This is a genomic window from Candidatus Krumholzibacteriia bacterium (assembly GCA_030748535.1).
GTDB lineage: Bacteria > Krumholzibacteriota > Krumholzibacteriia > JACNKJ01 > JACNKJ01 > JASMLU01.
Genome location: JASMLU010000002.1, coordinates 56,730 through 113,597, shown reverse-complemented (window position 1 = coordinate 113,597; position 56,868 = coordinate 56,730). Strand labels below are relative to the sequence as shown.

Sequence of the window (56,868 nt, the reverse complement as noted above, 5' to 3'; positions counted from 1 at the left end):
TGGGAAAAAACCGGGAGCACACTCTCAGTTACGCCTATTAGAGTGGAAGCAGAGGAAGAGAAAAGGACATCCCGCCGGAGCACCGGCGGGATGGACATGATCGAAGAAGTCTCTGAGATGATGCCTCCAGGAGATACATTCTCAGAGGCACAACCTGATAATGAAAAAAGCCCCGGCAATCGCCGGGGCTTCTCATGACCAACTACTTCAGCATCATCATTTTGCGGGTCTCCCGGAAGTCTCCCGCAGAAATCCGGTAGAAGTAGACACCGGAGGGCTGCATTTCGCCCTGGCTGTTCCTTCCATCCCACTCCACTCGATGCTCCCCCGTCTCCATTGTGGAGTTCAGAAGGCTCCGCACCTTGCGGCCAAGGAGGTCGTAGATCTCGAGCCTCACCAGTCTTGTGTCCGGCAGGTCGAATCGGATCTCCGTCTTGGGGTTGAAGGGGTTCGGGCTGTTCGAATAGAGCCTGCAGGACAGGGGACCTGCCGGCGTTTCCGGCGCATCCACTTCACCGCAGCCCTCATTCAGGGCTCCGATCAGGACTCCGCAAGCATTGGCATCCGGCAGGCAGGGAGAGTTGGCCGCCAGGCGGTAACTGCCTGCCTCTGTGGGAGCGTCGTTGCAGGACTCGGAAGAACAGAAGAGGGGATCCGCGTTGAGGTTTTCTGTTTCCCAGACAATGGAACCCGGGCTGTAAATCCCATCTTCCCTGACACTCGAACAGGAAAAACTGGCCGAGGAAGAGCCGGTTCCATAGTATTCATCGCCGCTGCCCCCGGCACAGTTGTCCCAGAGGATACAGCGCTCAAAGATGGCGAAGGCGTTGTTGTAGACCTCCACTCCCCCGCCTCCGTAGAGCTCCGTCGCATTGCCGCTGAAGGTGCAGGAGACAAAGACCGGGTCGCAACTGGTTCCGACAAACACTCCTCCTCCGGACCTTTCTGCGACATTCCCGGAGATCACGCAGTTCATGAAGGTGGGCGAAGCTCCCGAACCGAGAAGAATGCTCCCTCCACGCCCGGTGCCGGGAGTTTCCGCATCGTTCGCATAGCCGTTCACGAGACGGAAACCATCGATCAGCGTTTCCTGCGATTCAGCACTGTGCAGATAGAAAGCCCGGTCTGCGCCTTCACAGTCGATCTCGGTATCCTCAGGCCCAGCTGCAGAACGGAGAACCAGGTTCTTGCCCAGGAATTCGATTCCCCGGTTGCCCACTCCTGTGTAGGTTCCCGCGGCCGCCTGAATCGTGTCGGCATCGACGGCGACATCCACCGAGTGCTGGATGCTCGCAAAAGGATTGCCCTCAGAACCATCGCCCGTTGCATCGTCGCCCAGGGGATCGACATGGATCACAACGGGTGTGTGCGGCACAGTGAGCGTGACATCCACGCTGACGATGTGAGTGTCCGGATCATTGCTGAAGACCAGAAGCGTGCAATCATGGCTTCCTTCTGTCATTCCACTGGCATCGGCCATAATGCTGACCGTGGAAGTTCCCGAGGCAGGAGTCGCCCCCGTAAGCGGCGATGCCGTGATCCAGGCACAGTCCTGATCGGGGAAGATTCTCACTGCAAGGTCATCGTGCAGGTAGTCGGAGTTGAAGACAATCTGCAGTCCGTCGAGACCGTCTCCGTTCTCAATTCCAATGCTTGCCGAGTCGAGAAGATTGCTGTCCATTGCCAAGTACTGGTAGAGGATGCTTCCATCAGTCTCCAGCATGACCTGGAAGGTGTAGACTTCCGGCCCGTTGTAACGGGGGACATCGGTATACTGCACGATGAAGCGGCCATTGTCCTCGTCATGGAAGCTGTGGATGCTCCCGCCCACTCCCGGATCCAGATCATCCCAGAAGGGTGCAATGAAGTTGTGAGGCTCGTGGTAAGGGTCAGGGATGGGATCATTCCCCCAGACCGCATAGGCAGCATCAAAGGTCAGGCAGCCATTGTCGCCAATGTTCACGAAGTTCATGTCGATCCCATAGAAGGGAAAGTTGAAAGGAAGGGCGACATTCACACCATCTTCGTCGCCGATGGCGTGAGCATTGCCGACAGCAACGATATCGAACCAGTCAAAGGCAGGTCCTCCGATGTCGTCGCTGTCAATCCAGCCGTAACCGTATTCATCCTGTCCTCCGGAACGCAGGGGGGCTTGGCCACCTCGGGGGTCCAGTTCGCCCCTTTGCAATTCCAGCTTTGCGTACTGGCGCAGGTTCCTGACTCTTTCTTCAAGAAGGGACCTTTCAGCCGAGCTTCCCGAGCGGAAGAGGAAGGACCACTCCTCCTGTTCCCCGATTTCCCAGTCAAGGCTCAGGGCGTCTGCGGGCAGGTTGCTGATTTCCAGTACCTGGCTCTCGCTTTCTCCCTCAGCTAGTGTGAAGTCGAAACTTACGGGGCTGACCGAGATGTCTGGGTAGGAAGCCACACAATCGGAACCCTCGGCTCCCATTTGCACCCCGCAACTGTTGTTGGCGGGAAGGCAGGGAGAAAGGTTGGCCAGGCCGAGGTCGCCCGATTCCGGGTCACAGAACAGAGGATCTTCCGAGATGTTGCCGTTTACAAGGTAGAAGCTCCCGATACTGCTATTCCAGTCTCCGTCTGCATTTCCGTAGAGGCAGTTACAACTGAGAAACACGCTCCCTGATTCATCGTTGATGGCAATGGATGAACCGTCGCTGCTGTAGGAGATGATGTTTCTGTACAGTGATGCCGTTGCGTAGTACAGATGAACGGCGCCGGATCCCGCCTGCGCGCTTGAATTCCCGTAGAAGGTGCAATCGTCGATACTGGCCCAGGCAGTGTCGTATCCAAGGTACACACCGCCACCGACGGTCGCCGAGTTGGAGTCAAAGGTGCAGGATGCGATGCTGGGGGTGCCCTCTGCCGTGCAGATAGCGCCGCCCCAGGTTCCCGAGTTGTCGCTAAAGAGACAGTTCTCAACCACGGAATTGGAGTTGCGGAGTTTCAGGGCTCCTCCGTTCAGCGCGTAATTGTTCCTGAACTGGCAGTTCCGGATCGTCGGATCGCAGCCGAAGACATAGATGCCGCCTCCCTGATCTTCAGGATAGGATCCGTCCTGATAAGCACCGGTGATCGTGAAACCGTCAAGGACCGCAGAGGATGTTTCCCCGCTGTGAAAGTGGAATGCGCGATGGTTGCTGGCCGCGCTTCCTCCTGCATTGATGATCGTCAGTTCCGGCCCGCTCAGGGACTGAAGCAGCAGGTCTTTTCCGCCAAAGTCGAGATCCCGGTTTCCGATTCCGGAGTAGATGCCCGGGGAAACATAGATGGAGTCTCCGCTGAGAGATGCGTCGATGGCCGCCTGAATGGTTCCGTAATCTGCAGGCACATAGACGATGCTTGCGTGTTCGCGTACGATTCCCGTGACAATCAGCGAGTATCTCTGGGGACCCTCGCTGATGGCGCCCTCATGGTCGATGTTGACAGTCAGGATGCCGCCGGAGAGCTGATTGGAATCAATCTCGATCTTTTCAACATTGTCACGGTCATTGTCGCCGGTAGTCGCGGCATTGCCGGGATTGGCGGGATTCAGGATCCAGGGGCGGAAAGTGCTTCCTCCCTGCACAGCGTCCATGTCCAGATCATTGACCAGCATCAGGGTTCCGGGATCCACCGCATCGGCGACCGGGGTTCCTTCCGGGTCCATCCAGACCAGAGTCATGCTTACATCGTCCCACCCGCTGACATCGAAGTGGTAGGTGTCGGTCTCGCCATGTTCCAGGGTGGTCTCGATCACATAGGTGTCGTCGTTCGGGATGTCCGAGATCAACTCTGCGGCACTTCGGGTATTCATGAGTCCCCAGCCATGCTGGTAGTCCGGGCCGTCAGCGGCTCCTGCCTCATCGCAGGTGTGCAGAATGATGGCCTTGATGGTGGCAGCCCGGGGGAAATCGCCGATCGTGTCTTCGTAATGCTCCTGAAGGAGCGCCGCCGAGGCCGCCACGCTGGGCGTGGACATGGAGGTTCCCGACGAGTTGGTGTAGGAGGTGTCGTTGCTGTCGTCGGTGCTATAGACAAAGTTACCGTTGGCAACGAGATCCGGTTTGATGCGCCCGTCGTCCGTGGGTCCCCAGCTGCTGAAAGCCGTGAGAACCACATTGCCGGGATTCGCATAACCGCCGGGAATGTCGTTCACCGCGCCTACCGTCAGGATATTCTTTGCACAGGCCTTGGGTCCCATGGTGTCGTAACCGGTGGCACCGCCATCGGCGGCATGGTTGTCATTGATCCAGATCCAGACACTATTGGCTTGCTGGAAGTGCCAATGCCAGCCTCCCGCTCCCGGTCCCGCGTCATTTCGGTCGTTCCCTGCGGATTTCGTGATCAGCAAGAGAGGAGCCGCATGGGCGAGATTGTCGTATTCGGCCGATTCATCCATGTAGAATCCGAATCTGTGATCTTCGTTCGTGCTCAGTGTGGAGTCGCCATACCAGGCCCAGGTACCGGTGTTGTCCTGGTTCCATCCGGTAACAAACCCATAGGAGTGGCTGGAGGCCCTCATGCCGAAGAGAGCGGAAAGCGCCATTTCCGCAAGGTCATCATCCCAGTCGAATGCGATCAGTCTCTCAGCCTCATGTGCCATTCCCTTGGAGGAGGCATCTTCCCCTGCGGAAATCAGGGTTCCCGCGCAATGGGTGCTGTGCCAGTGAGTGGCTGCAGGAGAGTCAATCTGCACGACACGGCCATTGAATTCCGTATGGGTCAGCCGAACTCCACCTGCGTCCCAGATTCCCAAGTGGTTTCCCGTGATCGTGGCACCATCAAGATCCAGACCTGTGGCTCCACCGGTCCAGACTTCATCGGTGCTAATGGTTCTGGCCGCATTCAGGTTGGTGATGGATTGATACAGAGGGAAGCCCCGCTCATTGACATACATGAGTTGAATGTCCGACTGGCCGATCTGGCCATCTTCCCAGGGCTGCCCGGTTTCCAGTAACGTATGATAGGGATCGCCTCTGCCGAGTTCCACACGGAGGCGGGACTCTTCCACCAGATTCAGCAGAGTAGACTCCTCCACCTGCAATCCAGCGGGTTGGGGGCCGAGTTTGTCGGCTAATTCCAGAGCCAGAGAGGACTGAAGAAGAAGAAGAAGTGACAAGATGAAAGTGAGCCGGCGCATGACAGTCTCCTGTTCGCGAGAGGAACAACGATTCTTTCATAATCATATCAGATTACGCACAGAGAATCCCGTGGAAGTTGGAAAGAAAGTGTAGGGAGAATTACAGGGTCCTGAATTGAAAAAAAGAGGCCTTCCCTGACCTCATTCGCCGGATGGGCAGCGTAAGGCACAGGGAAAGCCAAGTCTCGCAAGCGAGACAGGAAGACGCTCCTCGGAGGATCCCCTGCTCCTTAATGTCGCAGATAGTGGCAAAGCGTTATGAAAAAAAGGGAAGATTACCGTGCAAGAAAGCGAGCCAGGTAGACCGTTTGCCCATCTTCCATCAATTCAACCCGATACAGGCCTTGACGAAGGCACCGGCTGGGAAAAACCAGGCTCAATACTCCCGTTGAAGGGTCCCAGGCCTCCGAAAACAGGCCTTCGTGCCGGAAAATCTCCGTCCCATTCCCGTCTTCCAGGATTCGGAGGACAAAAGACTGTTCGGCAGATTCCGGATTGCTGACCAAGGCCAGGGAGATCCAGGCCGTTGCCTCGTCGAGAACCAGAGAGGGAAGGGCTGGTTCAGCTCCCCGGAGAGTGGGTTCCAGATAGAGAATCCGGGATGCTCCCCCGGTGGGCTGTATGAAATTCCGGGAGAGGGGTAGGAGGGCGACAAGAAGAACCAGCGCCAGCAGTGCCAGATTGCCTTTGTGAATGATGGGGCGCAAGACGGACTTCAGGCGCTGTGAGGGGCTGTGAAGGGAGTCCTGGATTTCCCGAACCTTTCGAACCTCGCTCTCGCAATTGGAACAACTTCGTATATGCAGTCCGATGCGGGCGTAATCCGGGGTTTCCAGTTCTCCATCATCGAGGGCGAAGGAGACCAGGGAATCCGCATCGGGATGCCCCTCCAGCAGGCTCTCACCATGGGTTTCCAGCTCCCGGCGGATCTCACCGATCAACTTCAGGGTATGTCTGCACTCCGGGCAGCTACCCAGATGAGTTTCCAGAAGGCGAGCCCTTTCGCCTTCCAGTTTGCCCATAGAGTAGTCGGAAAGAAGTTCCCGAAGTTCCGAGTGTTCCATGTTCCCTTTCCTGCGCGACCTTTCAGAATAGCCTTTCCCCGCTGTCAGGACAAGGCATTCCCTGCCTCTTCTGTCGCAGGGAAGAGGATTATGTTACTGATTATCTTGAAAAAGTGATTTCCCTCTGTCAGACTCTCCCCGGGTTAGTAGCATTTACCAGGATGGGGAAGGTGGGTATGAGCGAGCCTTGAGTTCTCTGTCAGGTCGTTCCCGGGAACAGGATATTCTGCGCGCCTTTCTTCGAGGCGATGCGCAGGCATGCGCCCGCGTGGACCAATGGTGTCGGCAGATTGTCTACTCCCGTCTGGCCGGGATTCCCCGGGAGGAGCAGGACGATCTCATTCAGGAATCACTGGCAGGAATCTGGAAACACGCTACCCGCAATGGATTTGTCGTTCGCAGCAGTTTTCGCGCCCTGGTTCACAAGATTGCCATGGCCCGCTGCGTGGACTGGATCCGTCGTCGCCGGGAAATCTGCGATCTTCCCGAAACTCTCCGCTCTTCCGGGTTGGACCCTCTGGACAGGACCGAGTTGCGGGATGAGGGGGGACGCCTTCGCCTTGCCCTCTACCGCCTGGATGAAAGACGCCGACGCCTGATCCAGCTTCGCTTCTATGAAGAAAAGAGTTATGCCGAGATTGTGCGTGAGCTCGGCGGAACAGAGTCCAGTTGGCGAGTGAGGGTTCATCAGTGTCTTCAGGATCTCCGAAGGGATCTCCGGGATTAGCGGAACCGCTTCTTTGCCTCTCGCGTTCCACTCCCGGAACTGCTAGTTTTTCCCCGGGAGATGAATCATGGAACAGTTTCTCATTGAAGGACCGGTAGCACTCGAGGGCCGACTGCGCCCCGGGGGTTCGAAGAACTCCACGCTTCCGCTGATGTGTGCCGCGCTCCTCTCCGAAGGGGTCAGCGAACTGAGGTCTGTGCCCCGGCTTCGGGATGTAAATACCCTGATCCGGGTTCTGGAGACTCTTGGCGCGTCTTGTGATTTCTCAGGCGATCGCCTTCGCATCGATGCCCGGGACATTCCCTGCCGGGAAGCTCCCTATGAACTGGTCAAGACCATGAGGGCTTCGATCACGGTGCTCGGTCCCCTTCTAGGCCGTTTCGGGGAGGCTCGCGTGAGCCTGCCCGGAGGCTGCGCCTGGGGTCCCCGCCCTGTGGATCTTCACCTCGAGGGTCTTCGGGCTCTGGGAGCCCGCATCGATCTGGACCACGGCTACATTGATGCCCGCTGTCCCGATTCCGGAAGGCTGGAAGGTGGTGAGGTTCAGTTTCGCATTTCCAGTGTCGGAGCTACCGAGAACATTCTGATGGCCGCCGTGCTGGCGCGCGGAGAGACTCGCATTCACAATGCCGCCCGCGAGCCCGATGTGGAATGTCTGGCCCGAAACCTGGTGGCCATGGGAGCGAAGATCGAGGGCATCGGAACGGGGACATTGCTTGTCCGGGGCGTGGAGTCCCTCGATCCACTGGACTGCGAGGTTCCCCCGGATCGCATCGAGGTGGGAACCTATCTGGCCGCCGCACCGATTACTCGCGGCAGGATTCGCGTGGAAGGCTGTATTCCCTCCGAACAGTCCGCGCTGCTGGATGTGTTTCGGCAGGCCGGCCTCGAAATGGAAGTTGGCGAGGACTTCATTGAAGTGGATGGCAGTACTCGCATGAAGCCTGTCGACTTGGTCACCGAACCCTATCCGGGCTTTCCCACGGATATGCAGGCGCAGGTCATGGCTGCCTGTACTCTGGCCGATGGCATCAGCACGCTGACCGAAACGATCTATCTCGATCGCTTTACCCATGTCGCGGAACTGCGTCGCCTGGGAGCGAAAATCCGCCTCGACGGCAATGTGGCCGTAGTCACCGGGGTCGAGAAGCTTCAGGGCGCGCCCGTCATGGCCACGGATCTGAGAGCCAGCGCCGCTTTGGTGCTGGCCGCCTGTGCCGCAGAGGGAGAAACCCGCATCAGCCGGATCTATCACATTGATCGCGGCTACGATCAAATCGAGGCCAAGCTCCAGTCCCTGGGCGCCCGCATCCTTCGCAAGGAGGAGGAGTGAAGCACCTGATCATCGGCACGGCCGGTCATGTGGATCACGGCAAGACCCGCCTCATCGGCAAACTCACGGGAACCAACACGGACCGCCTGAAGGAGGAACAGGCGCGAGGGATTTCGATTGAACTGGGTTTTGCCACCATGAACCTGGGCGATGTCCGGGCCGGCATCGTCGATGTTCCCGGCCATGAGAAGTTCGTCCGCACCATGGTGGCTGGCGCCGGAGGCGTGGACCTGGCCCTGCTGGTCGTGGCCGCCGATGAGGGCGTGATGCAGCAAACCCGCGAGCATATCGAGGTCCTCGACCTTTTGGGAGTGAGCCGGGCGGTAGTTGCGCTCAGCAAACTGGATCTCGTGGAAAGGGAACTGGCCGAACTGGCCGCCGAGGAAGTCAGCGAGTTTCTCGAGTCCACATCTCTTGCGGGGGCTCCGCTTGTGCTGGTTTCCTCGGAGACGGGCGAAGGAGTGGAGGAACTCCGGGAGACCCTCTCCAGCATTGCGGCAGAACTTCCCGAACGCCAAAGTGGCGGTGCCTATCGGATGCCCATTGACCGAATCTTCTCGGTCAGCGGGATGGGGACGGTGGTGACCGGCACGACCTGGAGTGGCAGTGTCTCGGAAGGGGAGCAGTTGGAGATCCTGCCTTCGGGAAAACCGGTGCGGGTGCGCGGGATTCAGGTGCATGATCAGGCCTGCAAGGAGGCCCGTGCAGGGCAGCGCACGGCACTGGCTCTCCATGGAGTCAAGCATGATGAAGTCGAGCGGGGGGAAGTTCTTGCCAGCCCCGACTCCCTGACAAGTTCTCACATGTTCAGTCTTCGTGTTCAGGCTCTGGCCTCCAATCCCCGAGCCCTTCGGCAACGCAGCAGGATCCGTTTCCACTTTGGAACCAGGGAAGTACTCGGCAGGCTTCAGCTTCTGGATTGTGATCAACTGGAGCCCGGTGCGGAATGTCTGGCCCAGGCCCGGCTGGAGGAAGCGGCGGTAGGAGCCGTGGGGGATCGTGTGATACTGAGATTCTACTCCCCAATGAGAACCGTCGCCGGTGCCAGCATTCTCGAGAGCGATGCTCCCAAAAGACGCCACGCCAGAAGCCGCGATCTGGATGCCCTGGCTCTCTTGGAAAAGGGAGATCCCGGGGAGATTCTCGAAGGGCAGATTCGGGAGACCGGCCTTGAAGGACTCCGGGAGAATGAGGCCCTCAAACTTGCGGATCACTACGGCGGGGCGGAGACCCTCCGCGAGCTTCTCGACAAGGAGCGGATCCGCAAGCTCGGGAAGAGCTACTACCATGAAAACGAGCTGCAGCAACTTCATAGTCGCATCGGTGAAATGGCCCGGGAGTCTGCAGAAAAGCGACCGCTTGCCTGGGGACCTTCCCGCGAAAGCCTGAGGTCCTCTCTTGCGCCCTCTCTGCCGCCCGCAAGCTTCAACCGCATTCTGGAAGACTTTAAGGACAGGGGACTGCTGCGGCTTCGCAAGGAGTCCCTGCGCGTGGATTCTGCAGATCCCGAGCCGGACGAGCGCACACTTACCCTGCTCAAGCCACTTCTGGAGGAATGGAAAAACGCCGGGCTTCAGGCCCCCGGAGTCGAGCGTTTTGCGGAGGCCGGGTTTTCCGAAGACGCAGTTCCCGACCTTTTGTCCTGGTTGATCGAGCAGGGAGAACTGATCCGAATCAGCCAAGGCCTGCTGATCCATTGCGAGTCTCTAGACATTTTTCGCAAGGGACTCCGCGAGCTATTCGCTGCTGCGGAGGTGCTGAGCGTGGGCGAAGTGGGCAGGCACCTTGGCCTGAGTCGCAAGATCTCCGTGCCTCTTCTCGAGTACTCGGATTTGCAGGGTTGGACGATTCGCCGGGAATCCGAGCGCCGTCAGGGAGAGGAGCTTTAGTAGAGAGCCTTGATTTCGCTGAAGCTGCCTGACCGAAGACTGCTGGGGATGAAGTCCATCGTTCCATTCGGCTGAAACACCCAGTCAAAAACCAGCGTGTTTTCATCCAGGCTCTTTACCTGAAACTTCACGGCCGTGGATTCCGGGCTCTCACCTTCACGAATCTGGAGCAAGAGGTAGATTCCGTCTTCTTCCGCTTCGGCCAGCGCTCCCAGTTCCACATCCTCCATGGACGCGACCGACTCCAGATCTGTGAAGCCGGCATCAGCTCTGGCAATGAGTGCCCGGTCGTAGAAATCCTCTCCTTCGGGTGCCCGCAGATAGACGGAACCCGGGGCGAGTTCCACAGGGAGCAGGTCCACCTCTTTTCCGAAGATGAAATCCAGATAGGGGGCATTCCTGCTTGTTCCAGTGAAAAAGTCGAAGCCTTCCACGGTGCTTCCGTTCTGAATGGAATCAAGCGTGGCGACCTCCAGAGAGTCGCTTCCTGAGGGAAGACCCCAGGGGTCCACATAGTCTGCCGAAGCAGCGAGGGCAATCAGGAGAAGCCAGAGAGCTCTCATCAGAAACCTCCCCCGCGGGATTCACAAGTGCCGAGTGCGCCGATGGAGCCACAGCTGCCCGCCTGGGCCGGGCCCTCGGGATCCACGCGCCAGTCTCCGGACTCCGGGTCGCAGAAGAGAGGATCCTCATACACGGGATCACTTCCTTCGGAGACCGCGCCCTCGAGGTCGCTTTCATTGTCGAAGAAGAGGCAGCAGTCAAGCAGCGGGGAGGCTCCCGGATCTTCGGGAGGGAGGAAGATTCCCGTGAGATTCCCGGCCAGGATAGAGCTCGAGAGAACGCAGTTGCTGGAGTTTTCCAGAATCAGCCCAGCCACCTCGCTTTCCAGAACGCTCAGGTGATCAAGGGTCAGGGCGGCATTCTCGCTCCAGAGACCGTACCATCGGTGTTCGGCAATCAAAAGACCCTCGGCATCCAGAGTGCCTCCGTCCTGATAGATTCCGTAATCATTATTCCGGATACTGACACCACGAAGAACCAGACGGTCTTCCCCGGAGCCGTGGAAGGTAATTCCCTTGGAGGATCCTGTAAGAAGCAGGGAATCGAGACTTGCCGATGACTCTTGCAGATAGACGGCGGCATCGATGGCATTCTGCATGACGATGTTCTCAATCCGGCAGTCCACGCTTCGACCCTTCAGATAAAAGCCGTAGAGACAGCCCGCTTCGCCTGCATCAAGAAGCAGGGGACCCTGTCCGGGGAAGGGTCGGATGAGCAGGTCCCTTTCGTCCAGAACCAGAGCAGCGTTTTCAGGGCTCTGGGCTTCGAGATAGTAGTCCTGAACCCGGAGCATCAGGGTGTCGATTCCCTGGGCCTCTGCCCAGTCGATGCCCTGTTGCGGCGTGGTCAGCAGCGTGTCGCTTTCGCCCGCGGACAGAACTCCGGGGATCAGAATCAGGCTTCGGGGAGCGAGGGTCAGGACCAGTTCGTTTTCCGTGTCGGCCACGATGAACACCGTGTCGGGATAGCCGGGATAGAGATCCGTGCATCCATAATAGGCATCCGTCTGGAAACTGAAGGCGCTCTGTTGTCCCCAGGGAAGGGAGTCGATGAAGAACTCCGAGCCCGGCCCCTGCAGAGTGTCTCCGCCGGTGATCGCCAGAGAATCCACTTCTGCCGGAAGTCCTTGCAGATCCCGCAAGAGGACTCGCAGGCTTCCGTAGCGGGTTCCCAGCGGGATGGACGCCGTGGCAATGGAAGAGTTCTGAAGGTCGAAATCGTAGACCTTCACCGTGAACTGCAGGGAGTCGATGCCATCGAAGGAGGATGGCGCAATCCAGTAAACCACCGAGTCGGCGTATTCACCATCCATCCAGCTTCCCAGACCTGCGTCCTCGTACCAGCGGAAGAAGATCGGATCTCCGTCGGGATCCTCGGCCTCCACGCTGAGTCGAAGCGTGTCGAGAGGCTCCGGGCTCAGGGAACTGAGTACGATTTCCCCGGGAACCGGGAGGTCGTTTTCGGGAAGTTCTCCCACCTCCAGGCCGCAGGCCAGAAGGAAGAGCCCCAAGATCATTAAAAGTCGAAGTGCTTTCATAGCTTTATGATCCATAGCACAGGGAAGGATTCCGGAAAAGAAGGGAATATGAGGAAATTGTGGGCAGAGTCGGGCATTTTGGGAATCCCCTTTTCAAAGCCCCCACATTCAAGGTATAATGCATCAATTCAGCCATGGCCTTACTCAAGGGGGAATCCTATGCGATCGGTATGTTTTCGGCTGTTTCTATTGAGTCTCTTTGCCCTGTCGTTTCAGGCTCTTGCCAGCGATGTAGTATACTACGAAGGCAGTATCGCCTTCGATTATGAGCAGTGGCCCTGGGGATCCTATGACGGTTCCCATAGTGTCGCCGGTGCGATCATGGACCCTGCCGTGGGCTGGGAAGATGGAATCACCGAGAGCGTGGGAGGGCGCAGGGAGGTCTTTTCGGACACCCTGACTGTCTGGGCCTATGGCGCGATTCTCAATGCGGATGACACGGTGGATGTGGGTGCCTTCTTCCTGCGGACAGCGGGAGGATCTTTCTCTCCGGGCACCTATCCCATTGATGCTACGGACTTCATGACCGAGTTCGCCTTCTTCGATGATGTGACGAACTTTTCCATTCCTTCCGAAGATGATGACATGGCTGCCTGGATCACCAGTCTGGATGCTTCGCACAAGTTCTTCGGAACCTCCGGCAATATCGTCTTAGACGCTATCGACGAAACAGCTCTCAGCGGTACTTTCAACGGCGCGATGGCCGATCCGAACGACTTCACGATCATTAGCATCACCAATGGAGTGTTCGATCTTGTGGGGATGCCGGTTTCCGAGACCGGCGTGGAAGAGGCTCCGGCTCTCCTTCTCCGTCATGGCAACTTCCCCAATCCCTTCAATCCGAAGACCCGGATCTCCTTCTCACTGGAAGAGGCGAGCCGGGTGCGGGTCAGTGTCTATGACACGGCGGGCCGTGAACTTCTCCTGCTCGAGGATTCCCTGCGGGAGGCCGGCGAGGTGAGCCTCGACTGGACAGGCCTTGATCACCGTGGTCTGCAACAGCCTGCGGGAGTTTACCTTTACCGGGTCTGGACCCCTCAAGAAGTAGTATCCGGGAAAATGGTATTGCTTCCCTAGTTTGACGAATATCCCCCCTATGGTATAATCATTGAGAAAAGATCTCTATACCGCAGGGGGGTTTTTGATGTCATCCAGATTCCTGCTTCTTCTTTTTGCCCTGTTCCTCGCCTTCTCGGCCAGTGCCGAGGTGGTCTACTACGAAGGTGCCTATGCCTTCGATTATGAACAGTGGCCCTGGGGCGGCTACGATGGGAGTTTCTTCGCTTCCGGGCCCATGTTTGATCCCGAAACCGGTTGGCCGGATGGGCATACCGAGAGCGTGGGCGGGTCGAAGATGGTCTATGCAGACACCCTTGTGACCTACTGTGTTGCTGCAATCCTGAATCCTGATTCCACGGTGAATGTTGCTGCTCTCTTTTTGAGAACAGACGCAGACAACTTTGAGCCGGGAGACTATGCGATTGATGTCACGGATTTCATGGCCGGGTACGCCTTCTTCGACCGTGTGAGCAATTTCACGGTTCCCGAGGATCCCTCGGATCTGGGAGCCTGGATTGACGGCATCGTGGCCGATCACAAGTTCTTTGGAACCTCCGGTGTGGTTTCTCTGGAAGAGGCCAGTGACACGGCTTTACGGGGTACCTTCTACGGCGCGATGGCCGACCCGAACGACTTTACGATTATCTCTGTGACGAACGGCTACTTTGATCTGGCCGGCATGGTGGTTTCCTCTGCGGGGGATCCTGCCTATGCTCGCAGCCATGCTTCCTATCCAAATCCTTTCAACCCGAAAACCACGATTCGTTTCCAGATGGAGGAAGCCGGGCAGGCACGAGTGGCCATCTATGACATTCGGGGACGGGAACTCCGTGTCCTGCTGAACGAGGTTTGTGAGGCCGGAGAAAACCGGGTGGACTGGGATGGCCGGAATCGCTCAGGGGAGGGCCAAGCTGCGGGCCTGTACTTCTACCGGATCACTTCGGGGGGAGAACAGAGAAGCGGCAAGATGGTACTTCTGCCCTAGGCAGTGACCGGAAAGGCTACGATTGAATTCGAAGGGAAACCCCCGCCGACGGGCGGGGGTATCTTGATGCCTAGCGAATCAGGGTCATCTTCTTCGACTGAACCCGGGAACCGACTTCCAGGCGGGAAAAATAAAGGCCCGAGGGCAATTCCCGACCCGCATCATCACGGAAGGAGACGAAAGCGGGCACATCGCCGTCTTCAGCATGGACCACCGGGATACGGGCTTTCGCCTGGATTGCGCCTATTCCCGCTACGGGGAGGATCGCTATCTTCAGGTGGATGTGGCGAGACTCTTGTCCCATGACTCTTTCCGGCTGCGACCTCTGGCCAGTATTTCTGACTGCACAGGAACCCCTTTCCTGAACCTGGAGTTGAGCGTCTCCTGGATCGGCAAGACCCGCTGGTTGTCTTTGGGAGCAAGAAAGGGTCGCGAGATTCGCCCCCTGCGTCCCCTGTCTTCGGCGGCCTGGAACATCTCCCAGGACATTCTGTCTTCGGCCTGGTTTGAGACAGGGTGGAAGAAGGGCGTATTTCGTTTCTACGCCTCCTACCAGTGGAGTCGCATGCAGGATACACAGTACTGGGTCTATGCCAGTGACTGGGTGAACGATTACCATGTGGAAGAATACAGCGAGGCCGGACTCTTCAGTCTTGGCCTGACCCTTGGACCCCGAGGTGAATGATGAAGGGCTTGCTTCTATTGCTGGTACTGGCGGTTTCCTTTTCCGCCCAGGCGGACACGGCCAGTGATCTCTATCGGCTCTCCTATACCCAGGAGAACGCTGGGGAGTATCTCAATGCCATGGAAACCATGGACACCCTGCGGGAACTGGGAGAGGGCGGCTACTTCGTGGAAATGCGATTGGGCTGGCTCTTGTATCTCTGCGGGCGCTATTCAGAATCGGCGGCCTACTATCGCAGGGCAGCAGAGAGGGAAAGTGCTTCGGTGGAAGCTCTGCTCGGGAGGACCCTTCCCCTGATGGCCCAGAGGCAATGGCTGGATGTTATCGAATCCTGCAAGGCGGTCCTGGAAAGGGATCCCGGAAACTACACAGCTTTATCGCGAATGGCCTCTGCCCAGTACCAGTTGGGTCGCTATCCGCAGAGCGAAACAAGCTACCGAAAGCTCTTGTCTCTCTATCCTTCCGACCAGGATCTTCACTCGGGTCTTGGCTGGGCACTGCTCATGATGGGCGACAAGGAAGAGGCCCGGAAGGAGTTTGAAGGGATATTGAGAGTCTCCCCGGATCACCTGTCTGCGGCACAAGGACTGAGGGCCCTGGACTAGTCTTCCCGGCTGCTTTCGGGAATGCTGACCACGATCGCACCCCGGGGCTTTGCCTGGCAGGCCAGGCGGCTCTGCAGGCTCAGGTCCGGCACTCCATCGAGCGTGTCTTCTTCTTCCGGACTCATTTCCGGAACTTCATCCAGGCCTTCCTCCAGAATCACATGACAGGTTCCGCAGCGCCCCTTCCCCTCGCACTTGTGCGAGAGGGGGAGGTCGAAGGATTCCGCAGCATCCAGAATGCTGTCTCCCTCCTCGATTTCGACCTCGATATTGTCAGGAAGAAATAGAACCCGAGCCATCATTCCTCGCTTTCTGTCTGTCCGCCCATCCTGCTACTGCGGAGTTTCTGGACGGTTTCAATCAGTCGCGCGCAAACCTCGTCTGCTTCCTCTTCGGTGGAGTAGCGTCCGAATCCGATGCGAAGGGAAGAGCGGGCCAGATCCGTTTCCCGTCCAATGGCCTGGAGAATATAGGAGGGCCCCACGTTCGTGCTGACACAGGCGCTTCCGCTGGAAACGGCAACTCCCCGAAGGCCCATGAGTAGTGCATCTCCCTGCACCTTGCCGAAGCTGAGATTCAGGTTGCCGGCCACCCTCTCCTCGGAATGCCCATTGAGGTGGACATCGTCCAGCTCGGAGAGAACCCGCTCGAGAAATCGGTTTCGAAGTGCCCTGAGTCTTTCCGTTTCGCTTTCCATTTCCTCAAGACAGAGGCGCGTGGCTTCGGCCAGCCCCACGATTCCCGGGACATCGAGAGTCCCCGAGCGAAAGCCGCCCTCCTGTTCACCGCCATGCATCTGCACGCTGAGGCGAACCCGGGGATTTCGCCCGCGGACATAGAGAACCCCGACTCCCTTCGGACCGTAGATTTTGTGCCCGGACAGGCTGAGCAGGTCGATATTCATGCGATCTACATCAAGCGGAATCTTTCCGAAGCCCTGGGCCGCATCGACATGAAAGAGGGTTCCCTTTTCGCGGGTGATGGCGCCGATGGCCTCCAGCGGATGAATCACCCCGATCTCATTGTTCACGGCCATCAGGGAAACCAGCACCGTGTCCTCCCGGATGGCCTTTCGGAGTTCCTCCAGGTCGATCATGCCGTCGATGTCGGTTTGAAGCAGGGTGAGTTCCCAGCCGCGTTTCTCCAGAGCAAGGCAGGTGTCGAGAACGGCCTTGTGTTCGGTGGGGGCCGAAATCAGGTGCCGACCCCGGCTCTCGTACATTTCCGCCACGCCCTTGATGGCCAGATTGTCGCTCTCGGTAGCTCCACTGGTGAAGAGAATCTCCCGCGGGCCGGCACCGAGGGCCTCAGCGATCTGGCCACGAGCCTGTTCAACGGCTTCCTTGGCCAGCCAGCCGAAGCTGTGACCGCTGGAGGCATTGCCGAACTGTTCGGTGAACCAGGGGAGCATGGCTTCCAGCACCGCGGGATCCACGGGGGTTGTTGCCTGGTAGTCCATGTAGATGGGTTTAGGCATGGTCCCTTTCTTCTCCGGAAGCAAGAAGCAGGAAAAATCCCAGAATAAAGAAGACGAGCAGTGCAAGAATGGACTGCCGGGAGCTTCCCGTCAACTGTCGGATCAGGGCAAAGAGGATGGGCCCGGCAACGGCGCTGAATTTCGCAAAAACGGAATAAAAGCCAAAGTACTCCGCTGACTTGCCTTCCGGGATGAAGCGGGAGAAGAGGCTTCTCGACAGGGCCTGTGTTCCACCCAGGCAGAGACCCACCATGGCTCCGAGAATCCAGAACTCCCGGGCACTTTCCATTCGCCAGGCCCAGAGAATCACCACAGTCCAGAGTACAAGACTGAAGAGGATCGCTTTTCTTGCCCCGATGACTCCTGCGAAGAGGGCAAAGAGCAGAGCTCCGGGAATGCCCAGAAGCTGTACCAGGAGGAGAGTTCCCATGAGGTCGCCGGTGGCAAGGCCCAGTTCTTCCTTCCCGTAGATCGAAGCCATTTTGACGACGGTCTGCACTCCATCATTGTAGAACAGAAAGGCCAGAAGAAAGAGACCGAGTGCGCGTCTGCTGCTGACGGTACGGAAGGTGGAGAAGGTTCGCCGGAGCGCCGATTTGGCGATGGAGCCGGCCGGTTTTTCGCCCGCGGGTTCTTCCATCCACTTCCAGGCCAGAAGACCGAAGCCGCCCCACCAGAAACCTGCCAGAGCGAGGGAAATGCGGACAGCCAGTCCTTTTTCCAGCCCGATACTTTCATGAAAGCTGACCAGAAGCAGGGCGATGAGAAAGGCAAGTCCGCCGCCCAGGTAGCCCCAGGCATAGCCGCGGGAGCTGACCCGGTCCCGGTTCCGCGGATCCGCGACCAGGGGAAGGAAGGAGTCGTAGAAGATGTTGGCAGCGACAAAACCCAGGGAGGCGATCATGTAGAGAGCGAGTGTCCAGGCCACGCGGCCGGGGAGGGCAGTGAAAAGACCCACCGTGGCAAGGCTTCCCGGAAGGAAGAAGGCGATCAACCAGCGCCGTCTCCGGTTTCCCAGATCTGCCATGGCTCCAAGAAAGGGTGCCGTGCAAAAGACGAGCAGTGCCGAGAGTCCGGAAGTGTAGCCCCAGAGGCTGGTCGCGCTCCATTGCAGACCGAAGGCGTGAATGCCACCCTCGGGAACTACCGATTCGGCAAACCAGACCGGCAGGAGAGCCGCCAGAATGATGGTGGCAAAGGCCGAGTTGGCCCAGTCATAGAGATACCATCCGCGCAGGCTCTTCATGGTTTCACTCCAAAGACCTCTTCAATCAGTTCGCCGGCTGCGCTGGCGAGAAGCAGTCGTCGAGGGCCATGGGCTCCAAGAACCAGCACTTTCTCGATGTCGGCGGTCCTGCTGGGCCCGGTGATCAGGGTCAGGTCCCCCGGCGGCACTCCCCTTTTCTTCAGATAATCGGCGAGGTTTTCAAAGCAGTTCTCCCGGGGGAAAAGGGCGCGGTGCTCTTCGGCAAGGAAGGCCGCCCGGCGCGCCCCGGGAAAACGGGACCCGAGAACCAGGCTTCCTGTTTCCATTATTACAGCTTCGGCAAGGGTAAAGGAAATCTCCCCTTCCCGCACGGCTTCTCTTCCCCCCGCAAAGTCGAGAATCTCCTCCCGGCTTTCCAGTTCCCGGAACTGGATGGCATTTTCCTCAAAGCGCTGGAGCAATTCCCGGTTCATGAGAACCTCTTCTTTCCGAGTTCTTTCCTCATGTTCCTGGAAGGAATCGAGAGTTTTCGACCTCTTGCGGTCTTGATCAGGGGAAGCAGCAGCCGAAGCCAGAAACGAAAGAGACGGGGATGGGGGATCAGGGTCGAAAGCAGGCGAGCCAGGAATGCACCGTCTGCCTTTTCTCCCCGGGCCTGCCGAATCAGTTCCGGCAGGGGGATTTCCACCGGGCAGACTTCCGCACAGGCTCCGCAGAGACTGCAGGCATCCGAGAGGCTGTTTCCGGTCTCGTGTCGCTCTCTGCCCTTGTCGAGGAAGGGAGCCAGCAGTATGCCCACGGGCCCCGGGTAGACGGAACCGTAGCTGTGGCCGCCCACCTGGCGGTAAACCGGGCAGATGTTCAAACAGGAGGCACAGCGAATGCAGGCCAGCACCTCCGAGTCGCTACGGCCAAGAAGGGTGCTTCGCCCATTGTCCACGAAAATGACATGTCTCTCCCGGGGGCCTAAGTCGTCCAGAGCAGGCCCGCCCAGCAGGGAGACATAGGCCGTGGCCCTCTGTCCGGTGGCGCTGGCTGGCAGAAGGCGCAGGAGCGGGTCCAGATCCTCAATCCCGGGCAGGATTTTCTCGATTCCCGTCAGCGCGATGTGAAGCGGAGGCAAGGTACTCGACAAGCCGATGTTTCCCTCGTTCTCTAGAAGAACAAGATGGCCGGAGTCGGCACAGACAAAGTTCGCACCCGTGATGCCCACTCTTGCTCCCAGAAAGTGGGGGCGAAGCCTCCGGCGAGCGACTGCCGTGAGTTCTTCGGGATCATTGCCCTCCGGCTCGCGGAAGGTTCTGCGAAAGAGGTCGCCGATTTGCTTGCGGTCCAGATGCAGGGCCGGGGCTGTCAGGTGGCTGGGCTTTTGTCCGAGCAACTGGAGAATCCACTCTCCGAGATCGGTCTCGTGGCAGGTCTTTCCCTTCGACTGGAGATAATCGAGAAGCCCGATCTCTTCACTGAGCATACTCTTGCCCTTTACAATCCGGTCTTCGGGTCCGAGGATCCCGAGAACCAGTTTGCGGGCCTCTTCGGCATCGCTGACCCGGTAGACAAAGCAGCTCCGGGCCTCCAGACTTTCCTTTGCTTGCCGGTACAGGGAATCGTGCCGCCGAAGGGATTCCCTTCGGATTCGGGCCGCCGCCTTCCGGCTGTCCTCCCAGTCGGGAATCTCGCGTACGAGCCTTGCCCGTTTCTCCAGGGTTCTTGTCGTTGCTTCTCTCAGGCGGTTCTGGAGTCCTGTGTCGGAGAGAGCCTGCTTCGCCCGCTTTCGAAAGGAACGTCCGGCACTCATTCCAGACCTCCAGCAAGGACTTCCGCAAGGTGAAGCCCCCGGAAGGGAATCTTGCGATACAGAGCGCGGCTTTCCAGATGAAGGAGGCAGGACAGGTCTCCGAGAACAAGCGTGTCGCAGTCCACTTCTCTCATGGCATCCAGTCGCCTGTCGGCAAGAGCCAGAGAGACCTCGGGCATCCTGGCGGAAAAGAGGCCTCCGAAACCGCAGCAGTCCTGCCCTTCCTGTACGAGAAGTTCCAGGCCCTGAACAGAGCGGAGGAGTTGAAGAGCCTCATCCTTCAGACCCAGTTCCCGAAGAGCCTGACAGCCTTCCTGATAGCAGACCCTTGCCTCATAGCGTGCGCCAAGGTCGGAGAGACCAAGTTGCTGAACCAGATATTCGGAAAGTTCGAAGCTGCGCTTTCCAAGGCTCTCCAACAAGGGAATCTCTTTTGCCCGAAGCCCGGGAACGGCGGGGTAGCGACGGATCATGGAGATGCAACTTGCCGAGGGGGCGATGACCGCTTCTGCTTCCCCGAAACAGCGAAGGAAGTGCCTCGCTGCAGAGAGTGTCAGGTCCTCGAAGCCTGCATTGTGAATGGGCTGCCCGCAGCAGCTTTGTTTCTTCGGATAGACCCAGTCCAGATTCAGGTGATCCAGAAGGCGCGCTGTTGCGAGTCCGGCTTCGGGGCGCAGGGCTTCCATGTAGCAGGGGATAAAGAGGGCCGTTTGCATGCAGAAAGCCTATCGCAGGCGAGGGCTGCGCGGAAGCAAAGATGTCTCGCGTCTTGACGAAATCTCCCCGAGAGGTTTCAATGCAAGTGGTGGCTTCCGGAACCGGGAGCCACTTTTGCCAATCGTCGCGGAGTTCTGATGAAAGCATTTCTGGTCCTGATCCTGATGGCCGCCCCGCTCTTTGCAAGCGAGGAGGAGCCCTACTATCTCTACCATGCTCAGGACTACGGGAGCGAGTCCCTGATTCATCCCACACAGATGCTGCTCAACGGCTGTTTTGACATCATGCTCAGCAGTAATCGCAGCAACCGATTTGCCGACATCGACTTCCAGTTGAGCTACGACATGCTCATCATGAGCCTGAAGCACCCGATTGCTGCGATCGAGGAAACCGAGGGCTGGGGGAATTTCATTCGCAAGGAGATTCTACCCTTCAGCACCGGCCTGGAGGATGCGCGATTCTGGCCGAACTACATGCTTCATGTGGTCGGCGGAGGCTACAGTTCCCGCTTGATGTACGAGTGGTATCGCTATCACGAATTCAAACATCCCCGTGCCTGGTCCCTGGGAACCTACTTCCTCTATGTCTTCGTGAACGAAGTGGTCGAAGCCCAGGTTTACGATGGCTACACGAGTGACCCGATCTCGGACCTCTATTTCTTTGATCCTCTGGGAGCTTTTATTTTCAGCTCCGACCGGGTGGCCAGCTTCTTTGGCGAGACTCTCAACATGCGCGACTGGTCCTATCAGCCCTCCCTGAACTTCCGTCAAGGCAGCCTGCAGAACAATGGCCAGAACTTCTCGATGAAATGGAAGCCTTCCTTCTGGGAAAAGACCAGTTTCTTCTACTACTTCGGACACCACGGAGAAGGCGGGTTGAGCTGGGAACTTCCCAATGGCGATTATTTTTCCTGTGGTGCCGGATTCCGGGCCGACGAGATTCTGGAACTTCTCAATGGAACCTATGGCCTGACAATGGCCTTTAGCGCCGGTGTATTCTACGACAGAAACGGCTCGCTCCTGGCCTCGCTGATGGCTTCCAATACAAAGAACTACACCGTGCAGTTCAATCTGTATCCGGGGGTTCTCAAGCTGGGGCCGATCTCTCCCGGGCTGTTTTTTGCAGTGGATCGCCTGGACGGGCATATCGAAACCGGCATCCATCTGCACTGGCCGAAGTGGCAGCCCGCGGGGATCTCTTTCGGATTCTAGTAAGCCTTGGCGAAGAGTACGCGACGCTTGCTGGGCTTGCCGCTGTAGACGCAGAGACCGTCTTCGTAATCCTCGTCGAGAGGAATGCAGCGGATCGTGGCCTTCGTCTCGTCCTGGATGGCCTCTTCCGTTTCCGTGCTGCCGTCCCAGTGGGCGTAAAGGTAGCCGCCCTTCTCTTCCAGAACCTGCTTGAACTCCTCCCAGTTGTCGACCCGCCGGGTGTTGTCCTTTCGGAACTGGTCGGCGCGCTCGAACATTTCGCGCTGGATGGTTTCAAGAAGCGTGGAAACGGATTCGAGAATCGTGTCCACAGGAAGGGCTTCCTTCTTTCGGATATCCCGTCTGGCACTGAAGACGCTCTTCTTCTCCAGATCTTTTGGCCCGATCTCGAGACGAAGGGGCACGCCCTTGAGTTCCCATTCGGCGTACTTCCAGCCGGGCTTGAAGTTGTCGCGATCATCGATATGCACGCGGAGTCCTCCCTGCCGGAGGATTTCTGCCACTCGTTCTGCCTCCGTGACCGTTGCTTCCCTCTCTTCATCGCTCTTGTATATTGGAATGATCACCGTCTGGATGGGAGCCAGCCGGGGCGGGAGAATCAGGCCCTGATCGTCTCCGTGGCACATGACCAGTCCCCCGACCAGTCGCGTGGAAACTCCCCAACTGGTGGCCCAGACATGCTGGCGCTCGCCATGTTCATCCTGGTAGGTAACGTCGAAGGCCTTGGCGAAGTTCTGGCCCAGATTGTGGCTGGTTCCTGACTGCAGTCCGCGAAGGTCGCCCATCAGGGCTTCGATGCTGTAGGTGCGAACGGCTCCGGCGAACTTCTCGCGCTCGGTCTTGCGTCCCTTGACCACCGGCATGGCCATCTCGTTTTCGGCAAAATCGGCATAGACATCCAGCATGCGAAGGGTTTCCTCTTCGGCTTCTTCCGCCGTGGCGTGGGCCGTGTGGCCCTCCTGCCAGAGGAACTCCGTGGTGCGCAGGAAAAGGCGGGTGCGCATTTCCCAGCGAACGACATTGGCCCACTGGTTGATCAGGAGAGGAAGGTCGCGGTGACTCTGGATCCACTTGCGATACATGTCCCAGATGATGGTTTCGCTGGTGGGACGAATGACCAGGGGCTCTTCCAGTTTCTTCCCGCCGCCGTGGGTGACCACCGCCAGTTCCGGTGCAAATCCTTCCACGTGCTCGGCTTCTTTCTTCAGGAAGCTCTCGGGAATGAGCATGGGGAAGTAGGCGTTGACATGACCGGTTTCCTTGAAGCGTCGATCCAGGTCCTTTTGCATGTTCTCCCAAAGGCCGTAGCCGTAAGGGCGAATGACCATGGAGCCCTTTACCGGCGAGTAGTCCGCCAGTTCTGCCTTCTGGACAACATCGGTATACCAGCGCGAGTAATCTTCCGCCTGTTTCGCGAGACCTTCGGACATGAATCCTCCCAGAGTGTGAACTTCGGCTGAAGGTAGTCCGCAGGGGCGATGATTTCAAGGACTCAGGGAGCCAGCACCCCTTCGAGACTCCCATCGTAGAGGGTTTCCGTGTGGACGGAATAGCCCAGTAGCTTCAGGTAGCTGAAGAGTTGCATCTTGTGATTTTTCAGATGATCTGCGCTGAGCTGGCAATAGCTCCAGAACTCCATTGGTTCGCTCATCCAGGGCGGATTCGTTTCCCGGTTTGGCCAGATGCCATCGGGAAGGTCCTGAAAGAGATCTTCTACCTCGTCAAAGCCTTTCCTGAGCGTGGCGACCGTTTCGGAGGGGTTGGCCACAGAGTCCCTGTCGTAGATGGTGTAGTCGTTCAGGATTCCGGCCCGCAGATCTTTTTCCACCGTAGAGCCGAGATGCCAGAGCAGGTGGTTCATCTTCATGAAGGAGTCTCCGGGGCTCCATTCAAGACGGTCCTCGGGGACAAGTTCGACCAGAGAAATGAGGGGAGATCGTTGGGATAGGTAGTGCTCGAGAAACTGCAAGTGGGTCATGGAATCACCTCCGGGGGGAGAGTGAAGGCTGGAAAGAAAAATAGCAAGCACGCCAGTCAGTCGTGCTTGCTACCCTAATTACCCCTGCTTGCACTGGGCTTATTGCAGGGGAGATGCCAGTTGTTCCGGTTTTCCCTAGAAAATCGTAAGTCATTGTGTTTGCTGTACTTGGAAGCTTGAAACCCGGGTCTCGGCTTGCGCTTTGCTGCAGGGCCAGAGCGAGTCTGTCTCCGAAAAGGGACAGCTTGCGAGCCAAAGAAGGACAACTGGTAGCGACTCTTCAGGGTGCTGAAATCCAGGGAAAGGAGACCGGCTTCGGGGACCGCTGTGGGCCAGCCACCGCAGAGGCTCTGGTCTACCTCCACGCCTTCTCGCCCGGCGAAAAGTCCCTCGATCTGGATCGGGATTTCCGCCATCAGGACGAAGGTCGCCGGGCCCGTCTCTTTCCAGACTTCCAGAAGGTAGCTTCCGGGATCAGGGACTTCGAAGTCGAAGCGGAGATCAAAGTCGCAGTAGCAGTCAGCCGGATCTCCCGTGTCGTATTCATAAAGCTCGATCCGGGGGTTCCCGAAAACAATCGAAACCTCGATCTCGGCCGCGCATTGCCAACTGCTAGCGAGATGGAAGAGGTTTACGGTGTGACCCTGCACCTCTGCCCAGATCTCATCGGAAGCAGGGGAAGTGCCAGAAGCAACATGGTGAGCAATAGCCAGCGCATCAGACTCTCCTTGCTGGAAAAGTCTGGATTCAGTTGCCGGGAATGTCAAATCAGCCGATCCAGCTGTTCAGCTTCAGCATGAAACGGTTTTCCGGCTTCAGGAGAAGATCGTCGCGGAGGGCTTCCATAGGGTCGAAGTCCCCGTCCCATTCGTCCCAAAGGAAGTGGCTTCGACTCCAGACCAAATAGAGAGTCGAGCCGGGACGATACTGCCATCGCAGGACGGCGTTCAGGTTGAAGCTCTTCATCAGGAAGTCGCCGGCCAGATCGTCACCGGCCCAGTCCAGATAGTCCCCGCAGTACTCCTTCTCCAGTTCCCGGTGTTGCCCGTAGTCACCCCAGGCCAGGAAGGGCTGCAACCAGGTCTCCAGAGTCAGGTGTTCGTTGAAGCTGTAGTTGGCCCGAAGGTTGAAATCCAGAATCCGGCTTTCCAGTTCTGCAAAGAGGGCCCCGGTGGCTTGCACGGAATCCCCGAAGTCCGGATCATCGGTCTCGATATTTGCAATCCACTGTGACTTGTCCAGAGTTCGGGAATAGGATCCTGAAAGGTGCACCCGGACCCGGTCTCCGGCCTGCACCGTGGATCCGAGGCTCAGGGAAGTGCTTCCGCCTCCTTCATGGTTTCGCGAGCGGCTGTGTCCGATCAGGTAGGTCAGGTCCTTTCGCCGGTCGCTGTGAAGCGAAAAGCTCAGGCTTCTTCCTCCCGGCGACCAGGTCACCGGGCCATCCCGGGTTTCCATGTCGTCATAGCCGGCATCCGAATGGTGAAGGTTCAGGCTCAGGGTCCAGTAGTTGAGAAACTCCAGGTGGCTGTTCAGGTCAAGATCCTTGCCCAGCTTAAGTCCATCCCAGTTGCTGAAATACTTGAACTCCAGATTGCTTCGACCGGATCGGAAGAAGCTCCAGGGCTCATGGAAGAGACCGGTGAGCCAGATTCCCAGTCCTCTTACGGAAGTTCTTCGAAGGTAGCCCAGGTCGTTCAGTTCCAGGCCGGGGCCGGTGTGATGGGTCCAGAGGCCAAAGTTGAAATTCCGGTTGCCGCTTGTAGCCCAGGCATTGCCACCCATGCCGCGATCCAGTTTTCCCTCGTCCTCCACGGCGCTTCCCACGAGAGAAATGCCCAGGCTGCTGAAGCCGTCTTCACTGCGCCAGGAAGATCCAAAGCCGAAGCCCGCTGCGTCATCGGCATCCTGTCTTCCCGCATGGGTGAGGAGAAGCCGGGTGCGGGCGCGTCCCTCGCTGAACTCCTTGGCGATGTTGCCGACAAAGTAGTGACTCAGGGGTTCGATGAGACGACTTTGTTCCCTGCCCAAGGAGTCCTCCACCAGGGCAAACTCGCGGGCAGTGACTGCGCTCAGAACCCCGAACACCATTCCCTGCTCCGACTTTCCGGTGAGCTTGGCCGCACCCAGAATGGTGGTGTTCTGGGGACGGGACAGCTCCCGGTCTCCGTCCTCGAAGTGTTCCTCGCCGAGAAATCCCGGCTCCCGTCCGATTCGGCGGCTGTGAAATGCGTTCAGGTGTTCGTTGAAGGCGAAGATGTCCTTGCCCTCCACGAAGAAGGGCCGCTTCTCGGGGAAGAAGGTCTCGTAGGCGCTCAGGTTCAGAACCGCAGGATCTGCCTCTACCTGCCCGAAATCCGGATTCACGGTGGCATCGAGGGTCACTGCAGGACTCAGTCCCCACTTCAGGTTTACCCCGGCTCGCAGGTTCGTCTCTTTTTCTTCCCCCGGTTCTGTGGATAGGCCGGCCGCAAAATAGGGCAGGATTTCAAAGGCTCGCGGGGAGTGGATTCCATCGAGTCCGACGAGATGCCCGGCCCGGGAGACATTGCCCGGTTCCCCCCGATAGAGGTTCATCCAGAGGATTTCTTCGTGCAGGCGGGGAATATCCCGCTTGAGGTGAAGTCCCCAGACCATCTCCGGCTTTTCCGTAAAGCGAAACAGGGTGAAGGGCAGGCGCATTTCCGCCGTCCAGCCTTCTTCATCGATGAGTGCTGACGATTCCCAGACACCATCCCAGCTTGGGTCAAAGGCTTCATCGTGGCTTACCGTCAGATCCAGTTGAACGCCGGCGGCCGTGACTCCAAGGGCATAGGACGACTGATGGTCGTGACGGGAGTCCAGAGAGAGGAAGAAGGCATCGGACTTGTGGTCGTCATCTCGCCGACCTGTGTTGGCGATAATTTCATCCGGAGAGTCGTCGTAGCCACGAAAGAAGACATAGAGCGCTTCGTCGTCGTAGAGGAAGCGGACTTCCGTGCGGAATGAGGCCTCCGCATCTTCCACGGGTTTGAACTGCTGGAAGTCATCGAGAATGTCGGCCTGCAACCAGGCCTCATCAAGAAGCCCGTCAATCGCGGGAGCCGTAGCAGTGCGGTTGGCCCGGGCAAACTTCTTCGCCTTCCTCTCGGGATAGGGCTCGTTGTCGGGAAGTGTGTATGCCTGGGCAGAAAGAGAGAGTAGAGCGAAAAGGAGAAAGAGCCGTTTCATGAAAAACCTCCGGGGACCCGGAAGACTACGGCAATGCGAGGGGTGAGTTACAGGGAAAAGAAGGGCGCATTTCAGGCGACTCCCTGCATCAGTCTGTCGAAATCGGCCACTCTTCCTTGTCGATAATCACATCGGCGATTTCCCTGCGGAGGATCAGCGTGTTGACCGGATTTCGCTTCATTGTTCTGCGCAGTCCGCGCAGGGTGATCGTCAGCATGTCGCCTTCCACCGAAGAGGCCAGCACTTCCCGGCCACGAGTCTCGATGCGATCCATTGCATCGTTGCAGAAGAGACGAGTCATCTTTTCGGCCACCGTCGTTTCGACACCCATTTCTTTCATCTTCTGAACGCGCTTGATCGCCGAGTCCATTCCGTAGACGTCAATGATCATGTCTGAGAGGTAGCCCAGAACTTCCTGCAGTTCCTTGAGCTTTTCGCCCAGTTCCTGCGCTGCAGTTCCGAGAGAAAGAACGACGGCCTTTCTTGCGAGGGCCAGCCAGGCAGCCTCCTCTGACATGAAGCCGGAGTCGTCCTCTTCATCCAGACTCGGGATGCCGGTAAGTTCATCCAGAAGTGCCTTGGCCTGTGCGAAGAGAGGGAGATCGTTATTGATGGCCTTCTTGAGAACCTCTCCGCCAATGATCCATCGGTTGATCTCGTTCGTGCCCTCGAAGATGCGGTTGATTCTGCTGTCCCGGTAGTAGCGCTCGGCATTGTACTCGCTGACATAGCCATAGCCTCCATGAATCTGCAAGGTCTCGTCGACCACATAGTCGAGCACCTCCGAGCAGAAGACCTTCAGCATCGAGCACTCGGTCGTGTATTCCCGGATGCCGGTCTTGATCATCTTCGAGTAGAAGTTTTCATCGCTTGCGTCGAGCAGGGCGATGTTCTGGTCGATGTGTCCGGCCGTGCGGTAGACCATGCATCGAGCGGCAAAGATGCGCGCAGCGGATTCGCCGATCTTGTGCTTGATGAAACCGAAACTGCTGATCGGCTTGCCGAACTGCTCGCGCCCCTTTGCGTATTTGACGGCTTCGATCAGGGTGGCGATGGAAGCACCGACTGCACCGGCTCCCAGCTTGAAACGCCCGACATTGAGAATGTTGAAAGCAATCTCGTGCCCGCGCCCGATGTGCCCGAGCAGATTCTCCACGGGCACCTTCACATCTTCCATCACCAGGGCCCGGGTCGATGATCCCTTGATGCCGAGCTTCTTCTCTTCGGCACCGGTGCTCAGGCCTTCCATGTCCCTGTTCAGGATGAATGACGTGAACATATCTCCATCTACCTTTGCGAAGACGATGAAGATGTCGGCGAAGCCCGCGTTTGTGATGAACATCTTCTCGCCGTTGAGCAGATAGTGAGAACCGTCTTCGCTGAGGACGGCCTTGCTCTTTGCATTCATGGCATCGGAACCGCTTCCTGCCTCGGTCAGGGCATAGGCGGCGAGGAGTTCGCCCGTGGCAAGCGCTGGCAGGTACTTCTGCTTCTGCTCCGCTGTACCGAAATAGACGATCGGAAGGGTGCCGATGCCCGAATGCGCACCGTGACCAACCTGGAAGGAACCGCTGGGGCCGAGCTTCTCGGCCAGCAACATGCCGATGGCCTTGGTCTGCGCAAATCCGCCGTAGTCGGCGGGAATGTCCACGGCCAGAAGGCCCAGTTGGCCCGCTTCCTTCAGGAGTCCATCCATCACTCCCGCTTCGAGAGCTTCCAGGGCATCCATTTTCGGCTGAACGCTTCCCGCGACAAAGTCGCTGGTCAGTTTGCCGATCATCTTCGCTTCATCGTTGAACTCTTCCGGAATGAAAATCTGTTCCAGATTGTGGTCCTCGGTCAGAAACGAGCATCCGCGAATGATTTCCTCGCCCATCGTCATCCTTCCTTTACTGCAGGTTTTCGAAAATGCCTGCGGCGCCCATTCCGCCGCCCACACACATGGTGACCATAGCATGCCGACCGCCCCGCCTGCCAAGCTCATAGATGGCCTGCGTTGCGAGTTTTGCCCCCGTGCATCCGAGAGGATGACCAAGCGCGATAGCACCGCCGTTTACATTGGTCTTTTCATTGTCCATTCCCAGGCGGCGCATGACGGCAAGGCCCTGTGCCGCAAAGGCTTCGTTCAGTTCGATGATGTCCACGTTCTCCAGCTTCAGGCCGGCCTGCTCCAGGGCAATCGGGACTGCATAGACCGGTCCAAGGCCCATCACTTCGGGAGCCAGTCCCGCAGTGGCGTAGGAGACATAGCGGGCCAGGGGCTTGAGACCCTGTTCTTTCGCAAAGTCTGCCGAGCAGACGAGGAGCGCTGCGGCTCCGTCGCTCATCTGGCTGGAGTTGCCCGGTGTGACGGTTCCGTCCTGCTTGAAGGCCGGACGCAGTTTGGCCAGCGCTTCGAGCGAACTGCCAGCGCGGGGACCTTCATCCCGGTCGAAGCTCAGGGTCTTGCTCTCGGTCTTTGCGCCCTTGCCAGCAGGTCGGGTCACTTCCACTTGAAGGGGCGTGATCTCGTCCTGGAAGAGACCTTTTTCCTGAGCGGACAGCGCACGCTGATGGCTTTGCAGGGCGAAGGCATCCTGATCCTCTCGGCTGATGCAGTCTTCAGCGGCCACAAGTTCGGCCGTGATGCCCATGTTCGTGTAGCTCTCGATCCTTTCGAAGGCCAGCTTCGGGTTGGGACGATAGGAGAGTCCGCCCAGGGGAATGGCACTCATGGATTCTGCGCCACCGGCGACCGCACATTCGATCATGCCACTGCCTACCTTGAGCGCAGCCAGGTGAATGGCCTCCAGTCCGCTCGAGCAGAAGCGGTTGATGGTCATGGCTGTGGTCTCATCGGGCAGTCCCCCGAGAAAGGCCACCTGCCTTGCCATGTTCATTCCCTGCTCGCCTTCGGGAAAAGCACAGCCGAGAATAAGGTCTCCGACGAGATAGGGTTCCAGACCACTTCGATCCAGAAGTCCCTGCACACAGGCGGCGGCCAGGTCATCGGGTCTCGTGTCGCGGAGTGTGCCCCGTGGGGCTCGTCCCACTGCTGTTCGGGTAGCTGCGACAATGACAACTTCTCGCATCCCTGTCCTCCTAGTTCCTGAGGGGCTTGCCCGTCTTGAGAATGGCTTGCATGCGTTCAAGGCTCTTGCGCTCTCCCATGAGAGAGAGGAAGCCCTCGCGCTCGAGATCGAGCAGGTACTGTTCGCTGACTTTCTGCGTACCGGTCAAATCGCCACCGCAGAGAATGTGTCCCACCTTGGCTCCGACGAGACGATCATGCGCACTGATGAAATTGCCCTGCTCCATATTGAAGAGAACCGTTTCCACAAGAGCGCGGCCTGCACGACCCATGACCGGGATGTCCTCCCGCTCTTTGCCCGCACGCCAGCCTTCCCTGGCCATGGAAAGCGCGGCCTGCTTGGCATCGCTGATCAGGCGTTCGCGGTTCAGGGTGACGCCGTCCGTGGGGGTGATGAAGCCCATCTGCCGGGCCTCTTCACCACTCGTGGCGACCTTTGCCATGCCGATAGTCTCGAAGGTCTTCTGCAGAATCGGTTGCAGGTTGTTCGGTTCGGTTCCCGCCGCAAGATTGCGAAGGTAAAGTTCCTTGCATCCTCCGCCGGCCGGAAGAACTCCCGCGCCCACTTCGACCAGGCCGATATAGGTTTCCGCACTGGCCTGCACTCTCTGTCCGTGAAGCACAAACTCCGCTCCCCCGCCGAGGCAGAGATTGAAGGGCGCCACGACCGTGGGAACCGGCGCGTACTTGAGAGCCATGGTTGCCCTCTGGAAGCCGCGCACCATGAGGTCCACTTCTTCCCATTCGCCTTCCAGTGCTTCCTGGAGAACCAGCATCAGGTTGGCGCCTACGGAGAAGTTGGCACCCTGGTTGCCGACCACGAGAGCATCGAAGTTCTCCTCCACCTCTGCGACAGCCCGCGGCACCATGTTGATGATGTCCGCGCCCAGGGTGTTCATCTTGGAATGGAACTCCAGGCCGGCCACGCCGTCGCCAAGATCCACGAGACTGCATCCCGCGTTCTTCTTCACGACTCGCTCCGGCTCGCTCTTAAGATGAGTGAACTTCAGGCGGCCCGGGTCGCTTTCAATCTCCCGGTAATCTTCCAGCCGGTGATCCCAGACCGAGAAGCTGCCATTGTCCAGGCGGTAGAATCCCTTTGCGCCCTTCTCCTGCATCGTGTCGATCCAGGCGGGAAGCTGGAGGCCTTCTTCTTTTATGCGAGCACAGGTTTCTGCGAAGCCGAAGGCGTCCCAGATTTCAAAGGGACCGCGCTCCCAGCCGAAGCCCCACTTCATGGCATTGTCGATGGGGAGGGGATCGTCCGCGATTTCCCCGATACGGTTTGCGCAGTAGAGAAAGAGGTGGCTGTGGGTTCGCCAGATGAAGTCACTGGCGCGGCCCTTTGATTGCGAAATGGCGGTGAGTCGCTCGTCGATGTCATCAATGTTGCGGAGGGCTTCCCACTCGGGGAACTTCGCCCGCTGTTTTTCGCGGTATTCGAAAGTATCCAGATCGAGGGTCTCGATGACCCGCTTGCCTTTGGCATCGCGGCTCTTTCGATAGAAACCGCCTCCGCTCTTGTCGCCGAGAAGATTCTTCTCGAGCATCTTTTCAAGGATGGGGGGAGTGGCGAAGGTCTCCCGCGACTCGTCTTCCGGGCATCCATGGTAGACATTGCCCGCCACGGCCACGAAGGTGTCGAGCCCGACAAGATCGCCGGTGCGGAAACTGGCGCTCTTCGGATGACCGATGACAGGCCCGGTGAGGAAGTCCACTTCCTCGACTGTCAGTTCCTGTTCTCCCATGGCGGCCATGCCGTCGAGCATGCCGAAGACTCCGACGCGGTTGCCCACGAAGTTCGGGGTGTCACTGGCAATGACCACGCCCTTGCCCAGACGATGATCGGAGAAGTCCTCAAGGAAGCCCAGAACCTCCGGGTCCGTGTCTGCAGTAGGAATGAGTTCGAGAAGGTAGAGGTAGCGCGGGGGGTTGAAGAAGTGACTTCCCAGGAAGTGCTTCCGGAAGTCATCACTCAGCCCTTCGGCCATGGCGGCGATCGAGATGCCCGAGGTGTTCGAACTGACAAAGCTTCCCGCTCTCCGGTGCTTGTCCACCTGCGCAAGCACCTTCTTCTTGATCTCCAGATCTTCCTTGACCACCTCGATGATCCAGTCCGCTTCGGCAATGCGCTCGAAGTCGTCCTCGAAGTTGCCGATCTCGATCAGTCCGGCGAGATCCTTCCGGTAGAAAGGGGCGGGACGGCTTTTCAGGGCGGCCTTCAGTGCTTCGCTTCCGAAGCGATTCCGCTCTGCGGGGTCTTCGCCGGCCTCGGGGGGAACGATATCGAGCATCAATGAGGCGATGCCCGCATTGGCCAGGTGAGCGGCAATGGCGCTTCCCATTACACCGCTTCCCAGGACCGCAGCCTTCTCGATCTTGAATGCCATGAGCCTTCCTCCGAGTGAATAATATTCAGTGCGGAATTGTGACTCTTATCCCCAGATTCGTCAAGCTCTTTCCCATTCCCTGTGAAATCAGCAAGTTTCTTTGAGATTTCAGCCTTTACCGGAGACGCACTTTTTGCTTATACTGAATACTGTTCATTATTGGAGGCTCATGGAAAAGGCGAAGAAGAGTCCCGAGAAACGGGAGAGGATCATCCGGGCGGCCAAACAGGCTTTCAGCTCCCAGGGCTTCTACCGCACGCGGATCAGCGATATCGCCAAGGCCGCCAATGTGGCCGATGGAACGGTCTATGTCTACTTCGAGGGGAAGGAGCAACTGCTCTCGAGCATCTTTGAGGAAAGCATGAGCCGTTTCCTCGATGCGGGTCGCCGGGAACTCGATGGCATGGAGGGCGCCCTTCCCCGCCTTCGCCGTGTGCTGGAACTGCACCTTGAGTCTCTGGGCTCGGATCCGGAGTTGGCCACGATCTTCCAGATCGAGCTTCGCCACTCGGCACGCTTCATGGGTGCCTACAGTCGAAGCCGCCTTCGGGACTACTTTCGCATGATCGAGGAACTTCTCGAGGAGGGGCAGCGGGAAGGGATCTTTCGCCGGGACCTGGATCTCTGGTTCACGACCAAACTGGTCTTTGGCCTCCTGGACGAGACGGCCACGAACTGGGTTCTCAGTGAACGCAACTACCGGCTTTCCTCCCGTCTGGACGAAGTGATGGATTTCCTGATGCACGGGATCCAAAGCATCCCTTCTTGACCTTCTCCGGGAATGGGATAGTCTCCTCCTATGAGAGAACACATTGAAAAACACCTGCCTCTCGTGATCCGCCGCCAGCTTGACATTCGTCGCGACCGGAGATCCCTGAACTCCCTGTCCCGAAGGCACGTTTCCCTGGACATGCTTCGCCGAGCCTCGGATTTCAGTTTCTCCTTTCTGGAAGATCCGGCCATCGAGAAAGAGTGGGGCAGGGCAGAAGAGAGGTTTCTGCCCTTTGCCATTCCCGATGGAACCGGCGGTGTGAACCCGGGAGACCGTCGCGCCCTTTTCTATCTTCTTCGCTATCTGAAAGCCCGGCGCGTTCTGGAAGTGGGAACCCATATCGGGGCCTCCACGGTGCATATTGCCGAAGCCCTGTCTCTTTTGAGAAGCGAGGGCGAAGAAGTTCATCTGGATACGGTGGACTTCCGCGATGTCAACGACCCGGACACAAAGCCATGGTTTCATTTTTCTTCCGAGCGACCTCCCCGCGACTACATCTCTGATCTCGCTTGCCTGGATATCGTGGATTTTCATGCCTGTCCTGCCACGGATTTTCTCCCGGCGGGGGGGGACAATTACGACCTGATCTTTCTCGATGGTTCCCACGCCGCCTCTTCCGTCTACCAGGAAGTTCCCCTGGCCCTGGAAAGACTCAATCCCGGCGGCCTGATTCTCCTTCACGACTACTTCCCCGCCCTCAAGCCTCTCTGGAAAAAGTCAAAGGTGATTCCCGGTCCCTGTCTTGCCACCGACCGCCTGATTGATGAGGGAGCCTCTTTCCAGGCTCTCCCCTTCGGAGAACTTCCCTGGCCTACCAAACTTGGCGGGCGAACAACCAGTCTGGCGATACTCGTGAGGTTGGCATGATCCGCACAATTTTTCTTTCCCTCGGTCTTCTTCCCTTTGTCCTGCTTGCCGAAGACTGGACATGGCCACCCAGTGAGGACATCGCTTCCCGGGTGGAAACCACCCTGGAGCGTCATTATGAAGGAGAGGCTCTTCGCACCTGGCTGGGCACTGCGGAAACCCGGGAGCGGGAAGCTCTTGAGTTTCTTCTTGCCTGGCTGCCCGCACCGGATCTCGGAGCCTGGTCTGCCGATGCCCTGATTGAAAACGTCAGGATTGCTCTTGAAACCTGGCGCCCGGAAGTGGACGCCTGGACCTTCCACAGTTTTGTCCTGCCGCATCGGGTAAGCCAGGAGCCGCCCCAGAATTGGCGAAGGGTCCTGCGTGAGATGATCGGGGAGCGAACCGAGGGAATGTCACTTTCGGAAGCTGCGCTGGAGGTGAACCGTTTCTGCCGGGAATGGGCTACCTACCGCGCCAGTTCCCGTCGCGACCAGCCGGCGCTGACAACCCTGGAGCGGGGAATCGGGCGCTGTGAGGAGGAGACGATTCTTCTCATCAGCGCCCTCAGAAGTGTCGGCATTCCCGCCCGCCAGTGTTACACGCCCTACTGGACCACAGGCGACAGCAACCACGCCTGGGTCGAGGTTTTTACAGGAGACGCCTGGCACTACATGGGATCCTGCGAGCCGGCAGCCTGTCTGGACCGGGCCTGGTTCAGCAATCCCACACGACGCGCCGGACTGGTTCTTTCCAATGCCTATGGCGAAATGCCCCTGCCTTCCCCGGAAGCTTCCCGGCTGTACCGTCAGGCGAATGGAGCGACGGTTCTCAACACAACGGAAGTCTACACGGATCCCGGAGAACTTCTGGTGACTCTTCCCGGGGAACAGGAAGCGGAATGGGTCTGGATTCATGTCTTCAACTTCGCTTCGCCCAGTGTTCTCGGACGGGTGCGCCCGGGCGAGCGGATCTTCATGGGCCGAGGGGACTATCTGCTCACCGCCGAGGCAGGCGGTCAGCCCTACTCTGCCCTGGCGGAAGTGCGCCCGGGCAAGCTCTGTGACTTGGAGCTTCATCCCGGATTGACTCTGCTGGAGAATCCGGTCTGGCTTCGCTACGGCCCGTCCAGGACCGGGGACGCGCCGGAGGACTGCGAAGTGTCGCCGGAGGATCCGCTGTGGAAGTCGCACCAGGATCGTCTGGATGCCAATGACGCGGCGCGGAAGGAGAGAGCTCGCCTGCCCGAAGGATGGGAAGAAGCTCTCGCCGGGCATTCAAGCTCCGAAGAAATCCGGAAGACCATGGAGGAAGCCGGCCCCGCGCCCGCGAAATGGGCTCACGAGATCCTGGCCCTGAAGGCCCCGGAGAAATCTCTTGCCCTGAACCTGCTCGCGGAAATGGACATCAAGAGTTACTACGAGTTCGACCCGGCGGGCCTGCAGCCATTGCTCGCGGAAATCCTCCGCGTCCGTGCCCTTGCCCCCTCGCTCCCCGACAGCATCTTCGATCCCTATGTGCTTTCTCCCTGGCTCTACCACCAGGCCGCCAATCACGACTCCTGGACGGAGATTCCCTGGATGGGAGTACTTTCGGCTGAAGAGCTTCTGCAGGCATTTCGTACCCGGGTAAAAAAGGCCGACGAGGGCCGCCTGGGTCATGTCGCCACGCCCGGGGAGACCTGGCGAAGCGGCTGGTCCGATGAGGCGGGGGCCAAGGCCTGTCTGGTCGGTCTCTTCCGTCGCCACGGCCTCCCGGCTCGCGCAGTGCGCGGAGTGCCCACGGTGGGAGTCTGGCAGCAGGGAAACTGGCAGGAGTTTCTTCCCTTTGAGGATGCCTCTTCTGATGATGATACACCGGGCATGGCCGAAGAAGCCTTCCTGCTCGTTCGTTATTTCGAAAACGGCCAGCCCTATGAAAATGTGGAAACCTGGCGGCAAACCCGACTGAACCTCTTCCGGGAGGGACGCTTCGAGCCCTGGTATCTGGGACAGATTTCCGAGGGCGAGGGAATCGTCGACTGGAACCTGCCCGCCGGGGAATACTGGCTTATGGGAGGACTTCGCAATTCCCTGGGCGAGCCGCGCTTTGTCAGCCGGAAACTCGACATTGCCGCCGGGGATTCTCTTTTCCTTGAGATGGACATCGGCATTCCCCTGGCCGAGCGCGACGACCGCAACCTGCTTCCCTATTCACTGAGCGAGGATTTCCGCCTGAAGGATCGTCGGCCTTACCGCTCCTTTCTGAAAGAAGTTTCCCGGGGTCGTCGGCTCCTGGTTCTGGTTTTGGGTGCCCACGAGCCCAGTCGCCGTCAGCTGGCTGCGCTGGAAGGCATGGAGCTGGAGCTTCTCTGGCTTGACGACATGGTCGGCCATGCTCCCGAGGGTCCTTGGCGCATAGGGCGGGAGAGCGTAGAGCGCGTCTTCCATGTCAAGGATCCGGTGGCAGAGTTGCCGATCAGCATCCTGCTCGAAGAAGGCGAGACCAGACTCTGGATCGAGGGTCTGGAACCGGGCCTGAAGAACTACCTGCGGGAGAACTAGAGCCGCTCTACCGTGCCGGAGAGAAGCCAGCCTTCCAGATCTCCGTGCATGCGGATCCTCATCCACTCGCCCCGGGTTTCCCGAATCTCCAGTTCACTGCCTTCGTGGATTTCCACGATGGACAGGAAGTCCTCGCCCGGCCCCGAAAGCAGCGTCACCGACGGCGCAAGCAGGATGGCCTGACGACCTCCCCAGTCTTCGCGCTCGGCCTTTCCCATCGCCAGGGAGGCGAGAAGGAATAGCAAAAGGAAGAGCCAGACGGGAACCCGAAGCCTGGTCCAGGAGGCCCTGCGAAGGACGAGGAGCAGGACGAGAATGCTGAGCGACCAGAGAAAAAGGAGGGCGAAGAGCGCCATTTCTCCGGGGCTGAGAATCGAGCGCAAGCCCATCCAGAGTTTCGAAGAAATGCTGGCTTCCGCCGGGGGAAGTTCGTGCAGGACCCGGGCCCGCGCGATTTCCAGATTCTCCCGGCTCATGCGATCCCGGGGTGCGAGTCTCAGGGCACGCCGCCAGGAGAGAATAGCTTCGCCGATCTTTTCCTCCTGAAAACGGGCGTTGCCGAGATTGTACCAGAGCTGGCTGTCCTCCAGGCCGGAGTCCGCCAGGTCCTGCCACTGTGCCGCTGCATGAGAAAACTGCCCGGCCTCGTATCGTTCGGCGGCCTCCAACATTGACTCTTCCGTATCGGCCATTACAGGGAAGGCAAGAAGGAGTAGAAGGAGGACGCTCAGGGGAAGGGAAGATCGCTTCCGTGTCTTTTCAAGACGGGACAGAAGGAGCTCGGCTCGTTGCAGAAGTTCCCCCTGCAACTGCTCCCGGTCGCCGGGGGCGAAACGCGCGAAATCACAGTCGCCGAGGAGGGACCGGAAAGTCTCACAATCTTCGTGGGAGACGCCGCTTTCAGCAAGAGCGTTCAGGGAGTCTTCGTCGTTTCTGTAGGAAGCCAGGCGATCGCGCAGGTAGTTCCGAAGCCCGAGGGACAGGGCGGAGGTGAAGTTCCCGGAATCGCCTTGCGAGAGAGCCTTTTTCGCATCTCTCAGATGCTTCCGGGCCATGCGCCCGGCCCTGCGGGAGCGGTAGCCCGCAAGATCGCCTTCCATCGCATCCTTCCTCTTTCTCCAGATCCAGGCAGAAGCGAGAAGGGGCCAGGGCAGGGCGAGAAGAGTCCAGAACGCAGCAGAGCGGGGGAAGCGCTGACCGTCTCCGGCAAGAAGGGGAACCGTTCGAATGTGGTGAATACTGCGCCCCAGGACTTCCGCGCGATTGCGGTCCAGATCCGAGAAGACCAGGGGTTTTGCCTCCGGTGCGCTCGAAGGGGCGACCACAAGTGACAGGGGAGGAGTGCGCGCGACCTCGTATTTCCCACTCTCCGGATTGAACCAGGGATAATCGATTCCCGGGATTTCCACCCTTCCCTCTGACTGCGGGACGAGAACCCAGGTAAAGACCTTTTCCACATAGATTCCCTCTGCATCGACATTCTGAACGCTTTGCAGGTCGGACTCGTACTCCCGAAAACTCTTGCCCGGGGAGAGTTTTGGAGCGGCAAAGGCCCGCGGGTTGCCCTGTCCGCTGAGGCGCAGCGTCAGGGTGAAGGGTTGGCCTACTTCATAGGGCCCCGGCTCGATGTCCGCATGAAACCGGAGATTGTGGGCCACCGTGCCGAGAAAGCCTGCGGGCTTGCCTTCTTCTGGAAGAGGAAGCACCCGGATTTCCAGGGCCTCGCTTTGAAGCACCCGATCCCTTCCCCCGGCTCTTCCGAAACCGAAGGAAAAGAAATCATCCCGGCGCGGGTCATAGATGCTGGCCCGAAGGGTCGCAGGACCGATCTGGAGGGTCCCGGACTCCTGGGGAAAGAGAGCGGCTCGCAGTTCAGTGACCGCATAGTCGCGTCCCTCCCGCTTGCGGAAGCCGCTGATTTCGTCCCCGAGAGCTTCCTTCCAGAAGCCTCCGGTCTCGGGTTCTTCGTACTGGGGCGTGCCCCGGAAGCGGAGCCTCGTGTCCCGATACAGGGCGAAGTGGTGGATGAGCTGTTCTCCCACCCAGACCTCTTCCTCGTCACACCAGCTGCGGATGAAGATCTGGCCCCGCTCCGGGGAGACCCTTCTTCCGGGTTCTCCTGCAATCGGTCGGGAGGGCTGCCCCGAGGAATGGACCTTCAGTTTCAGGGCCTTGCTGTAGTGGGTCTTCTTCTTGACCTTCACCGCAATGGGCGGGATCTCCAGAGGCCCGGTGTCGCGTGCAATCAACTGGTAGTGAAAGATCTTCTCGTTCCGGCTCTCCCCGTTGATGTAGCTGAAATTACTGGAACTGGAGGTTCCGACCAGGGTGAGGGACTCCAGATCCGGAAAAGCCGGAGCCTGAATGCCCCGAAGAGGGCCGACCACGGAGATCGTCAGGGTGAAACTCTCGCCGCGGACGATGTTCTCCCGGTCCAGCTTCGTGCTGACTTCCACCCCGGCCAGCGCGGGCAGCGAAAACAGGGCGAAGAGGATGAGTTTTCGAAGAGTCATCTACCAGTCCTTCTCCACATCCCTTTGCTCGGGGATGGCCTGCTTGGCTCGCGCTTCCTGCAATTCCTTTTCCTCTTCCTGCATGGCATCAAGGAGACGCTTTGCGTCTTCCTCGCTCATCCCGGATTCCTCGCTACGGGGAGCCTGTTCCTGTTGCTCCTGCTCCTGATCTTCCTGCTCCCCCTGCTCGGGCTTCTCCTTCTGATCTTCGGAAGAATCCCCGGGATCCTGATTGTCGGGAGAGTCCTGCTCCTGAGACTCCTCGTTTTCCTGTTCCTGCTCCTGATCCTCCGAGTCTTCTTCGCTCTGCTCTTCCTGCTGCATCTGCTTCAGAAGGAACTCGATATTGTGCTTGGCGTCCCGGTCATCGGGTCTTAGAAGCAGGCTCTGCGCGTATTGCTGAAGAGCCGCCTCGGTCTGTCCTGCGGCAGCCAGAGTGTTTCCCAGATCGTAGTGGATGCGCGCTTTTTCGTCCCGGTCTTTCGCATAACGAAGAGCCTGATGATAGGCGAGCAGTGCTTCCTCGCCTTTGCCGGAGCGAGCCAGGGCACCGGCAAGATTCCGCTGGAGAACCCCGTTTTCAGGATGACGAAGGGCGATCTGGCTCAAGTGCCCGGCGGCCTGCTCAAATTGTCCCTCCTCGATCATCCCCCGGGCCTCTTCGTGCTGCCCCGCTGCCTTCAGGGGCAGCTTTCCGGCAAGCGCCGCTGTGGAAAGAAGAAGGATGAGGACTAATAGCGACCGGACCATTTTTCCTCCTCTTTTCGTTTTCCGGGAAGCAGGGCCTCGAAACCGAGAGCCAGGAAGGCCAGTCCCGCAAACCAGGCCATACGCTCAATGGGCTTGCGGCTTTCCCTTCCCCCCAGTTCCCGGGTCTCCATTCCGAGAACCGTCTCGCGAAGATGCTCCAGGTCCAGTCTTCCTCCCCCGGACTCGTAGTAAGCGCCGCCGGTGAGTGCGGCGACTTTCTGCAGGATTCCCGAATCCAGCCTGCTGAAGACAGGACGCCCGTCCCGGTCGCGCAGGTTTTCCTTCAGTATGCCGCTCTGCTCTTCCCGCAGGGGAATGGTATGACCCTCTTTTGTGCCGACACCGATGGTGAAAATGACCACGCCCTCTTTTTCAGCCTCGCGCGCGGCTTTCAGGGCATCGCCCTCGTGCCCTTCTCCGTCGGTGAGCAGGACCAGTACCTTGTAACGGCGTTCATCTCCGGGGAAGGTGGCGGCTGCTCGTCGAATGGCTGTTTCGAGATTGGTTCCCGGCACCGGAATGCTGCCCACCCGGATTCCATCGAGAAAGATGCTGGCCGCAGAGGTATCGAGAGTCAGGGGCATGTTCGTGAAACTCTCTCCGGCAAAGCTCAGGAGCCCGATCCGGTTTCCGCGGAGCATGCGGAAGAGTTCCTCGATCTCCCGTTTTGCCGCCTGCAGGCGATTGGGGCGAAGATCCTCAGCCAGCATGCTACGACTGGTGTCCAGGGCAACGATGACATCCAGTCCCCGGCGCTTGACCTCCGCAAGTTCACTTCCGATCTGGGGACGCGGAAGGGCCAGAAGGAGGGCCGCCAGTCCGAGCAGGATCAGAAAGCTCTTTTGCCGCCTTCGGGAAACAGAGTAGCCGCTGACAAGGCGATGAAACATGGGCGTGGACAGAAACTTCTCTCGCAGGCGCTCCTGCCTGCGGCTCGCCCAGAGGACGAGAAGAAAGGCCAGGGGCCAGAGGCCGAGAAGCCAGAGGAAACGAGGATCTCCGAAACTCATGGCAGACCTCTCAGAATCCAGCGGGAGAACAGAATCTCCAGAAGGAAGAAAAGGAGAGCTGGAAGAAGGAAGAGCAGTCCTGCTTCCCGATAGTCCACTCTCTCGATACTTTCGATCTCGCTTTTCTCCAGTTCATCGATTTCTGCGTAGATCTCCGCAAGGGAGCCTTCGCGGTCGGCCCGGAAGTACTGTCCCTTGCCAAGTCGGGCGACCTCGCGAAGAGTCTCTTCATCCAGGTTGGTTTCCATGTACTGGTATCGGCGTCCGAAGAAAGGATCGTCCACGGGATAGGGAACCTTGCCCTCCTTGCCCATGCCGATGGTGTAGATCCTGATCCCGAGAGCGGCCGCCGCCTTCGATGCGCTCAAGGGGTCGATCTTGCCGGCATTGTTGTCGCCATCGGTCAGAAGCACGAGCACCCGGCTTTCCGCCTCGCTCTCCCGGAGACGGTTTGCAGCGGTGGCGATGGCACTGCCAATGGCAGTGCCGTCCTCGATCAGTCCCATTTCCAGTTCCAGCAGAAACTCATCGAGAAGATCGTGGTCCAGAGTCAGGGGGCACTGCGTATAGGCATCATGCGCGAAGATCACCAGGCCGATCCGGTCCTGGGGACGCTTGCGAACAAAGGCCCGTGCCTGCTCCCGGGCTTCCTCCAGCCGGTTCTTGGGGCGAAAATCCTCTCCCCGCATGGAAGTCGAAAGGTCAAGAGCCAGAATGATGTCCACGCCCTCGCTGAGGATTTCCTGTTCATGGGTTCCCGACTGCGGCCTTGCGATGGCGAAGACCAGCAGAACCATCACCAGCATGCGCAGAACCCGGGGAAGTCGCCGCAAGCGGGCACGGCCCTGCCCGGCAATCCTCCGGTGAATCCGGGTGTCCGAGATGCGGAGGCGAAGGCTCTCGACCGGGCGAATCCGCCAGCGCCATACAAGGGCCAGGGGCAACAGCAAGAGGAGAAGGAGAAAGAGCGGATGGACAAAGCGTTCAATCATGAGGATTCCTCCCCGAAGCGGCTTGCCCGAACGAATCCGCGCGCGGAGGAGAGAGCCTTCCGGCACTCCTCCTCCCGGCTCTTTCCCTGTGCGTATTTCACGAGATCGGCATTCTCCAGAAGCTGGGACAGGTCCTCCTGCCAGGCGGTGTCCAGAGAGATCCTTTTCAGACCGAGCAGAATCTCCTCCTGCGTCCAGTCGGAAAAGGGAAGCCCGTAGCGGCGATGCAGATATCGCCGGAGAATCAGGGAGAGTTGACTGTGAAAGGCGTGGAAGGCCTGACGGGCGGGCATGTCTTTTTCTTCCAGCACCCGCAGGCTTGCCATGGCCTCCTCATCGGGAGAAATCCGGGGAAGCTCGGCAAGAGGTCGTTCCCGCCTGCGTAAACGAAGCAGGAGCCAGATTGCGAAGACCAGCAGCGCAAGAGCCGGGAGTCCCCAACTGAGAAGAGGTTTTAGCCAGTTGCCCCGAATGCGGCCGGCTTCTTTCCAGTCCCGCAGAGCCGCGCTGTCGGGACCCGTACTCAGTACGGACTGGCAGGACAGAAGCAGGGCGGCCGACAAGAGTTCCCGCTCTTTGCCCTCGTATTGATAGCGAAGAATCGGCCCGGCAATGGAGAAGGTGTCGGGGGCAAAGGTGCTGAAGGCCAGGTTCAGGCGCAGGGTGTCCTGTTCCTGTCCGAAGAGGCTGTCTATTCGAAGGAAGTCCTGTATGTTCAGGGTGTCGGCCAGTTCCCCCTCTGTCTCCGGATTCCAGAGGGGCAGAATCTGTGCCGGAGGTGCCGGCCAGTCGATTGCCAGCGCTTCGGCGCCCTCTTCCAGCACAAAGGTCCAGCGCAGAAGATTCGGGTCGCCGATCGTTTGCAGGTCTTTCTCCAGATAACTCTCGACGGAAGCAGCCATGTCGCGGCGAAGTTCCCTGCGGGGGCGGGCTGCGCCACAGAGTTCCTCAATCGACTTTTCTTCCAGAGTCTTCAGGGCAGCCCGGGGAAATACGGGAAGCCCCTGCTCTGCCGCTGCTCCCGGATTGCCGGAGAAGGGTGTGGCAGCGGGGGTCTGCGCTCCCGATGTAGACTGAAGAAGGGCGAGGATGAAGAGGGCCAGTGGCGCCGTTCGACGGAAACCCCGGGCAAGACGCTTCATCCGGCGGCGAAAGAATTGAACCAGGGGACTGACAAACTCCTGCTGCACATCGAGGCGGATTTCATCGACCGCGTTCCGGCTGAGAAGGCGGCTGACATCCCGCTCGCGCCGTGCGGCATCCGAATGAAAACGGCTTCGCAAGCGGTCGCTGGAACTGTCCACCCAGCATTCCTCGCCGGTTTCAACGTCCTTCAGGCGAAGCAGCCCTGCATCGGGCAAATGGCATTCCAGGGAGTCATAGAGGTGCAGTGCAATCAGGTCGTGGCGTCGCGCGCTCAGGCGCAGGGCAGTTTCGTAACCTTCATCCATGAAGTCGCTGAGAAGAAAAACCACGGCCTTGCGCTTGAGCAGGTGGCTGAGGGTTTCCAGAGCATTGCCCAGATCCGTGCCCCGGCCCTCTGGCTGGAAATAGAGGAGTTCCCGGACGATTCGAAGAACATGGCGGCGGCCCTTGGAGGGGGGGATGTATTTTTCGACCCGGTCCGTGAAGATCAGGCATCCGACCTTGTCCTGATTGCGAATCGCGCTGAAGGCGAGAACGCTGGCCACTTCTGCGATGACCTCGCTTTTCATGCGATCGCCACTGCCAAAAAGCCCGCTGGCCGAAGCGTCCACGGCCAGCATGACCGTCAGTTCCCGTTCTTCCCGGTAGCGTTTTACAAAGGGGCGGCCCATGCGGGCGGTGACATTCCAGTCGATGCTCCGGATCTCGTCGCCGGGGCTGTATTCTCGCACCTCGTCGAATTCCATTCCGCTTCCCTTGAAGACGGAATGGTACTCGCCCCCGAAAAGATCCTCCACCAGGTGCCGTGTGGACAGTTCTATCCGGCGTACCTTCTTGAGAATCTCGGGCGGAATGAAATCCTGTTCTGCCATGCCTAGGGCAACTCCACCGCATCAAAGAGACGAAGGACGACCGCATCGCTGTCGAGTTCTTCGGCCTCGGCCTCGTAGCTGACGATGATCCGGTGGCGAAGGACATCGAGCCCGACCTTCTTGACATCCTCGGGCGTGACATAACCGCGACCCCGCAGGAAGGCATGGGCTCTGGCGGCCTGGGCGAGGTAGATCGTGGCCCGGGGGCTGGCTCCGTAGCTGATCAGCTGGCCGAGGCCCACGGATTCCGGTTCCCGGGTGGCAAAGACCAGTGCAATGATGTAGTCGAGAACCTTCTCATCCATGTAGATTTCATGGATGAGTTTGCGGGCCTCCTCGATACGGGCCGTCTCGATGACGGCATTGACCCGGGGGCTTTCCATTCCGCCCATCCTTTGCAGGATTTCCTTTTCCTCGGCCCGGTCCGGGTAGCCGACCCGCACTTTCAGCATGAAGCGATCCACCTGGGCCTCGGGCAGGGGGTAGGTTCCTTCCTGTTCAATCGGGTTTTGAGTGGCCAGCACCAGAAAGGGCTCGGGAAGAGCATGGGTCTCGCCGCCGAGGGTGACCTGATGCTCCTGCATGGCTTCGAGCAGGGCACTCTGAACCTTGGCCGGCGCGCGGTTGATTTCGTCGGCGAGAATGAAATTGGCAAAGACCGGGCCCTTGCGGGTACGGAAGTCCCCGGTCTTGGGGTCATAGATCTGGGTGCCCAGAAGGTCGGCGGGAAGAAGATCCGGGGTGAACTGGATTCTGCGGTAGTCCGCTTTCACGGCACCGGCGAGACTGCTCACGGCCAGGGTCTTGGCAAGACCGGGCAGACCTTCGAGAAGGACATGCCCCCGGCAGAGCAGGCCAATCAGGAGGCGGTCTACCAGATACTGCTGACCGACGATGACCCGGGACACTTCCTCCCGGATTTCCCGGACAAAGTGGCTCTCCCGCTCTACCCTTTCATTGAGTTCGTCGACATTGTAATGGGTTTCCATCGGGCAAATTCTCCTTGCTGGGTCATTTTCGGGACAAAATCAGCCATGCTTATATGCTCGAAAGGCGACTCGGGTTCCGGTTTTATATAGCAAAGCCTTTCGACACGGGCAAGCCCTTGAAAAGTCGGGGCTTGGAAAAAAACCGCTTTTTTGCCTGCGTCTGAATTAGGTTATGGATTATCGGGAAACATTTATCTTTCTGGCAAATAAGGTGAAGGAGTTCGCAAGCCCCAATTATCAGGACACTTGGGAATGGCGATACCCTTTTTCAGTAGCCCGGAAAATTCCCTGAAAAAACCCTTGTGATGAAGGTCGCCCCCTTAGTAGTTTGACCTTGCCAAAGCATGAAGGAATGATAAATGATGCCCGAAAAGACCCTCAGCGCCCTCGAGAATCTGGACTCCAGCAACTTCGATGAAATCGTAGGTGGCGGAAAAACCCCTGTCATTGTTGACTTTTGGGCCGATTGGTGCGTCCCCTGCAGGACCATTGAGCCGATGCTGGAAGAAATCAGCGACCTGATGGGAGACAAGCTCCGATTTGCCAAGGTCAATGTGGATGAGTCCCGTGACCTGGCGATCCGCTACCGTGTCCAGAGCCTTCCCACGCTCCTGGTCTTCCAGGATGGACGCCCTGTGGACACGATTACCGGCGTTCCGCCCCGATACAGCCTGATCAGTCGTCTGGAAAAACATTTGTAGGGGAATTTTCCGCTTAATTCTTGTCAGATTGCAAGAAAATGCTCCGGTCCCCTGGGCCGGTTTTTTTAGGCTTCTCCCGGCCCGGTTACCAAAAACACCCGAGCCGCTTGTCTCTCCGGCGGAAAACTGCTAGACCATCGGGAGTCCCAAGCCTTCGAGAGAGTCATGTTTTCTATCTATTCCCGTTTGCTCGGAAATCTGCGACCCTATCGGGGTCGTGTTCTTCTGGCGGCCCTCTCCATTCTTCTCTTTGCCCTGATGAACGGCAGTTCCCTGACTCTGGTGGTGCCCTTTCTGGACAACCTCTTTCAGGAAGAGGCCGTGACCATAGAACTTCCCGCCCCGGCCGGGGAAGACGCTTCCTGGCTGGAGAAGGCATCGGTGAGAAAAGACCGGATTCTGGGCAGTGCCCGTCTCTGGCTGGACCGGGGCGAGCGCTCCGAGAGGCTGTTTCGGGGGCTCTGGGTGATCCTGCTTGCCTACTTCCTGAAGAATCTCTTCGACTACCTGCAGGCTTTTCTTGTCCATCTGCTCGAACAAAGAAGCCTCTACGATATTCGGGGTCGACTTTTTGCCCACCTTCAGACCCTGCCCCTTGCCTGGCATCAGGATCACCCGAGCGGCAGTCTGGTCAGCCGCGTGGTGAATGATGTGAACACCCTGCGGGGAGCCCTCGTGGGCGCACCCGCTGTGTTCTTCCGCAATTTGCTGGTGATTTTCGTGGGCCTGACCATCATTTTTGCCATCAGTTGGCGTCTGGCGCTTCTGACCTTCCTGATTGTGCCGGTCAATGCCTTTCTCCTGCGCTTTCTGGGCCGTCTCCTTCGTCGTGACGGAACAAGGATCCAGGAGCGAATGGCTGACATGGCTTCGGCAATCGGGGAAACCCTGGTCGGGGTCCGGGTGGTCAAGGCCTTCGGCCGTGAGGAATACGAAGAGAAGCGCTTTGACCGTTTCAATCTGGATTACTATCGCCGCGCCCTGCGGCTTCGAGCTCTCGGTGCCCTGAATGCGCCCCTGAGCGAGATTCTGGGAAGCCTCTCCGTGGTGCTGATTGTCGGTTACGGGGGGATTCAGGTCCTTGCCGGGAATCTGGAAGCCAGCCATCTGGTGCTCTTTGTGGTGGCGGTTCTCAGCATTGTCGGCCCTCTTCGGAGAATCAGCGACCTGAACCAGTTCGTCCAGGAAGGTGCGGCGGCGGGAGAGAGAATCTTCGAGGTTCTCGATGCCCCCGACGAGCGCAGGATGCTGGACGAGGGAACCCGGCCCGGAGCCCTGAAGGAGTCCATTCAATTTGAGGGTCTGGGCTTTTCCTATCGGGAAGGGCACCCCGTTCTTCAGGATCTGGACTTTTCTCTTCCCCGGGGGAAGGTGCTGGCTCTCGTGGGGCCGAGTGGGGCGGGGAAAAGCACGGTGGCCGATCTGCTGGCCCGATTCCGGGATCCCGTTCAGGGCAGGATCCTCATGGATGGCATCGACATCGAGGGTTTCCGCCTCTCTGACTGGCGGAACAAGTTCGGCATTGTCACCCAGGATGTCATTCTCTTTAATGACACGATCCTGAACAACATCGCCTACGGTCGTCCCGGCGCGAGTCGCGAAGAAGTGGAAGCGGCGGCGAAGATGGCCCGCGCCCATGATTTCATTCTGGAAGCTCCCGAAGGCTACGATACGGTGATCGGGGAGCGGGGACTGCAACTCTCCGGCGGGCAGCGACAGCGACTGGCCATTGCCCGCGCCCTGCTGAAGGATCCCGAGATTCTCATCTTCGACGAGGCGACCAGTTCCCTGGATACGAAGAGCGAGGCCCTGGTGCAGGAGGCCATCGAGGGACTGATGAAAGAAAGAACCAGTCTGGTGATTGCCCACCGGCTTTCGACCGTCCGCAGGGCGGATCGGATTCTGGTTCTCGAGGGAGGACGCAAGGCGGAAGAGGGAAGCCATGAGGAGCTCATGGACTCCGGGAAGCTGTATCGACAGCTCCATGACTTGCAATTACGTGAACCGGAAGAGCCGGAAGCCTTGCGAAAGGGCGAAGCGAAGCTAGATTAGGGGCAATGAAACCCCAAGGAGGATGATGAGCGAGATGAATGATCTGACCCGTCGTGTCGAGCAGGCTCTGGACCTGATTCGCCCCGCCCTGCAGATGGATGGCGGCAATGTGGACCTGGTCGAAGTGACCGATGAGGGAGTCGTCCGGGTTCGCCTGGTGGGCGCCTGCGCCGGTTGTCCCTCGAGTAACATCACTCTTCAGGCCGGCATCGAAGCCACCCTGAAAGAGCATGTCCCGGAAGTGACCCGGGTGGAGAATGTCCCAGCCTTTTTCTAGAGGGAACTTCTTCTCCCAGCAAGACATAGGAAGCGGGGGTTTTCGCGGTGGACTTTCCTAAAAGCCGCCGCTAGACTGGTATGGAAATGCGGCTTCACAAGCCATGAGCCCATTGGGAGGCAGAATGAGACACAGTAGCACCTTGATGATCCTGAGCATCCTCTTGCTCCCGGTACTCGCCCTGGCCGTGGATACTTGGGAGCCTTACCCGAAGGGTCTAAGCGGTTTTGAAGTCTTCGGGTCCCGCGCCAATTTCGGCGCATCGGAAGAACTGCCCCGTGACTATTTCCTTTTCACCGGACCCAGCTACGGCCTGAACGAGAGTTTTCATCTCTCCGCCTTCACGGGCGGGATCCTGAGCGAGGGCTTCGACACCTATGATGACTTTCTCAGTCTAGTTCTCTTCGGCAACCTCTACGGAGGCTTTACGAATCCCCTGAAGCTGGATGCTTGGTATCAGGCCGATGTTTTCGGCCCCTGGATTGACGGAACAGCCCACACGGTGGGACTGGAGCTGAACCTGGACGGCGAGAAGGCCGGTGCCTATACCCGTCCCCAGATGACCTGGTATCGCGGCGAGGTCGGCCTTCCCAACGGTCACCTCAGTTCGCTCTTTGGCATCTATTACAAGGTTTGCCGGAATGCCGAAATCCTCTTCGATGTCACGGCGGATGCTGAAGACGGAAGCCTGATGCACACTTCCACGGCTCTGGGTCTGAATCGCATCCTCAATGACAAGTTGGAACTGATTCTGGAAGCCCGGACACAGGAACCCGCCGAGGGTGAGGATCGTGTCTGGGACCTGACTCTCGGAGTGGTGGCGGTCTGGTAGGGTGAGCTCCGGCGAGCAGAAGAGCAAGCTCCGGAGCATGCTCCAGGACACGATCTATGTGTTCCTGGGTACCTACGGCTCCCAGTTTCTTTCGCTCTTTATTTCCATTGTTCTGGCTCGCAAGCTCAGCACCGAGAACTACGGAGTCTATAGCGTTGTCCTTGCAACCTACATGCAGGGAACAATGATTCTCTCTCTTGGAATCCAGCCCATTGTTCAACGATACCTTCCCGAGTTTCTCGGGACGAAGAACCGCAGCGCCGTCCTGAAAATTCAGTGGCTTGGAGCCTTGAGCCATGTTTTCACCGGCGCCCTTCTGGTCTATCTCTGCTGGCTCTTTCGGGATGCCCTCTCTTCCTGGCTGAACATCCCGCAGTTCATCAGCCTTCTGCCCTTCTTCCTGTTCTTTACGATTTTCAAGGTCGAAGCGAACATCCTCGAAGAGATGCTCACGGCGCACCGGGCCCAGAAGTATCGCAACTTCGTGCTGGTCGGGTTTCAGGCATTGAAACTGTTTCTCTTTCTCTGGTTTCTTCCCGAAGAGGGTCCGATTCCCCGCGCAGGAACTCTGGAGAGGCTCTTTACCTTTCTGGCTATCAGTAACCTCGCCCTGATGCTGGCTTTTCTGGCACGGATTCTGGGCCTGAGCCGGAATCTGGAGGATGAGTCAGCGGAGCAGGTTCAGTACAAGCGGCTCTTTCGCTTCGGGCTCCTGCAATATGCAAGCAGCCTGACCCTGATCGCGCTGTACAAGGATATCGACACCTGGATCATCAGTCACTTTCAGGGCGTGGAAGAGGCTGGAGTTTACCGCTTCGCAACCTCTGCGGTTACGGCTCTTGTAACCCTGGTTCCCATGCACCTTTTGCTGAGGGTCATTATTCCCGTTTATGTAAAGGAGTACACCGAGAGGAAGGACAAGAACCAACTGGTCAAGGTCTTTCGTTTTTACAACAAGGTGGTAACGAGTTTCATTGTCCCCCTGCTCATTGGAGCACTTCTTCTCGCTACTCCGATCATCAGCATTATTTTCGATCCGAAGTGGTTGCCGGCGGTTCTTCCCTTCCGCATCTACTTCCTTGCGATGTTCATGACGCATTACCTGAACACCATGAGCTTCCTTCCCCTGATCCTCGAAAAACCGGAGATCACCCTCTTTAGCAGGATTTTCCTGATCTATAACATCATCCTGGATTTCATCCTGATTCCCATGGAAGGTCCCTTTGGGGGTGCGGTTGGCGCAGCGCTGGCTACCGGAAGCGCTCTGGTTTTCGGTTACCTTCTGAGCTACACGATTCTAAAACGGCACATTGCCGTTCGTTTTCCCTGGATGGCCAATCTGAAGGTTCTGATCTATGGCACTGTCATGGGAGTGGCGGTCTGGCTCTTACTGGAGAGGGTGGAGGGTATCCTGTCTCTGCTCGGAGTCGTAGCTCTGGGTGCCCTGGTTTATCTCTTCCTGGCCTGGCGTTTTCCGGTTTTCAATACGGAAGAGCGTGAGCGCTTCAACATCGCGCTGGGAAGAAAGATCTTCAGGACCTGATTTTCCTCGCGGAGATAATCGTCGCCGGTGAGTCTTTGGTCCGATCATCCCCCTTCCAGTTTCCATAGACGCCTTCAATTTCCAGATGCACTTCTCTCATGGTCGGCTCCAGTTCCGCGAGTCGCCAGGGGCGTAGGGGGAAGCGATCCTCAATCTTCAGATTCTCTCCCTCAAGCAAGAGGTGAAACTCCAGAAGGTCTTCGCCGAAGGCATAGGCGCGATGGAAGCGTAGCTCGCGGCCAGCGGAATCGACGATGTCACGAGGCTCGAAGGGATTCTTCTTTTCCCGGAGGACTTTCTCGAAGTGGACCATCTGCAGGAGCAGAAGCCCGTCGGGGCGAAGGGCTCCCGAGAGGGCTTCAAGTCCGGTCTTCAGGGAAGGGTGGTCCAGAAGATGGGCCAGCGTGTTTCCCAGACAGAGAACGGCATCGAAGGGAGCTTCTTCCAGTTCGGCAGAATGCTCCAGGCCGAGAGTATGAACCCGCCCCCTGTCTCCCAGGCGCTCATTCGCTCGCAGTGCCATGGCCGCTTCCGGCTCGAGCCCGGTCACAGCAAATTCCTGTTCTGCGAGAATCTCCAGATGCCGACCCGTGCCACAGCCTGCATCGAGCAGATGATGGCAATCGGAGTCGGAGAGTTTCTGAATCAGGAATGCCGCCTGCTCTTCGCTGGGGGGAAAGAGCAGGTCATAGAAGGGGGCGAGTTCAGAGTAGACAGCCATGGATGGTAATGTAGTCGCCGGGAGGAAGGATACAAGCATTCACTTGGCTTCCTGCAAGATCCTGCTACCCTGCCCTGGGGAGGTCTTCGTGAAGAAAGAAGTAGCATTCGTCGATCAGGAGTCCCTTCGAAGACTCTGGTTCTACCGGCAGGGCTTGACGAAACCTCGTTCCCGAAAACTCACCGCCCGCAGTTTCGTGGAGCATCTGGAGCGTTGTGGCGGGCTGCAACTCGACAGCGTCAATGTTCTGGATCGCGCTCACTACCTGACTCTCTGGAGTCGCTTCGGTGCCTACGACCGAGCCAGGCTCGACTCCCTGGCCTGGGAGAGCGGCCTTGCGCATGAGTTCTGGGGACATGCGGCCTGTCTGCTTCCCATGAGGCAGCTTCCCAACACTCTTCGCAGCAACTGCGCCTTCAATCCAACGAGCGAGTGGTGGAATGAAAGAAGACCGTCTGCCGCCGTCTTGCGAAGGGTGCGCGAGAGGATTCGGAGGGAAGGGGCTCTGGAGAGCGCTGATTTCAAATCCTCGGATCGGACCGCGGCCTGGTGGGGTTGGAAAGAGGAGAAAATGGCGCTGGAGTGGCTCTGGTGGAAGGGCGCTATCGCCATCCGCAATCGAAGGCATTTCCGGCGACTCTATGACCTCTCAGAGCGTGTGTATCCGGACTCCCGTCCGGCCAGCAGGAGAGAGTGGGAGGATTCCTGGCTCTTTCTTGGTCTCTCTGGAAACGGGATCGCCAGTGAGCGACACTTGGTGGACTACATGACTTCTCCCCGTCTGAAAGCCGCCGAGAGAAGGAAGGTCATCGACAGGGCCCTGAGGGCGAAAGACATCGTGGAAGTTCGCGTGGAAGGTTTTGAGGAAGCCTTCTATGCACGGCCGGAAAGTCTTCGGCAGCTCGGTCGCTTGCCCGAGCCACGGGGAACGACACTCCTTTGTCCCTTCGACTCCTTTCTCTGGCAGAGAGATCGCGCCGAAGACCTTCTGGGCTTCCGCTACCGAATTGAAATCTATGTGCCCGCGCCGAAACGACACTATGGCTACTATGTACTTCCCATTCTCCACCACGGGAATCTGGTCGGCCGCGTGGACCCCAAGTTCGATCGAAAGAAGGGGGAACTGATTCTTCACAGCATTCATCTGGAAGAGGGCTTCCGTCCTTCTTCCGAATTCCGCACTGCCATGGCCGATACCATTGCCGACCTTGCCCGATTTCTGGGAGCGGGCAAGGTGTGTGCGCCCCGTGGCTGGAAGAAGCATCTGGAGTAATGGCACAGTCTCTGCAGTGCCCGCAGTGAAGAAAAACCGGAGGTGTACAATGAGAGTCCTGAAAACACTAAGCCCCTTCCTCTTGGCCCTGTTTCTGGGCGGATGCAGCACGGTGGCCTATGTCCCTGCGACCCCGCCATCGGCCAAGGTGGAAGTTCGCACTGCCCGTCCCGGCCCGCGCCATGTCTGGGTCAAGGGTCACTGGAAGTGGAACGGTCACCGCTATGTCTGGGTCAAGGGCCACTGGGTGAAGGGCAAGCGAAATGCCCGATGGCTTGCCGGTCATTGGAAAAACACACCGCGCGGCCACGTCTGGGTGCCTGGACACTGGAAACGCTAGCTCGGTGTGGGCCCGCCGGTTTCTTGACTCCGGCGGGTTCTTTTTCTATTCTGCCATTGGTTCCGAGCTGAACAGCCTTCCTGCTCATGCATAAGGCTTGAAGCCGACAGGGCGAGCCGGGAAACGGGTTCGCCTCCCGCAATGGAAAGGAGCCCATGCAGCCTCTTGTGGATCCCTTTGAACGACGAATTCGCTATCTGCGGGTATCGGTGACTCCCTATTGCAATTTTCGCTGCAGCTATTGCCAGCCCGAGGGTCCGGTGCTTGATGAGCATCATCGCGAGGAACTTTCTCCTTTGGAACTGGAAAAGATCCTGTCCCTTTTTGCGCGACTCGGTGTCGAAAAGGTGCGGCTCACCGGCGGCGAACCGACCCTGAGAAAAGATCTGGAAGAAATGGTAAGACGGATTACCTCGATTCCGGGAATCCGGGAAGTGACTCTCTCCACGCATGGTCTCTATCTCGATGAGAGGTCCGCAAGCCTTGCGGAGGCCGGCCTTTCGAGGATCAATGTCAGTCTTGATACGCTTCGTCCGGAGCGTTTTGCACGGATTTCGGGGCGCGACGAATTGCCACGGGTCTTGAGAGGAATCACGGCGGCACAGAAGGCCGGCCTCACGCCCATCAAGCTCAACGTGGTTCCCCTGCGAGGCTTCAATGAAGATGAACTGGGCGATTTCCTCGAATATTCGGCCCGGGAGAATCTGCATCTGCGTTTCATTGCCCTTATGCAACTCGGTGTTGCCAAAGAACTCTATCGCAAGAGCCATCTCTCACTGGAGGAGTTACAGGAACGACTTTCGAGTTTCGGAGACTGGGAAGAGCAGCGCCGAGGAGAGAGCGACGGCCCGGCTCGACTTCTGCGCCGACGCTCGGACGGGCTTCGTGTCGGACTGATCGATCCTCTTTCGAAGAACTTCTGTCAGGATTGCAACCGCCTTCGATTGACGCATCGTGGCGAAGTCCGGAACTGTCTCTTCGGGGAAGGGATTGTGGCCCTGCGTCCCCTGCTGCAGCGCCCCGACTGGGAGAGCGCTCTGGAGGAACTGCTTCGCAAGACTCTTCTGCAGAAGCCGGAGAAACATCGACTGGAACATTGTGACGACGGGGGACTCTATTCCCTGGCGAAGGTGGGGGGATAGCATGATCGTGGAATCCTTGTGCGTGGGGCCTTTTCAGGAGAACACCTGGCTAGTCGGGGACGAGAACAGTGGCGATGCCTTTGTGATCGACCCGGGCGGGGAGAACGAGAAGCTTCTGGCCCTGGTCCGGGAGAAGGGACTGAAGCTTACTGCGATCGTCAACACGCACGGGCATGTGGACCATGTCATGGGGGCTGCCGAGTTGCAGGACATGACCGACATTCCTTTTCGCCTGCACGAGGCTGACCGTTTTCTGCTCGACCACCTGGAGCAGATCTGCGGCCTTTACGGACTGGAGCCCGTAAAGGCTCCCCGTCTGGAGAATCCCCTGAAGGATGGCGAGATCCTGAAACTGGGGGACGAGGAGGTGGAGGTTATCCATACTCCAGGTCACAGCCCCGGAGGGGTTTGCCTGAAAGCCGGCAACCATCTCTTTGCCGGGGACACGCTCTTTTCCGGTTCCATCGGTCGCACGGATCTTCCCGGCGGCGATCAGGACCTGCTTCTTTCCTCCATTCGCGAACGCCTTTTCGAAGCTCTTCCTGCGGGAATGATCGTCCATTGCGGCCATGGAGCCGACACTTCCCTTGCCGAAGAGGCTGCCAGTAACCCTTTCCTGCGCTGAGTGAGCCTCCTAATTTCTGGTTATTGAACATGCTACCGTGCTATAATGGTGTGGTCCCGCGAATCCCCCCATGATTCGCAGTCTCAAGCACTGGAGGTCTCGGGAATGAAATCCCCTGTCTATCGCTTTGTTCTTATTGCACTGATCACGGTCTTTGGAAGTGCCTTTGCCTTCCAGCCCGTAGACCAGAACTCCCTGGAAATCCCCCTTCCCGCCTACGATGACTATGGTTTTTCTTCCTGGCGCAGCGACCAGGGGATTCACGATGTGGAAGCCAGGCTCATTGAGGAGTTTGGCGGAAACTGGCGGGTCTGGAACTGGAATGCGCGAACGAATACGCCGCAGTATTTCTACGGACATTCCACCGCCCTGTTCTCGCCGATTTCCGATGAGATCGTCGCCGAGCAGACGGCCCGCTCCCTCATGTCCTCCCAGTCCGAAGTTTTCCGCACGACGGACAGCGATCTTCTCCTTTCCGCGGTCGAACATGCTCTCGGCAAGTGGGCGGTTCACTTCCAGCAGACCTGGAATGGAATGGAAGTCTGGCAGGGCAAGGCCATGGCTCTCTTTACCGAGGACGGGCGTCTGGTGCTGGCCGGTTCGGATTTCCACTCGGAAATCGATCTTGATCCCAGTCCTGCGATTTCATCCTCACAGGCCGAAGTCATCGCGATTGCCGCTCTTCCCTACGATCCTGCCACGGATCGCATCGACACGGCTCCGGAGCTTCAGGTACTTCCCTATCCGAGAAGTGAGGCGGATGTCAGCTACCATCTGGCCTGGCGCCTTCGGGTTCGCACGGACTCCCCTCTCGGCAACTGGCAGACCTGGGTGGACGCTCACAGTGGCGAGATCCTCTGGCGTAGCAATGAAATCCACTTTGCCTTCTCCGGCGACTCCGAATCCGGAGTTCAGCCGGCAAGCTACTGTGATGGAATCGTAGAGGAGACTGTTCCCTACCTTCGTGTTCAGGGCGGAGGCAGCTCCACGAACACGGACTCGAACGGAAACTGGGTTCTTTCGGCCGGTGGCGGAAGTACGACGGTCACTTCCGATCTCTACGGTCCCTATTGTGACATCACGAACATCGGCGGCGCAGAGGCTTCTTTCTCTGCCACAGCTTATGAGGGAACTCCTCTTACGGTTCACTACGATGACAGCAATGCCCAGCGCGATGAGCGCACCGTCTTTGACGGTGTGAATGACATCCATGATCTCATTGAGATCTTCGACCCCGGTTACGGATACACGAACACCCGGATGAGTGCCTATGTCAGCAGGACCACTGGCTACTGCCCCGGTAATGCCTGGTGGGATGGCACCATCAACTTCTGCGCTGCAGGGGGAAGCTACGCCAACACGGGTGAGATTCAGGGCGTGACCCATCACGAGTTCGGTCATGGCATCCAGGACGACATTCTTGGCTGGCAGGGCGATCAGGGTCTCGGAGAAGGAAACGGCGACATCGCCTCCAACCTTCTTACCTTCGAATCCATCATCGGCCGCGGTTTCTATGTTGGAAACTGCAGTTCCGGGATTCGTGACTCGGACAACAACCTGGTTTACCCGGATGATGTAATCGGCCAGGGAATCCACTATGCGGGCCAGGTGATTGCCGGCTTCCATTGGGACTTTATGGAGCACTTGAAGGCCAGCTATGGCGAATGGGATGGCACGGTGGCGATGGCAGAAAACTGGCACTTCTGTCGCCTTCTGGTTCATCCGACCACGCAGCCGGCCCAGGTTCTGGCCGCCTTCATCGCAGACGATGACGATGGCAACCTGGACAATGGCACTCCTCACTATGATTTCCTCTGCGAAGCGGCAGGGAACCATGGCTTTGATTGCCCGGAGATTCTCGTGGGTGTTTTCGTCAACCATGAAACGCATCCCTACTCCGGTGACCAGAGCAGTGGATATGAGATCGCCGGAACGGCCGTCTCTCTTGGTGGAGGCGTGATTGATCCTTCCAGCGCGAAGGTCAACTACCGGGTTGACGGTTCTTCCTTCTCCCAGATTCCGATGTCCCCGACCGGCGGTGCCGATGAGTACTCGGCGATGATCCCGGCCCAGGGCTACGGAAGTGTCGTGGAGTATTACCTGCAAGCTTCCAATGACGGTGGCGATACGGGGACCAGCCCCCGCAATGCCCCGGCGGAGCTTCACTACTTCCAGATCAACAACGAGTTTGTCGACGAAATGGAATTCGACACTGCCTGGCACACCGGCACCCTGACCGAGGAAACCGCTTCGACGGGAACCTGGGAAAGGGCCGACCCCGAG

At 58.4% G+C, this 56,868-nt stretch carries 45 protein-coding genes, 1 pseudogene and 1 riboswitch (1 of these 47 cut by a window edge); of the genes and pseudogenes, 22 read left to right on the top strand and 24 right to left on the bottom strand.

Features of this window, described 5'->3' with window-relative positions; all coding sequences use genetic code 11:
• Nucleotides 1-202: 202 nt before the first annotated feature.
• Complete coding sequence (locus QGH30_04435; protein MDP7021584.1) at nt 203-5,140, bottom strand: S8 family serine peptidase; 4,938 nt, start codon at nt 5,138-5,140, stop codon at nt 203-205.
• A 275-nt stretch (nt 5,141-5,415) separates the two neighbouring features.
• Complete coding sequence (locus tag QGH30_04430) at nt 5,416-6,204, bottom strand: zf-HC2 domain-containing protein (protein ID MDP7021583.1); 789 nt, start codon at nt 6,202-6,204, stop codon at nt 5,416-5,418.
• A 187-nt stretch (nt 6,205-6,391) separates the two neighbouring features.
• Here QGH30_04430 and QGH30_04425 point away from each other — a divergent pair, with 187 nt between their 5' ends.
• The 3 genes from QGH30_04425 to selB all read left to right on the top strand — a co-directional run bounded on the left by QGH30_04425 (nt 6,392) and on the right by selB (nt 10,153).
• Nucleotides 6,392-6,931, top strand: coding sequence for a sigma-70 family RNA polymerase sigma factor (locus QGH30_04425; protein ID MDP7021582.1), 540 nt, complete (start codon nt 6,392-6,394; stop codon nt 6,929-6,931).
• Nucleotides 6,932-6,998: 67 nt separating this feature from the next.
• Nucleotides 6,999-8,264 (top strand): UDP-N-acetylglucosamine 1-carboxyvinyltransferase, encoded by a 1,266-nt coding sequence (murA, locus tag QGH30_04420; GenBank protein ID MDP7021581.1) that lies wholly within the window; start codon nt 6,999-7,001, stop codon nt 8,262-8,264.
• Nucleotides 8,261-10,153: a selenocysteine-specific translation elongation factor gene (gene selB / locus QGH30_04415; GenBank protein ID MDP7021580.1), complete on the top strand. Its 1,893-nt coding sequence runs from the start codon at nt 8,261-8,263 to the stop codon at nt 10,151-10,153. Before murA ends, selB begins: the two co-directional genes overlap by 4 nt.
• Here selB and QGH30_04410 read toward each other — a convergent pair.
• Entirely contained in the window at nt 10,150-10,716 is a 567-nt protein-coding gene (locus tag QGH30_04410) for a hypothetical protein (GenBank protein MDP7021579.1), read from the bottom strand. The genes selB and QGH30_04410 overlap by 4 nt on opposite strands.
• Complete coding sequence (locus QGH30_04405; GenBank protein MDP7021578.1) at nt 10,716-12,254, bottom strand: hypothetical protein; 1,539 nt, start codon at nt 12,252-12,254, stop codon at nt 10,716-10,718. The genes QGH30_04410 and QGH30_04405 overlap by 1 nt, the downstream gene beginning before the upstream one ends.
• Before the next feature lie 159 nt (nt 12,255-12,413).
• Between QGH30_04405 and QGH30_04400 the strand changes: the two genes are divergently transcribed.
• Together QGH30_04400 and QGH30_04395 are read left to right on the top strand one after the other, a co-directional pair.
• A complete protein-coding gene (locus QGH30_04400) occupies nt 12,414-13,331 on the top strand; it encodes a T9SS type A sorting domain-containing protein (GenBank protein ID MDP7021577.1) in 918 nt (305 codons plus the stop codon).
• 67 nt (nt 13,332-13,398) lie between these two features.
• Entirely contained in the window at nt 13,399-14,298 is a 900-nt protein-coding gene (locus QGH30_04395; protein MDP7021576.1) for a T9SS type A sorting domain-containing protein, read from the top strand.
• Between the two features lie 70 nt (nt 14,299-14,368).
• Here the strand turns inward: QGH30_04395 and QGH30_04390 are convergent, their stop codons facing one another.
• Nucleotides 14,369-14,512, bottom strand: a complete 144-nt coding sequence (locus tag QGH30_04390; protein ID MDP7021575.1) for a hypothetical protein — start codon at nt 14,510-14,512, stop codon at nt 14,369-14,371.
• On the opposite strand from QGH30_04390, the gene QGH30_04385 reads away from it, so the two are divergent.
• Both QGH30_04385 and QGH30_04380 read left to right on the top strand, forming a co-directional pair.
• Entirely contained in the window at nt 14,504-14,983 is a 480-nt protein-coding gene (locus QGH30_04385) for a hypothetical protein (GenBank protein MDP7021574.1), read from the top strand. The two genes, QGH30_04390 and QGH30_04385, sit on opposite strands and share 9 nt — an antisense overlap.
• Nucleotides 14,983-15,588, top strand: coding sequence for a tetratricopeptide repeat protein (locus QGH30_04380; GenBank protein ID MDP7021573.1), 606 nt, complete (start codon nt 14,983-14,985; stop codon nt 15,586-15,588). Before QGH30_04385 ends, QGH30_04380 begins: the two co-directional genes overlap by 1 nt.
• On the opposite strand, the gene QGH30_04375 is transcribed toward QGH30_04380, so the two are convergent.
• From QGH30_04375 to QGH30_04350, 6 genes are read right to left on the bottom strand one after another with little or no spacing between them, the layout of a single operon-like run.
• On the bottom strand, nt 15,585-15,887 hold the full coding sequence (locus QGH30_04375; protein ID MDP7021572.1) for a 2Fe-2S iron-sulfur cluster-binding protein: 303 nt from the start codon (nt 15,885-15,887) through the stop codon (nt 15,585-15,587). The genes QGH30_04380 and QGH30_04375 overlap by 4 nt on opposite strands.
• Nucleotides 15,887-17,065: an IscS subfamily cysteine desulfurase gene (locus QGH30_04370; protein MDP7021571.1), complete on the bottom strand. Its 1,179-nt coding sequence runs from the start codon at nt 17,063-17,065 to the stop codon at nt 15,887-15,889. Before QGH30_04370 ends, QGH30_04375 begins: the two co-directional genes overlap by 1 nt.
• Nucleotides 17,058-18,311, bottom strand: a complete 1,254-nt coding sequence (locus QGH30_04365) for an MFS transporter (GenBank protein MDP7021570.1) — start codon at nt 18,309-18,311, stop codon at nt 17,058-17,060. Before QGH30_04365 ends, QGH30_04370 begins: the two co-directional genes overlap by 8 nt.
• Nucleotides 18,308-18,745, bottom strand: coding sequence for an LUD domain-containing protein (locus tag QGH30_04360; protein MDP7021569.1), 438 nt, complete (start codon nt 18,743-18,745; stop codon nt 18,308-18,310). The genes QGH30_04365 and QGH30_04360 overlap by 4 nt, the downstream gene beginning before the upstream one ends.
• Nucleotides 18,742-20,070, bottom strand: coding sequence for a lactate utilization protein B (locus tag QGH30_04355; GenBank protein ID MDP7021568.1), 1,329 nt, complete (start codon nt 20,068-20,070; stop codon nt 18,742-18,744). Before QGH30_04355 ends, QGH30_04360 begins: the two co-directional genes overlap by 4 nt.
• Entirely contained in the window at nt 20,067-20,786 is a 720-nt protein-coding gene (locus QGH30_04350) for a (Fe-S)-binding protein (protein MDP7021567.1), read from the bottom strand. Before QGH30_04350 ends, QGH30_04355 begins: the two co-directional genes overlap by 4 nt.
• A 138-nt stretch (nt 20,787-20,924) precedes the next feature.
• Between QGH30_04350 and QGH30_04345 the strand changes: the two genes are divergently transcribed.
• Nucleotides 20,925-21,998, top strand: a complete 1,074-nt coding sequence (locus QGH30_04345) for a hypothetical protein (protein ID MDP7021566.1) — start codon at nt 20,925-20,927, stop codon at nt 21,996-21,998.
• On the opposite strand, the gene proS is transcribed toward QGH30_04345, so the two are convergent.
• Both proS and QGH30_04335 read right to left on the bottom strand, forming a co-directional pair.
• On the bottom strand, nt 21,995-23,428 hold the full coding sequence (proS, locus tag QGH30_04340) for a proline--tRNA ligase (protein ID MDP7021565.1): 1,434 nt from the start codon (nt 23,426-23,428) through the stop codon (nt 21,995-21,997). The genes QGH30_04345 and proS overlap by 4 nt on opposite strands.
• A 62-nt stretch (nt 23,429-23,490) precedes the next feature.
• The gene (locus QGH30_04335; GenBank protein ID MDP7021564.1) at nt 23,491-23,976 is read right to left on the bottom strand and encodes a DinB family protein; all 486 of its coding nucleotides are present in this window, start codon (nt 23,974-23,976) and stop codon (nt 23,491-23,493) included.
• Nucleotides 23,977-24,221: 245 nt separating this feature from the next.
• Here QGH30_04335 and QGH30_04330 point away from each other — a divergent pair, with 245 nt between their 5' ends.
• Nucleotides 24,222-24,776 carry a hypothetical protein gene (locus QGH30_04330; protein MDP7021563.1) on the top strand — a complete coding sequence of 185 codons (555 nt, stop codon included), beginning with the start codon at nt 24,222-24,224 and terminating at the stop codon, nt 24,774-24,776.
• Here QGH30_04330 and QGH30_04325 read toward each other — a convergent pair.
• The 4 genes from QGH30_04325 to QGH30_04310 all read right to left on the bottom strand — a co-directional run bounded on the left by QGH30_04325 (nt 24,745) and on the right by QGH30_04310 (nt 32,646).
• A complete protein-coding gene (locus tag QGH30_04325) occupies nt 24,745-27,186 on the bottom strand; it encodes a DUF5916 domain-containing protein (GenBank protein MDP7021562.1) in 2,442 nt (813 codons plus the stop codon). The genes QGH30_04330 and QGH30_04325 overlap by 32 nt on opposite strands.
• Before the next feature lie 88 nt (nt 27,187-27,274).
• Nucleotides 27,275-29,062 (bottom strand): acyl-CoA dehydrogenase family protein, encoded by a 1,788-nt coding sequence (locus QGH30_04320; protein MDP7021561.1) that lies wholly within the window; start codon nt 29,060-29,062, stop codon nt 27,275-27,277.
• Between the two features lie 13 nt (nt 29,063-29,075).
• The gene (locus QGH30_04315; protein ID MDP7021560.1) at nt 29,076-30,257 is read right to left on the bottom strand and encodes a thiolase family protein; all 1,182 of its coding nucleotides are present in this window, start codon (nt 30,255-30,257) and stop codon (nt 29,076-29,078) included.
• A gap of 10 nt (nt 30,258-30,267) precedes the next feature.
• Nucleotides 30,268-32,646, bottom strand: a complete 2,379-nt coding sequence (locus QGH30_04310; protein ID MDP7021559.1) for a 3-hydroxyacyl-CoA dehydrogenase/enoyl-CoA hydratase family protein — start codon at nt 32,644-32,646, stop codon at nt 30,268-30,270.
• A 169-nt stretch (nt 32,647-32,815) separates the two neighbouring features.
• On the opposite strand from QGH30_04310, the gene QGH30_04305 reads away from it, so the two are divergent.
• From QGH30_04305 to QGH30_04295, 3 genes are read left to right on the top strand one after another with little or no spacing between them, the layout of a single operon-like run.
• Complete coding sequence (locus QGH30_04305; protein ID MDP7021558.1) at nt 32,816-33,415, top strand: TetR/AcrR family transcriptional regulator; 600 nt, start codon at nt 32,816-32,818, stop codon at nt 33,413-33,415.
• Nucleotides 33,416-33,445: 30 nt separating this feature from the next.
• Nucleotides 33,446-34,285, top strand: a complete 840-nt coding sequence (locus tag QGH30_04300) for a class I SAM-dependent methyltransferase (protein ID MDP7021557.1) — start codon at nt 33,446-33,448, stop codon at nt 34,283-34,285.
• Nucleotides 34,282-36,807 (top strand): transglutaminase-like domain-containing protein, encoded by a 2,526-nt coding sequence (locus QGH30_04295; protein MDP7021556.1) that lies wholly within the window; start codon nt 34,282-34,284, stop codon nt 36,805-36,807. The genes QGH30_04300 and QGH30_04295 overlap by 4 nt, the downstream gene beginning before the upstream one ends.
• Here the strand turns inward: QGH30_04295 and QGH30_04290 are convergent.
• The 6 genes and pseudogenes from QGH30_04290 to QGH30_04265 form a co-directional block, all read right to left on the bottom strand.
• Nucleotides 36,804-39,320 (bottom strand): BatD family protein, encoded by a 2,517-nt coding sequence (locus QGH30_04290; protein ID MDP7021555.1) that lies wholly within the window; start codon nt 39,318-39,320, stop codon nt 36,804-36,806. The genes QGH30_04295 and QGH30_04290 overlap by 4 nt on opposite strands.
• Nucleotides 39,321-40,070, bottom strand: a complete 750-nt coding sequence (locus QGH30_04285) for a tetratricopeptide repeat protein (protein ID MDP7021554.1) — start codon at nt 40,068-40,070, stop codon at nt 39,321-39,323.
• A complete protein-coding gene (locus QGH30_04280) occupies nt 40,052-41,080 on the bottom strand; it encodes a VWA domain-containing protein (GenBank protein ID MDP7021553.1) in 1,029 nt (342 codons plus the stop codon). The genes QGH30_04285 and QGH30_04280 overlap by 19 nt, the downstream gene beginning before the upstream one ends.
• Nucleotides 41,077-42,072 (bottom strand): VWA domain-containing protein, encoded by a 996-nt coding sequence (locus QGH30_04275; protein ID MDP7021552.1) that lies wholly within the window; start codon nt 42,070-42,072, stop codon nt 41,077-41,079. Before QGH30_04275 ends, QGH30_04280 begins: the two co-directional genes overlap by 4 nt.
• 1,142 nt (nt 42,073-43,214) lie before the next feature.
• A pseudogene (locus tag QGH30_04270) lies at nt 43,215-44,090 on the bottom strand (DUF58 domain-containing protein).
• 2 nt (nt 44,091-44,092) lie between these two features.
• The gene (locus QGH30_04265; protein ID MDP7021551.1) at nt 44,093-45,079 is read right to left on the bottom strand and encodes an AAA family ATPase; all 987 of its coding nucleotides are present in this window, start codon (nt 45,077-45,079) and stop codon (nt 44,093-44,095) included.
• Nucleotides 45,080-45,438: 359 nt separating this feature from the next.
• On the opposite strand from QGH30_04265, the gene trxA reads away from it, so the two are divergent.
• The 5 genes from trxA (at nt 45,439) to QGH30_04240 (ending at nt 50,484) form a co-directional block, all read left to right on the top strand.
• The gene (trxA, locus tag QGH30_04260) at nt 45,439-45,780 is read left to right on the top strand and encodes a thioredoxin (GenBank protein ID MDP7021550.1); all 342 of its coding nucleotides are present in this window, start codon (nt 45,439-45,441) and stop codon (nt 45,778-45,780) included.
• A gap of 165 nt (nt 45,781-45,945) precedes the next feature.
• The gene (locus QGH30_04255; protein ID MDP7021549.1) at nt 45,946-47,832 is read left to right on the top strand and encodes an ABC transporter ATP-binding protein; all 1,887 of its coding nucleotides are present in this window, start codon (nt 45,946-45,948) and stop codon (nt 47,830-47,832) included.
• A 43-nt stretch (nt 47,833-47,875) separates the two neighbouring features.
• Nucleotides 47,876-48,109, top strand: a complete 234-nt coding sequence (locus QGH30_04250; GenBank protein ID MDP7021548.1) for a NifU family protein — start codon at nt 47,876-47,878, stop codon at nt 48,107-48,109.
• A 124-nt stretch (nt 48,110-48,233) separates the two neighbouring features.
• Complete coding sequence (locus tag QGH30_04245; GenBank protein ID MDP7021547.1) at nt 48,234-48,941, top strand: hypothetical protein; 708 nt, start codon at nt 48,234-48,236, stop codon at nt 48,939-48,941.
• Nucleotides 48,942-48,978: 37 nt separating this feature from the next.
• Complete coding sequence (locus QGH30_04240) at nt 48,979-50,484, top strand: oligosaccharide flippase family protein (protein MDP7021546.1); 1,506 nt, start codon at nt 48,979-48,981, stop codon at nt 50,482-50,484.
• Here QGH30_04240 and QGH30_04235 read toward each other — a convergent pair.
• Complete coding sequence (locus tag QGH30_04235; GenBank protein MDP7021545.1) at nt 50,474-51,205, bottom strand: class I SAM-dependent methyltransferase; 732 nt, start codon at nt 51,203-51,205, stop codon at nt 50,474-50,476. The two genes, QGH30_04240 and QGH30_04235, sit on opposite strands and share 11 nt — an antisense overlap.
• Before the next feature lie 88 nt (nt 51,206-51,293).
• Here QGH30_04235 and QGH30_04230 point away from each other — a divergent pair, with 88 nt between their 5' ends.
• From QGH30_04230 to QGH30_04210, 5 genes are all read left to right on the top strand, one after another.
• Complete coding sequence (locus tag QGH30_04230; protein MDP7021544.1) at nt 51,294-52,478, top strand: crosslink repair DNA glycosylase YcaQ family protein; 1,185 nt, start codon at nt 51,294-51,296, stop codon at nt 52,476-52,478.
• A 49-nt stretch (nt 52,479-52,527) separates the two neighbouring features.
• Nucleotides 52,528-52,818: a YXWGXW repeat-containing protein gene (locus QGH30_04225; protein ID MDP7021543.1), complete on the top strand. Its 291-nt coding sequence runs from the start codon at nt 52,528-52,530 to the stop codon at nt 52,816-52,818.
• Between the two features lie 48 nt (nt 52,819-52,866).
• A riboswitch (molybdenum cofactor riboswitch) is annotated at nt 52,867-52,985 on the top strand.
• Nucleotides 52,974-53,960, top strand: coding sequence for a GTP 3',8-cyclase MoaA (gene moaA / locus QGH30_04220; GenBank protein ID MDP7021542.1), 987 nt, complete (start codon nt 52,974-52,976; stop codon nt 53,958-53,960). Its footprint overlaps the riboswitch before it by 12 nt.
• A gap of 1 nt (nt 53,961) precedes the next feature.
• The gene (locus QGH30_04215) at nt 53,962-54,585 is read left to right on the top strand and encodes an MBL fold metallo-hydrolase (GenBank protein MDP7021541.1); all 624 of its coding nucleotides are present in this window, start codon (nt 53,962-53,964) and stop codon (nt 54,583-54,585) included.
• A 105-nt stretch (nt 54,586-54,690) separates the two neighbouring features.
• Nucleotides 54,691-56,868: the 5' portion of a FlgD immunoglobulin-like domain containing protein gene (locus tag QGH30_04210; protein MDP7021540.1), read on the top strand. The gene runs 765 nt beyond the window's last position; 2,178 of the gene's 2,943 nt are visible here — the first part of the coding sequence; it begins with the start codon at nt 54,691-54,693; its stop codon lies beyond the right edge, outside the window.

What these genes read in the sequence shown, in the direction of transcription:
- QGH30_04360 (MDP7021569.1), bottom strand. Translation starts at nt 18,745, where the DNA reads ATGAACCGGGAATTGCTCCAGCGCTTTGAGGAAAATGCCATCCAGTTC.
- QGH30_04315 (MDP7021560.1), bottom strand. Translation starts at nt 30,257, where the DNA reads ATGCGAGAAGTTGTCATTGTCGCAGCTACCCGAACAGCAGTGGGACGA.
- QGH30_04345 (MDP7021566.1), top strand. Translation starts at nt 20,925, where the DNA reads ATGAAAGCATTTCTGGTCCTGATCCTGATGGCCGCCCCGCTCTTTGCA.
- moaA (MDP7021542.1), top strand. Translation starts at nt 52,974, where the DNA reads ATGCAGCCTCTTGTGGATCCCTTTGAACGACGAATTCGCTATCTGCGG.
- QGH30_04375 (MDP7021572.1), bottom strand. Translation starts at nt 15,887, where the DNA reads ATGGCTCGGGTTCTATTTCTTCCTGACAATATCGAGGTCGAAATCGAG.
- QGH30_04225 (MDP7021543.1), top strand. Translation starts at nt 52,528, where the DNA reads ATGAGAGTCCTGAAAACACTAAGCCCCTTCCTCTTGGCCCTGTTTCTG.
- QGH30_04365 (MDP7021570.1), bottom strand. Translation starts at nt 18,311, where the DNA reads ATGAAGAGCCTGCGCGGATGGTATCTCTATGACTGGGCCAACTCGGCC.
- proS (MDP7021565.1), bottom strand. Translation starts at nt 23,428, where the DNA reads ATGTCCGAAGGTCTCGCGAAACAGGCGGAAGATTACTCGCGCTGGTAT.
- QGH30_04335 (MDP7021564.1), bottom strand. Translation starts at nt 23,976, where the DNA reads ATGACCCACTTGCAGTTTCTCGAGCACTACCTATCCCAACGATCTCCC.
- murA (MDP7021581.1), top strand. Translation starts at nt 6,999, where the DNA reads ATGGAACAGTTTCTCATTGAAGGACCGGTAGCACTCGAGGGCCGACTG.
- QGH30_04245 (MDP7021547.1), top strand. Translation starts at nt 48,234, where the DNA reads ATGAGACACAGTAGCACCTTGATGATCCTGAGCATCCTCTTGCTCCCG.
- QGH30_04320 (MDP7021561.1), bottom strand. Translation starts at nt 29,062, where the DNA reads ATGGGCGAGGAAATCATTCGCGGATGCTCGTTTCTGACCGAGGACCAC.
- QGH30_04290 (MDP7021555.1), bottom strand. Translation starts at nt 39,320, where the DNA reads ATGACTCTTCGAAAACTCATCCTCTTCGCCCTGTTTTCGCTGCCCGCG.
- QGH30_04300 (MDP7021557.1), top strand. Translation starts at nt 33,446, where the DNA reads ATGAGAGAACACATTGAAAAACACCTGCCTCTCGTGATCCGCCGCCAG.
- QGH30_04350 (MDP7021567.1), bottom strand. Translation starts at nt 20,786, where the DNA reads ATGCAAACGGCCCTCTTTATCCCCTGCTACATGGAAGCCCTGCGCCCC.
- QGH30_04430 (MDP7021583.1), bottom strand. Translation starts at nt 6,204, where the DNA reads ATGGAACACTCGGAACTTCGGGAACTTCTTTCCGACTACTCTATGGGC.
- QGH30_04400 (MDP7021577.1), top strand. Translation starts at nt 12,414, where the DNA reads ATGCGATCGGTATGTTTTCGGCTGTTTCTATTGAGTCTCTTTGCCCTG.
- QGH30_04355 (MDP7021568.1), bottom strand. Translation starts at nt 20,070, where the DNA reads ATGAGTGCCGGACGTTCCTTTCGAAAGCGGGCGAAGCAGGCTCTCTCC.
- QGH30_04295 (MDP7021556.1), top strand. Translation starts at nt 34,282, where the DNA reads ATGATCCGCACAATTTTTCTTTCCCTCGGTCTTCTTCCCTTTGTCCTG.
- QGH30_04215 (MDP7021541.1), top strand. Translation starts at nt 53,962, where the DNA reads ATGATCGTGGAATCCTTGTGCGTGGGGCCTTTTCAGGAGAACACCTGG.
- QGH30_04380 (MDP7021573.1), top strand. Translation starts at nt 14,983, where the DNA reads ATGAAGGGCTTGCTTCTATTGCTGGTACTGGCGGTTTCCTTTTCCGCC.
- QGH30_04235 (MDP7021545.1), bottom strand. Translation starts at nt 51,205, where the DNA reads ATGGCTGTCTACTCTGAACTCGCCCCCTTCTATGACCTGCTCTTTCCC.
- QGH30_04405 (MDP7021578.1), bottom strand. Translation starts at nt 12,254, where the DNA reads ATGAAAGCACTTCGACTTTTAATGATCTTGGGGCTCTTCCTTCTGGCC.
- QGH30_04435 (MDP7021584.1), bottom strand. Translation starts at nt 5,140, where the DNA reads ATGCGCCGGCTCACTTTCATCTTGTCACTTCTTCTTCTTCTTCAGTCC.
- QGH30_04265 (MDP7021551.1), bottom strand. Translation starts at nt 45,079, where the DNA reads ATGGAAACCCATTACAATGTCGACGAACTCAATGAAAGGGTAGAGCGG.
- QGH30_04255 (MDP7021549.1), top strand. Translation starts at nt 45,946, where the DNA reads ATGTTTTCTATCTATTCCCGTTTGCTCGGAAATCTGCGACCCTATCGG.
- QGH30_04370 (MDP7021571.1), bottom strand. Translation starts at nt 17,065, where the DNA reads ATGCCTAAACCCATCTACATGGACTACCAGGCAACAACCCCCGTGGAT.
- QGH30_04285 (MDP7021554.1), bottom strand. Translation starts at nt 40,070, where the DNA reads ATGGTCCGGTCGCTATTAGTCCTCATCCTTCTTCTTTCCACAGCGGCG.
- QGH30_04310 (MDP7021559.1), bottom strand. Translation starts at nt 32,646, where the DNA reads ATGGCATTCAAGATCGAGAAGGCTGCGGTCCTGGGAAGCGGTGTAATG.
- trxA (MDP7021550.1), top strand. Translation starts at nt 45,439, where the DNA reads ATGATGCCCGAAAAGACCCTCAGCGCCCTCGAGAATCTGGACTCCAGC.
- QGH30_04305 (MDP7021558.1), top strand. Translation starts at nt 32,816, where the DNA reads ATGGAAAAGGCGAAGAAGAGTCCCGAGAAACGGGAGAGGATCATCCGG.
- QGH30_04410 (MDP7021579.1), bottom strand. Translation starts at nt 10,716, where the DNA reads ATGAGAGCTCTCTGGCTTCTCCTGATTGCCCTCGCTGCTTCGGCAGAC.
- QGH30_04275 (MDP7021552.1), bottom strand. Translation starts at nt 42,072, where the DNA reads ATGATTGAACGCTTTGTCCATCCGCTCTTTCTCCTTCTCCTCTTGCTG.
- QGH30_04240 (MDP7021546.1), top strand. Translation starts at nt 48,979, where the DNA reads ATGCTCCAGGACACGATCTATGTGTTCCTGGGTACCTACGGCTCCCAG.
- QGH30_04395 (MDP7021576.1), top strand. Translation starts at nt 13,399, where the DNA reads ATGTCATCCAGATTCCTGCTTCTTCTTTTTGCCCTGTTCCTCGCCTTC.
- QGH30_04325 (MDP7021562.1), bottom strand. Translation starts at nt 27,186, where the DNA reads ATGAAACGGCTCTTTCTCCTTTTCGCTCTACTCTCTCTTTCTGCCCAG.
- QGH30_04385 (MDP7021574.1), top strand. Translation starts at nt 14,504, where the DNA reads ATGGACCACCGGGATACGGGCTTTCGCCTGGATTGCGCCTATTCCCGC.
- QGH30_04280 (MDP7021553.1), bottom strand. Translation starts at nt 41,080, where the DNA reads ATGAGTTTCGGAGATCCTCGTTTCCTCTGGCTTCTCGGCCTCTGGCCC.